Genomic DNA, 56,637 nt, shown 5'->3' with positions numbered 1-56,637 from the left:
GGGCGTTGCCGTTGCCGCCGCCGTTCTCAACCTGTCGCAGGCGCTGCGCGGCGGCGAAACGTCTGCCCTTGCCGACTTCCGCTGGGCGTTTCTTGTCGTCGCGACGATTGGCATTCTCTCGGCCCTCCGTTTTCTGGGCCTGCCGCGGGACGCGGGTGCGGAAGTCTCAGGGCATTCGAGAAACACAGACGCGGCATAGCGACTTCGATTGGACCGCGATCCGGCGTTAGGCGGACCGCTGGGGCGGTCCTTGTCTCAACGGCTGCGCGTCCGCTTCACGGTCAGTGATCCAATCTCAAACGGAAGCGGGCCGGTCTGGCCGAGATCGGCATTATCCCGGACGCCATCTATGCGACAGGCTTGCGGCTGATCCCCTTCGCGATAGATCGGCTGTTTGCCGTGGTCTCAAAGGATCATGCCTTGGCAAACCACCGGCAAATCGGTTTCACGGACCTGCTCGACCACGCGTTCGTCGGCCTTGCGGAAGGCAGCGCCCTGCAGGACCATATCGAGGGCCAGGCGGCCCGCATCGGCCGCCGACTGAACTTCCGTCTGCGGGTCCGCAGCTTCGAGGGCGTCTGCCGCTTGGCCGCGCAGGATGTCGGTGTCGGCATCGTCCCGCAGACAGCCGCGCGCCGGGGCCGTCGCATGGCGGCGATCGCCGAACTCAACCTGACCGACAAGTGGGCGACACGTCGCCTGTCGATCTGCCTGCAGTCGGAAGAAGACCTCTCGCCGCTCGCCCGCGACCTGGTCGAGCACCTCGGCAATTTTCGGCAGGATTGACGCCGAGGCGACCGCCAACGTCTCGACGCGTAGATCAGTAACCTCTGGCCGCCCCCGCATCGATGCGACTGTCGGCCGCGCCGTTGTAGCGGGCGCCACCGCCGGCCGCGATTTCGGCAAGGCTTTCGCCGCCGACGAGAATACCGGTCGCCTGGCCCCAGATGCTCCAGTTCTTGTCGATCTGCACGTCGTGACCCATAGCCGAGAGAAGCTTGCGGGTATCGGGCGAAAGCGCGTAGGGCTCCATGAATACCCTGTCCGGCAGCCACTGATGATGGATGCGCGGCGCGTCGACGGCCTCCTGAATGTTCATGCCGTGATCGATCACGTTGAGGATCGCCTCAAGCGTGATGGTGATGATGCGCGCACCACCCGGACTGCCGATCACCATGAACGGCTTGCCGTCCTTGGAGACGATGGTCGGGCTCATCGACGACAGCGGTGTCTTGCCCGGTGCGATCGCGTTCGCCTCGCCTTGGACGAGCCCGTAGAGATTGGGAGCACCCGGCTTGGCCGTGAAATCATCCATCTCGTTGTTGAGCAGAATGCCGGTTCCGGGCGCAACGACACCCGCGCCGAACGATCCGTTCAGCGTATAGGTGACGGCAACCGCATTGCCCTCGTCGTCGATGATCGAATAATGGGTCGTCTCCTTGCTTTCGCCGAAACCCTCCGGCATCAGCGTCTGCGAAACGCCGGCTTTGAACGGGTCGATCTTGCCGCGGATTTCGGCCGCGTATGCCTTGTCGAGCAGCTTGCCGACCGGGTTCTCGACAAAGTCAGGATCCCCAAGCCTCGTGTTGCGGTCGACGTAGGCATGACGCATGGCCTCGATCATCGCATGCACGGTCTCGGCCGAGCCGTAGCCGAGATAGGAGAGCGGATAACCCTCGAGAATGTTGAGGATCTCGCAGATGATGACGCCGCCGGAAGACGGCGGCGGTGAGGAGACGATATCGTAGCCGCGATAGTTGCACTTGACCGGCTGCAGTTCGCGCACGGCGTATTGCTCGAAATCCTTCTTGGCGAGGATGCCGCCCTTGTCCGCACTTGCCTTGACGATGGCGTCGGCGATTGCCCCCTTGTAGAAGGCGTCGGTACCCTTCTCGGAAATACTTGAAAGCGAAGCGGCGAGATCCGCCTGCACCAGTGCATCACCGACGGCAAAGGGTTTGCCGTCGGGTTTCAGAAAGATTGCGGCTGCTGCCGGGTCCTTGGCCAGCCTTTCGGTTTCGCCATCAAAGGAATCGATGTCGCCCTGCTCCAGCCGGAAACCGTCCTTGGCAAGCGCGATGGCAGGGGCGATCAGCTCTTTCAGCGATCGCGTGCCGTAACGGCTGCGCGCGACTTCGAACCCCGCCACCGGCCCTGGAACGCCCACGGCGAGATAGCCCTCGGTGCTCAGGCCATCGACCAGTTGCCCCTTGTCATCAAGATACATGGTCTTGGTCGCCGCAGCAGGCGCCCGCTCGCGAAAATCGAGGAACGTGGTCTTGCCGTCCTTGAAGCGGATCGTCATGAAGCCGCCGCCGCCGATGTTGCCGGCGGTCGGATAGACGACCGCAAGCGCATAGCCGACGGCAACGGCCGCATCGACAGCGTTGCCGCCCTTTTTCAGGACCTCCACGCCGATATCCGACGCCAGGTGCTGGGCAGTGACGACCATGCCGTGCTCGGCCTTGATGGGCTCCGGCGACGCGGCCCTGACAACCGATGGAGAAACCGCGCCGAGCGCGGCAATCAGGGTGAAGGACAGGACATTCAGACAGGAACTGCGCATGCTTTTCTCCCGCGACAAGAGGTTTGGCTGGCAAATGACGCCCTCGATCGAGGGCGGCGGCATCGGAGTTCGTGAAGACACCGCGCACCGGTCGGCGGGCAAGGATCCGGCCATCGGGCGGGCGCAGGCTCCGTTCAGAAATTGAAGCCTTACCCGGAGTATAGACATGCGCGGCTGGCACGGGCAATCGCTGGCTGAACATCGTGGCAGGCGAAGACGTCGAATGCGAACGCGGCCGACCTACAGTTGGCCAGCAATGGTAGCCGCTCTGTGGCAGCGAGCACCTGGTCGCGGCAAACCAAGATGCTTGCCGGTGACCGCCTCGTCGCGGCTTCCAAATTTTTACCATTGCCATGATCGGCCGTGGCTGTGACAGTCCGATCCTGGGACCTGGCAACATCCGAAACCGGATGTCTGGCAAAGAAAATCAACGGGAAGAAGGTCGAATGATCGAGGGCCATTGCCATTGCAAATCAGTTCGCCTTTCCGTCCGTGTCCGACCCGACACGCTCGGCAGTTGCAACTGTTCGCTGTGCTCCCGGCTGGGCACGCTTTGGGGCTATTATGATGCCGAAGAGGTGTCGATCAGCGACCCTCAGGGCAAGCTCGTCGGCTATGTCCAAGGCGACGCCACCTTGACGATGCACCATTGCGGCACCTGCGGCTGCACCACGCACTGGTCGCCGATCGGCACCGATGCGACACGCATGGGTGTCAACATGCGCCTGTTCGATCGCTCCGTCTGGGAGGATATTCCGCACCGGCTGATCGACGGCGCCAGCTGGTAGACGGGCGGCCCCACCCTCTTCCTAGCGCCTTGCCTGCGCGACAGCAGCGCTAGGCCGCCGATGCCGCGCTGCCACGCTCAACGGCCGCCTTTCCGCTCTGAACGTCGCGGCTCTCCTGCTCGGCGTATCGAGCTCGCTTCTGTTCGTACATGCTCAAATCGGCACGCTTGACCAGCGCCTCCATCGTTTCACCCGCTTCGCTGGTTGCAGCGCCGAGCGATATACTGACGGGGGCGTTGGAATAGAACTGGTTGTTGATCTTCAACAACTCGTTGATGGTCTCGACCATCGTTGCCGCCGCCTGCCGGTCAGCGCCGGGCATCAGGATGGCGAACTCGTCGCCGCCGATGCGGGCGGCATGGTTGGGCTGCGATACCGCACCGTTCAAGACTTCGCCGAGCCGGCGCAACAGGGCATCGCCGGCATCGTGGCCGAGCTGGTCGTTGGCGGCTTTCAGGCCGTCAAGGTCGATGACGATGGCCGACACCGGCCGGAGCGACTTGCGCTCAAGCCTGTTCAGTTCGTCCGTGTAGAAGGCGCGGTTGTGCAGCTTGGTCAGCACATCATGTTTGCCGAGATATTCGAGATAGGCCTCAGCCTTCTTGCGCGCGGTGATATCGGTCAACGCCACCTGGACAAGGGACCAGTCGGCTTCATGCCCCGGAAGAACGGAGAATTGCAGCAGGACGTGGCGCTCGGATCCATCGAGTGCATAGTTGATCACCTCGCGGTGGTGCAGAAGATTGCCGTTCCACAGCTCGATCAGTTGCTCGCGGAAATGCTTCTCCATCTCATTGCGGAAGATATCGCCGAGATGCTGCAGCAGCGTGTTCCGGTCGGGCGCGCAGAACAGGTCGAGCGTCGCCTGGTTGATGTCGATGACCCTGATCTCGCTCATGCATTGCCGCACGAACTCCGGATGGACGTCGGTGAAGACGCGAAAATCGACGATCCCGCGATCACGGACGTCCTCGAGCAGCACCTTTATCCGGCTGAAATCCTCCACCCATAGCGACACCGGCGAATGCGCGAAGATGCCTTCCGCATAGCGCCGGTTCTCCCGTTCCTTGCGCCGCGCCTCCTCGCGCGCCGTGACATCTTCCGTCGTCAGCAGCAGCCGCCCGAGCGTATTTTCGTATCCGGGCAGGACGGAACCGCGCAGCTGAATGTCCAGCCTGCGGCCGGATAGAGTGTAATTGACCGCGCTGCTGCTGAACTCGGTCTTTCCTTCCCACAATTCGGCAAGCTCGTTGACGTGGCTTTCCAGCATCTCGTCACGAAAGACCTTCGACAGGTTGACCGAGAGATGATCGATATCCCTGGCTTCGAACAGGTCCAGTGTGCGGCGGTTGACCTGAAGCACACGAATTTGGCCGGAGCACGCGGCGACACGCGTCAGATCTTGCTGGAGAAAGGCACGGATATCCGCCACACCTTCGGCCCGCCAGCGATCGAACTGCGCTTTGACCCCACTGAAATCCTCAATCCACATCGCGATTGGTGCCAGATCAAAAATGTTGGTGTCGGAAGGACCTGTCATTACTGTTCCATCTCAGTCGGCGGGGGGAGAGGGTTCCATGCAAAGGCGCGTCGCCTTTGACGGCAGTCTAATGCTCTTTAAGTAAAGATACGTAAATCCTCAACCGCGATCACGTCCGAGGATTCCCGGTCTCAGCCACTTTGGAATGTTGCAAGGCCTCGTCGGCTTTACCGCAGGCGGCCCGCTGCACACCGCATGGAAGGCCTTCGTCGAAAACGTCCCGGAACGTCTTGACCGGCTGATTGCGACCGGGCTGATGCCGCCGGTGGTCGTCGCCTTTCCCGATTGCTTCACCTCGCTCGGCGGCAACCAATATGTCAACAGCACGGTCGTCGGCCGCTGGGAAGATTTCCTCATCGACGAGATGCTTCCGACGGTCGAAACCCGCTTTGGCTGCGGCGGCACCGGACGGCGCGGCGTTTTCGGAAAAAGCTCGGGCGGCTACGGCGCGTTCTCCCATGCCTTCCGGCGGCCGGACATCTGGGCTGCGGCCGCAAGCCACGCCCCTTCGGCGAACGCGTTCACGGCGCCAGCAGCCAAAATGCGAGCCCGGAAAGAAGAATGAAAAGGGCGATCAGCCTGGCAAAGCGCTGCATGCCGTGGGTTGTGTCGGCGCCCAGGATCGCGTTCCAGAGCGCTCCGCCGGTGGCATCGACGTCGGCGGTTGCCGCAAATGCTGGCTCCCGTTTTGCCGAGCTGTAATCGTGAGGACGCGGCTGGCGGCTCGCCGTTGTCGTTTCGTCAAAATAGATCCCGGAGCTGGCAATTTGGCCATCGCCCGCATCGGCTACCTGGGCCTCGCGCAACGCACGATCGTCGGGCTCCGGCCGGCCCAACAGCGCATCGAGCCAGGCACGACGCGCCTGGGACGCCGCAGCGTGGCGTGGCCATTGCGCCGGTCGCAACAGCATCGCGGAGGAGCGTCTGGTCTTCGGATGACGGAGTGACATGTCGGGACCTCCCGCAACAACAATTCACCAGAAGCGCATTTGTTCCACCACAGCGAAGCACGCCGCCCAGAAATGCTAGGGGCAGCGGACCAGACGTCTCGCGACTTCGGCGCTGATCTTCGCCGACGACCGGCAGGACCTGCCGCCACCGCCCTATCTCCTGGGAGAGCCCTGAAATAGAAAAGGCGCTCGACCCTTGACGGGGAGCGCCCTTTCTTGACCCGGACAACGTCAAACGCGCGGGCATAGCCGCTGCAGGACGCCATCGATACGGGTAGTGATGCCCTAGATAGTCAACCGCTCCCGGTTTTCAAGGCACAATCATCGTTATCCCGGAAATTGTTTGGTCGGCTCGGCAAAGACCGTTTAGGGAGCACCATTCAACCGACATCTCCTCCTCTCAGCGCCACAGCATGAAGCAAGGAAGGGCGCATTGTCGGAGCTCGAAGGCCAAAGGCGTATTCAGGATGGGACAATCGCCTCTGCCAGCTTCAGCCGGCGCCAGTCGCTCGGTGCCAGGCCGGTGCGCAATCGGAAGAACCGCGAGAAATAGGCGGCATCCCTGAGGCCGATCTCGTAGGCGACATCCTCGAGCGACCGAACGGTGAAGAGCAGCAGGCGCTTGGCTTCGAGCAACCGGCGCTCGTTGATCAGTTCCTTCACCGGCATTCCGAATGCCGCATTGCTGGCCTTGGCAAGCAGATGCGGCGTGGTCGCAAGGGCATCCGTGTAGCGCGCGACGCTCCAGTTCTCGCGAAAATGCGCGTCGACCAGTCGCCGCAGCTGCGTTGCGAGCAGAACATCGGGCGACCGCGATAGTAACGGCGCAAGCGAGGCAAGGCGGGCGATCTGTGTCAGGATCGCCGATGCGAGCGACGCCATCATCGACTGGGTGCCGAAGGCCGCGACGGCATACTCGTCCGCAATCATATCCATCAACTGGGACAGGCGCTGCCATTGCCTGTCGTTACTGGTGCCCGCGACCATGATCGGTGCATCGAGCGCCAGGACCGTCTGGTCCGTCACAGACAACATCAGGCCGTCGGCAATCGAAATGACGATGGCGTCGCTTTCCTGTGGCTCGACGGAGAAGCCGTGCACGATGCCGCTCGGGACAAAGCTGACGGCAGGCGCGGAAAAGTCCAATACCTTGTCTTCGATGAAATATGTTCCACGACCGCGGAACCAATAGGTCACCTGGGCAAGTTGATCATGCTTGTGGGCCTTGACCTGCCCTTGATGCAGCCCACGCCGAGCCATCACCGTCTCGACGTGAAAGAACCCGGGTTCGAGCTGCTGTTCCGGTTCTCCGTAGACAAAGAAGCTTGGAATGCCGTCGGCCATGAACCACCCGAAAAAGTGCAAGTCATTTTGTCATTCTGTCCATGGCAGCCTCGACAATCAATGCCTAGTCTTGACGAAACTCAAGGAGGAGAACCATGAGAGCTGAGGACTTTCGCGCCGACAAGGCGCGCCCGTTTACCGGGGCGGAATATCTCGAAAGCCTGCGTGACGGTCGCGAGGTCTATATCAACGGCGAGCGCATCCACGATGTGACCGCGCATCCCGCCATGCGCAATTCGGCGCGATCGCTGGCAAGGCTCTATGATGCGCTGCACGATCCGGCCAAGAGGGATATCCTGACCGCCCCCACCGACACCGGTTCCGGCGGCTACACGCACAAATACTTCCGCGTCGCCCGATCGTCGGCCGACCTCGCGGCCCAGCAAGGCGCCATCGCCGAATGGGCGCGCATGTCCTACGGCTGGATGGGACGGACGGCCGACTACAAGGCCGCGCTGATGAACACGCTTGGCGCCAACGCATCATGGTACGGCCCCTTCAAGGACAATGCGCTCGCCTGGCACAAACGCGCCCAGGAAGCGGCTTTGTTCATGAACCACGCGATCGTCAATCCGCCCATCGACCGGCACAAACCGGCCGATGCGATCAAGGACGTCTTCGTTCATATCACCAGGGAAACGGATGCCGGCATCTATGTCTCCGGCGCCAAGGTGGTGGCGACCTCGTCGGCGCTGACGCACTACAATTTCCTGGCGCAAAGCTCGGCGACGGTCACCGAGGATCCGTCACTCTCCGTCATGTTCATCGTCCCAATGAATGCGCCGGGCATCAAGATGTTCTGCCGCGTTTCCTACGAGCAGACGGCCAATACCGTCGGGCACCCCTTCGACTACCCCCTGTCGTCGCGGTTCGACGAAAACGATGCCATCCTGGTGCTCGACAATGTCTTTGTGCCCTGGGAAGACGTGCTGGTGCTGCGCGATGCTGCGAAGATCCTGTCGTTTCATCCGGCATCGGGCTTCATGCACGGCTACTGCTTTCAGGGCTGCACCCGCTTCGCCGTAAAACTCGACTTCCTCGCCGGCCTGCTGGCCAAGGCGCTCCGGGCAACCGGCGGCGACGCCTTTCGCGGCAACCAGGCAGCGCTTGGCGAAGTCATCGCGCTCCGGCACATGTTCTGGAGTTTCTCCAATGCCATGGCCTACAACCCGACCCCCTGGGCGGATGGGGCGGTTCTGCCCAATCTCGAGGCCGCGCTCTCCTACCGGACCTTCATGTCGGAAGCCTATCCCCGGGTGATCGACACCATTCGCCGGGTCGTCGCCTCCGGCCTGATCTACCTGCCGTCGTCGGCCAGGGATTTCGGCAATGGCGAGATCGACCGTTACCTCGCGCAATATGTCCGCGGCTCCAACGACATGGGCCATATCGAGCGCATCAAGATCATGAAGCTGCTCTGGGACGCGACCGGCACCGAGTTCGGTGGACGCCATGCGCTCTATGAACTCAACTATGCCGGCGCCCCGGAAGAAGTCCGGCTGCAGGTGCTGAAGGGCGCCGAGCGCGGTGGACGCCTGAAGGAAATGGAAGCGCTCGTCGACACCTGCATGAGCGACTATGACGAGCAGGGATGGACTGGCGACACCTGGCTGCCGCCGCTTGGCGCCGAAGCGCCGATCCGCAATGCGGCCGAATGAGGCGATCGCCATGGAAACGGTTGTCTCCAAGACTGAATTCCGCAACGCGATGGCGCGGGTCTGCGCGCCCGTCAATGTCGTCACCACCAACGGACCCGCCGGGCGCGGCGGGTTTACGGCGACGGCAATGTGCTCGGTCACCGACGACCCGCCGAGCCTGCTGGTCTGCATGAACCGCAACTCGAGGCAATGCGGCCTGTTCATCGACAACCGCCGCTTCTGCGTCAACGTGCTCAGCCACGACCACACCGAGCTTGCCGGGCATTTCGCCGGCGCGACGCAGGACATGGCGGCGCGCTACGCCGCCGCAGACTGGGTGGAAATGAAATCGGGAAGTCTCGCCGTGAAGGATGCGATCGTCTCGCTCGATTGCGAGCTGGCGGAAGCGAGATTGCTCGGCACCCACCACATCCTGGTCGGCCGGGTCGTCGCCATCCGATCGCGCAGCGACGGCAACGCACTTCTCTACTTCGACCGCAACTACGTACACGTGCCGACGCAGCTCGGAAGCTTCGGCGGGTAGGGATCGACGGAGACGAAACGGGCCGGGGTTGCACCCCGGCCCGTTTCGTTTTGACGACGGCAGTTCGTTGCCGTCAGAGCTGGATCCAGGCGGTCTTCAGGTCGGTGTATTTGTCGAGCGCATGCAGGGACTTGTCGTGACCATTGCCCGATTGCTTCACCCCGCCAAGCGGCACCGTGTTGTCGGCGCCACCATAGGTGTTGACGTGCACGACGCCGGCCCGGATGGAGCGCACCATGCGATGCGCCCGCGAGAGGTTCGCGGTCCAGACCGCCGATGCAAGCCCGTATACGGTTCCATTGGCGATGCCCAGCGCATCGGCCTCATCTTCGAAGGGGATGATCGAGAGGATCGGGCCGAAGACTTCTTCTTTGGCGAGGCTCATGTCGGGCTCGACGTCGAAGATCGTCGGCTGCATGTAGAAGCCACCGGTGTCTTCGAGGATGCGCTTGCCGCCGGCCCTCAGCCGCGCGCCTTCGTTGACTGCCTGCTCGACGAAGCCGAGGTTTTTTTCGAGCTGGATTTGGCTGGAGATCGCGCCGGCTTCCGCCGACAGCAACAGAGGATCGCCCACCTTTATGTTTGCCGCGATCGCGGCAACCTTCTCGGCGAATGCTTCGTGGATGGACCGCTCGACCAGCAGGCGCGAGCCGGCGACGCAGACCTGGCCGGAGTTGCGGAAGATGCCATAGGCAGACACCTTGGCCGCCTGGTCCAAATCCGGCGCATCGGCAAAGACGATGTTGGGCGACTTGCCACCCAGTTCCAGATAGACGCGTTTGAGGTTGGAGCGCGCCGAATATTCCAGCAGCCGACGCCCGACGCCGCCCGAACCGGTGAAGGCGAGCACGTCGATATCCGCATGGAGACCGATCGCCTCGCCTGTCATGGCGCCCCTCCCCGTCACGACGTTCAGCACGCCCTCGGGCAGCCCGGCCTCGGCACAGAGTTCGGCCAGCCGCAACAGGGTCAGCGATGCGCCCTCGGCCGGCTTCAGGATGACCGAGTTTCCGGCGGCAAGCGCCGGTGCGATCTTCCAGGCGCCGATCATCAGCGGAAAATTCCAGGGAACGATGGCGGCGACGATGCCGACCGACTCGCGATGCACAAGGCCGAGCACGTTGCCTGCGGTCGGCGCGATCTCGCCATAGATCTTGTCGATCGCCTCGGCATAGTAGCGGAAGGTGCCGGCGGCGCTGCCCGGCTCCGCCTTCAGCGCCATCGAAATCTCCGTACCATTGTCGCGCACGCCGAGAACCGCAAGCTCGAGAGCGTTCTTCTCGATGAGTTCGGCCACGCGCAGAAGCACTTTCTTGCGCTCCGCCGGCGCCGCCTTCGACCACTTGCCTGTCTCGAAGGCCGCCCGGGCTGCAGACGCAGCGACATCAACGTCGTCAACGCCGGCATCGGCGATGGTCGTCAGCCGCGTCCCGTCGATCGGCGAGATGACATCGAGCGTCCTGCCGGACCGGGCCTCACGCCAATTGCCGCCGATGAAGAGTTTTTGCGGCGGCACCACATTGCGGCGCAACTGGTCGATTTTTTCCTGCATGTTCCCCGTTCCATTTGTCAGGCGGAGGGGCGGCCGATTTCTCGGCCACCCCTATCGGATCAGATCTCCTGGCCGGCGCCAAGCCGCGCGAACTCCAGCGGACGGCCCGATTTGAGCATTGCCGCCAACGCAAGGCCGATGACGCCGGCAATCACCACGAGTCCCGGCAGGAAGACGGCGAGCAGACCGGTGGCGCCGGCGAGGTCGCCGAAGTTGACGGCAATGGCAATGATCACCGCAATCAGGATGACGCCGGTGATGACCGGGATGATCTTTGTCACGAGCGTGTTCGATTCCAGTCCCGGATTGCGATTGAAGAAGGCGACGATGGCAAAGGCGGTAAACGCCATCAGCACCATGACGGCAAGCGTGCCGACATTGGTCAGCCAGGAGAACAGCGCCAGCACCGGATCCTGTCCTGTTGCCGCAAACAGCGCAACGACGAGGGTGGCAGTGATCGTCTGAATGACCGAGCCGGCATGCGGGCTATGATAGACGGGATGAGTGACGCCGATCGAGGCCGGCAGCAGGCGCTCGCGGCCGGCGACATAGAGATACCGGGCGACGCCGTTGTGGAACGCCAGCACGCCGGCAAACAGGCTGGTGACGAAAAGCACGTTCATGATCGGCGGCAACCAGCCGCCGGCATAACGCTCCGCCAGGCCGAAGAGGAAGGTCGTCGGATCGGCAAGCCCCTGCAGTTCCGGCACCAGCTTGTCGGCACCCGCCGCATTCACCATCAGCCAGGATGTCAGCATGTAGAAAACGCCGATGATCAGCGCGGAAATATAGGTCGCGCGCGGCACGGTTCTATGCGGATCGCGGGCTTCCTCGCTGTAGATCGTCGTCGCTTCAAAGCCGATGAAGGCCGCAAAGCAGAACAGGATGCCGATCGAGGGAGAACCGGACATCAGAGCCGAAGGCGTGAAGGAGGTCATCGTCAGGCCGCTGTCGCCACCCTTGGCGATGATCGCCACGTCGATGACCAGCACCACGAGATATTCGAGAATGACGAGCACGGTCAGCACCTTGGCCGACAGGTCGACGCGGCGATAACCGAGAACGCCGACGATCGCGATGCCGATAAAGGTCCAGACCCACCAGGGCAGGTCGATACCGAGCCCGGCAAAAAGCCCCGCGGTTGCCGCGCCGAACAGGCCGAAGACACCGATCTGCATGGCGTTATAGGCAAGGATGGCAATCATCGCCGCGGCACCACCCATCAACCCGCCCAGCCCCTGCGCTGTATAGGCGTAGAAGGCGCCGGCGTTGCGGATATGCCGCGCCATGGCGACATAGCCGATCGAGAACATCAACAGGATCAGCGTGACCAGCAGAAACGTGCCGGGAATGCCGGCGCCGTTGCCGAGCAGCATTGCCAGCGGCACGCCGCCGGCAACGGCCGTCAGCGGCGCTGCGGCCGATACCACGAGAAACGTAACGGCGCCGACCCCAAGCGCGTTCTTGCGCAACTGGTTCGCGCCGGTTGCGGGCGACGATTGATTGTCCATAGCTTCTTAGCTCCCCTTTTCTTGGCAATATTTGCCTTTTGCCTCAGGTCCATCTCTCCAAAGGCATCCTCCGCGAAGCTGCTGCCGGCCACGTTGCTTTTTGTTCTTGGTCGCGCGCAGTAGTCGGTTCAATATTCAAACCGTTGCTTCAAATATAGACTTGCAAATGGCACGGCGACCTGTCAAGTTATTTCGCATGTTAAGTATCTCGGCCGGATAAAACGCGATACGGGTGGTCAAACCGCCTGGAAATCAAGGGAACGGGCATCGGGATCACTACTGGCAGCGGCGCTCGGCGACGGAGGACTGGATGAGCACCATCGGTAAGGCACTGACCCTGTTGGACGCGATCTCGCGGCTGGACAAGGAAGTGGGCTTGAGCGACATCGCCAGGCATTGCGCGCTCGACAAGGCGACGGCGCGACGCTTTCTCGTCGAGCTTGAAAGGCATGGCTTCGTCGAACAGGATCCGGACACCAAACGCTATCGCATCGGCGGCGCGCCGGTCCGGCTTGCTCACATCCGGGAGGCACGGTTCCCCTTTCTCAGTGTCGCCATTCCGTTCGTAAAGGAGCTTGCCAGCACATCAGGCGAGACCGTGCATCTCTCGGAATTCGTCGCCGGCCGGCTCTCGACTGTTCACGTGGAAGATTCACCGCGCGCGCATCGGGTCATCGTCGATGTCGGAAGCGCACTGCCGTTCCATGCAACGGCGTCCGGCCACGCCTTCCTCGCCTTCTGCCCCGCAAAGCAGGTCGAAGATGCGCTGTCCATGCCGCTCGAAGCATTCACCGAGCACACGATCACCTCGAGGACCGAGCTTCGCCGTCTGCTCACGGAGACGGCGCACCGCGGCTATTCGATCAGCCAGCAGGGGCTTGAGAGCGGCGTCATCAGCGTCGCCGCCCCCATCCGCGCGCCGAACAGCGTGCCGATCGGCGCGATCGCCGTCGCGGCACCGCAGGTGCGCGCCAATGCGGAGACGATCGCTGAACTCGGTCCGGCAACGGCGGCGATCGCCAAACGCATTTCTGAGAAATTCTTTGGGTTGGAGCAAGCGACTGCCAATCCGCTGGCAAGGAGGGCCGGCTGATGAATGCGATGAACCGTCTACCCAATATCCTCGTCGTAGGAACGGGAGACACGAAATGCGAAGAGCTACAATTCATGGCGTCGGTCATCCGCGAAGCCGGCGGCTTGCCTGTCATGATGGACGTCAGCATCCTTGGTGATCCGCCCTATGCGCCGGAGTATTCGCGTCACGATATCGCCGAGGCGGCCGGCACGTCGATCGTAGCGATTGCCGCAAGCGGCGACGAAAACAGCGCGATGGCGCTGATGGCCAAAGGGGCCGCAACTATTGCCCGCACCCTCCATGACGCAGGGCAGGCCGATGGCGTCATCATCCTCGGCGGTTCGATGGGCACCGATCTGGCACTCGATGTCGCGGCAGCCCTGCCGCTCGGCGTGCCGAAATTCGTCGTCTCGACCATCGCCTATTCGCACCTGCTGCCGCCGGAGCGCATCGCGCCTGATCTGATGATGATCCTTTGGGCGGGCGGGCTATACGGCCTCAACGGCATCTGCCGATCGGTGCTGTCGCAGGCCTGCGGCGCCGTGGTCGGAGCGGCCCGTTTCGGCACCAAGCCGGACAAGGAGCGGCCGCTGATCGGCATGACCTCGCTCGGGTCGAGCTGCCTCAAATACATGAAGTACCTGAAGCCCGAACTGGAACGACGGGGCTATGACGTCGCGGTGTTTCACGCGACCGGAATGGGTGGCCGTGCCTTCGAGGCAATCGCTGCACAGAACGGCTTTACCGCCGTCTTCGACTTCTGCATTCAGGAGGTCAGCAACCATCACCACGGCACGGTCGTCACCTCCGGGCCCGACCGGCTGGAAAATGCCGGGCGCGCCGGAATTCCGCAGCTTGTAGCACCGGGAGCGATCGACATGGTGGACCTGCCCGCATGGCAGGCACTGCCCGCGGCCTTCGCCGACCGGCCCTATCACGCTCACAACCGGCTGCTCGGTTCGGTGACGACATCGCCGGAAGGGCGGCGCGAGATCGCCCGCATCATCGGCGGCAAGCTCGCCGATACCAGCGCCGAAGTTGCCTTCATCCTGCCGCTCAAGGGCATTCAGGAATGGGACAAGCCGGAAGAGCCGCTGCACGAACCGGAGGCGCTCGACGCCTTCATCGACGAGATGCGCCGCGCCGTACCGGCGTCGGTCCACCTTCACGAGATCGACAGCCACATCAACGCACCGGAGTTTTCGGCAAAGGCGCTCGCCATCTTCGACGATTGGATCGCACGTGGCATCATCCCGGGAGGCCGCCCGTGACGGATCGCGCCCTCATCCTCGACTTCGGCGGAGTCGTCACCCGCACGCTGTTCGAAACCCACGACGTCACCGAGCGCGCGCTCGGCCTTGCCCCAGGCAGCCTGACCTGGCGGGGACCGTTCGACACGGCTTCCGATCCGCTCTGGGTGTCGATGCAAAAGCGTGAGATTACCGAGCGCGACTATTGGACGAAGCGCACCCGCGAGGTCGGGCACCTCGTCGGCGAGGACTGGACGGATATGAAGACCTTCGTCCAGCGCGCCCGCGGCGCCGAACCGGAACTGGTGCTGCGCCCGGAAGCGCGCGATGCGATCCTGCGGGCAAAAGATGCCGGCATCAGGCTCGCCATTCTTTCCAACGAACTCGACCTCTTCTACGGCGTGGAGTTTCGCAAACGCTTCCCGCTCATCGAGCTTTTCGACGTTATCGTCGATGCCACCTACACCGGAATATTGAAGCCGGATCCGCAGGCCTACGAAGTCGTGCTTTCCGAACTCGACCTGCCGCGGGAGGCCTGCGTCTTCGTCGACGACCAGAAGAAGAACATCGAGGGCGCCGAGGCAGTGTCTCTGCCCAACGTGCATTTCGATGTCATCAGACCCGCAGAAAGCTACGCCAGAGCCCTCCGGATGCTCGGCATTTGAACTGACCAGGAGCAAGACATGCGCGAAACCAACTTCCTCATCGAGAACAATGCCCGCCACCTGTGGCATCCGATGGCGCACCCCGCCGAAATGCACGCGACGCCGCCGCGCATCATCAATGCCGGCGAAGGCGTGGAGATCGTCGACATCCACGGCAAGAAGGTTCTCGATGCGGTCGGCGGCCTGTGGAATGTCAATATCGGCTATTCCTGCGAGCCGGTGAAGAAGGCGATCCGCGATCAACTCGACGACCTGCCCTATTACTCAACCTTCCGCGGCACCACCAATTCGCCGCTCATCGAGCTTTCCTACGAACTTGCCGAATGGTTCAAGGAGGATGGCCTCAGTCGCTCGTTCTTCACCTCGGGCGGATCGGATTCGGTCGAGACCTGCCTTCGTCTCGCCCGCCAGTACCACAAGCTCAACGGCCAGCCGGAACGCACGAAATTCGTCGCACTGAAGAAGGGGTATCACGGCACGCATTTCGGCGGCGCCTCGGTCAACGGCAACGCCAATTTCCGCCGCAACTATGAGCCGCTGCTGCCGGGCGTCTTTCACCTGCCCGCCCCCTACACCTACCGCAACCCGTTCGCGACGACGGACGGCGCCGAAATCGCCCAGGGTATTGCCCGCCTCTTCGAAGACGAGATCGCCTTCCAGGGCGCCGACACCATCGCTGCGTTGATCATGGAGCCGGTTCTTGGTGCCGGGGGCGTGATCGTACCGCACGAAACCTTCATGCCGCTGATGCGCGAGATCTGCGACCGCCACGGCATTCTGCTGATTGCCGACGAGGTGATCACCGCCTTCGGCCGCACCGGCGCCTGGACCGGTTCGCGCCTCTGGGGCGTCAAGCCGGATCTGATGTCGACCGCCAAGGCGATCACCAACGGCTATTACCCCTTCGGCGCGGTGATGATCTCGGACAAGGTCGCCGAGGCTTTCGAAACCAACAGGACGGCTGCCGGCTCGATCGGCCATGGCTACACCTATTCCGGTCATCCGGTCGGCGCTGCCGCGGCCCTTGCCACGCTCAAGGAAACGAAACGCCTCGATGTCGCGGCCAATGCCGGCGCGCGCGGCGAGGAGCTGATGGCGGGCCTACAGGCACTAAAAGCGAGTCACGAGCTCGTCGGCGATGTGCGCGGCAAGGGCCTGATGTGCGCGCTTGAGCTTGTATCGGATCGCGAGAAGAAGTCGCCCGCTGCGAAGGACGTGGTGCAGAAGGTCCAGGATGTTGCCTATGAGGCAGGCGTCATGGTCCGCACATCCGGCCCGAACGTGATCCTGTCACCGCCACTCGTCATCGCCGCCGAGGATGTCTCGCGCATTCTTTCGGCCCTGGATTCGGGCCTGAGCGCTGCCGAGGGCAAATAACATGAGCGACACCGCAGCGCTGCTGGCACGCCGCGAACGGCTGCTCGGCAAGAACATGTCGCTGTTTTACAGCGACCCGGTGCATATCGTGCGGGGGGAAGGCGTCTGGCTCTGGGACGCCGACGGCAGACGCTATCTCGACTGCTACAACAATGTGCCGCATGTCGGCCACTGCCATCCGCGCGTGGTCGAGGCGATCGCCCGGCAGGCGTCAACGCTGAACACCCACACGCGCTACCTGCATGAAGGTATTCTCGACTATGTCGAGCGGCTGACGGCGACGTTTGACCATAGCCTCGACACGGCTATCCTGACCTGCACCGGCAGCGAGGCCAACGACATTGCGCTGCGGATGGCTCAGGCGGTCACCGGCAAGACGGGGGTGATCGCAACCGATCACACCTATCACGGCAACACCGCCGCCGTTTCCCAGCTTTCTACCCGGATGCCGCCGGTCGGCGGGTTTGGCGGCCATGTGCGGCACGTGCCGGCACCCGACAGCTATCGGCCGCTCGGCGGCGTTCCCGGCGAGGCCTTTTCGATCGCGTTTGCGGCCGAGGTGGAAGGGGCGATCGCCGAGCTGCAGGAAAGCCCGTTTGGCTTTTCCACGCTGATCATCGACCCGTTCTTCGCCAATGAAGGTTTTCCCGATTTGCCCCAGGGCTTCCTCGACGCAACCGTTGCGGTCGTGCGGAAGGCCGGTGGCGTGGTGATCGCCGACGAGGTCCAACCCGGCTTCGGCCGCACGGGCGAGCACATGTGGGGCCACCAGAAGGCCGGCATCGTTCCCGATATCGTCACCTTGGGTAAGCCGATGGGCAACGGCCATCCGATCGGCGGTGTCGTTGCCGGCAGCGAGACACTGAACGCCTTTCGCAAGGCCTTCCGCTACTTCAACACCTTCGGCGGCAATCCGGTCTCCTGCGCCGCAGCGATGGCCGTGCTCGACGTCATCGACGAGGAAAAGCTGGTCGACAACGCCCGCGAGGTCGGCGCCTATGCCAAGGCAGGCATCGACAGGCTCAGGGACAAGCACGACATCATCGGCGACGTGCGCGGCAGCGGATTGTTTTTCGGGGCAGAGCTTGTGCTCGACCGGGACCGGAAGGCGCAGGCTGCCGATCTTGCCACCAAGGTTATCAACGACATGCGCGAGCGCGGCGTGCTGATGGGCAAGCTCGGCATTCACCAATGCGCGACGAAGATCCGTCCGCCCATGCCGTTCTCCCGGGAGAACGCCGACCTGATGCTGTCGACCCTCGACGACGTTCTCTCGGGCTTGTGAGCAGACCATGGCCGAGCATCTGCCGCAACGTCTCCTGGAAGCACTCGCAGCCCGCGCACGAGAAGCCGTCGCCCATTGGGGACTTGAGAACGCGAAGCCGATGTTGCTGAAATATCGCGAGAACGCCGTCTTCCGGATCACGCTCGCCGATGGCGAGCCGGCAGTGCTTCGACTGCATCGTCCGGGTTATCATGACGAGTCCGCGCTGCGCTCGGAACTGCAGTGGATGACAGCGCTGCGCGACAGCGGCCTTGCGGTGCCGAGCGCGATCGCGGCACCGCAAGGCCGCCTTCTGGTGCGTCTCGACGCGACCGACGATTTCGCGGGCCAGCATGCCGATATCGTCAGCTGGATGCATGGTGCGCCGCTTGGTGAAAGCGGTGTTCCGTTCGCCCATAGCGGCGAACGGCAGGTCGCCATCTTTCATGCGCTTGGCGCCATGATGGCCGACATGCACAATCTTGCCGATCGCTGGTCGATGCCTGTCGGCTTCAAACGTGCCGCCTGGGACGCCGAAGGCCTTCTTGGCGAAAGCCCGGTCTGGGGTCGCTTCTGGGACTGCGAGGGCCTGTCGGCCGAACAGAGGCGTGGCCTCGGCATTCTGCGTCATCGCCTTCGGAGCAGTCTGGAAAACGTGCCGGCGGCCGCGCTCGACTACGGCCTGATCCATGCCGACCTCGTGCGCGAGAACGTGCTGGTTCGTGACGACGGCGTGGCGTTCATCGACTTCGACGATGCGGGTTTCGGCTTTCGCCTGTTCGATATCGCGACCGCGCTTCTCAAGAACCGCAACGAGCCGGCCTACCCGTCGATCGAAAGGTCGTTGATCGAGGGGTACAGAAGCAGGCGTCCGTTGCCCGATGCCGCACTTTCGGCCCTGCCACTTTTCATGACGCTTCGCAGCCTCACTTACATCGGCTGGTTTGCCGCGCGGCCGGAGCTTCCTGGCGCCGAAGCGCGCCTGCGTCGCTACGCGGACGAAACCCTGCTCTTTGCGCGAACGCTACCGGTCCCCGCATGAGGTTTGCAGGCTCCCGCTCAGTCGCCGAGCGTTGCGAGCTCGTCCAGCATGTCGAGCAGCACCTCGACGCGCTCGTGGCCGTAACGTGCCTCGAGCTGGTCGTAGATCGCCCGGCTCTCCGGGCCGACGTCGGCGATGACCCGCATGCCGGCGGGCGCGATCTCGAGAAGCACCCGGCGCCCGTCATCGGCGTCCTTGTGCTTGGTGATCAGCCCGCGCTCCTCAAGCGACCGGATGATGCGCGTCAGGCTCGGCGCCAGAATGAAGGCCTTGTCGGCCATCTCGGAGGCATCGACCTTGCCGGATTCGGCAAGGATCCTGATGACGCGCCATTGCTGCTCGGTGATTTCGTGACGTGCCAGCATCGGCCGGAAATGCCCCATCACCGCTTCGCGCGCGCGCAGGAGCGCGATCGGCAGCGACCGACGCGTATTGTGGGGAAGAAGGGCGTCCGGCCCAAGTTCGGTGGGGGTTTTCGCACGGCTCATGCCCGATCTATGGGCGATTTTTCGCCTTTTCGCAATTGTCGACGATGGCTCGACAACGAGGAATGCCGCTTGACACCGGCCGCCATATTGTTAACGTGTTAATTAATGAGCCGATGGGTACCGGGGACAAAAATGCCGCACTTCACGATCGAACACTCCGCCAATCTCGACGAGCGCGTCGACTTCGACCGCCTGTGCCGCACGATCCACAAGACCATCCTCGACACCGGCCTTTTCGAAATCGGCGCCGTGCGCGTCCGTACCGTCCGCAGCGCCCATTATGCCATTGCCGATCTCTTGCCGCAGAACAGCTTCATCGACATGTCGTTCCGCATTGGCCGCGGCCGCTCGGACGCCGAAAAGCAGGCGACCGGGGCGGTCATCTTCGACGCTGTCACACAAGAGCTCGCCAGCCTTTTCGACACGCCCCATTTCGCCCTCAGCCTGGAGATCCGCGAGATCGATCCGGACCTCAGCTGGAAGAAGAACGCGATCCACCCACGCCTTCGTCAGAAGGGCAACTGACACCGACAGAAGTCGGCACGACGTTTCTGCGCCCGCACGAGCGGCAGCGCACCACGATTGGAGAATGACATGTCCAGACTCGATGAGAACATCGCAAGGGCGGAAGCCTATCTCGCCCGCTTCCGCACGCATGGGGTCTTGAACCACATCAACGGGCAAGCCGTACCGGCGTTGGACGGCGACAGCTTCGAGACGACTTCTCCCGTCGACCTCAAGCCGCTTGCCACGGTCTCGCGCGGCAAGGCAACCGATATCGACCGCGCCGCGCGCGCGGCCAAAGAGGCTTTCCCGGCCTGGGCCGCCATGCCGGGCGACGCACGCAAAAAACTTCTGCACAAGATCGCCGACGCCATCGTCGCGCGCGCCGAAGAGATCGCCTTCGTCGAATGCATGGACACCGGACAGTCGCTCAAGTTCATGGCCAAGGCCGCTCTGCGCGGAGCGGAGAATTTTCGCTTCTTCGCCGATCGCGCCCCCGAGGCCCGCGACGGCAAGGTGCTTCGCGGCGATAACCAGATCAACATGACCACGCGCGTGCCGATCGGCCCGGTCGGCATCATCACGCCGTGGAACACGCCGTTCATGCTGTCGACGTGGAAGATCGCGCCGGCGCTCTCCGCCGGCTGTACCATCGTCCATAAGCCGGCCGAATTCTCGCCGCTGACGGCGCGCCTGCTCGTCGAGATCGCCGAGGAAGCGGGCCTTCCCAAGGGAGTCTGGAACCTCGTCAACGGCTTCGGCGAGGACGCAGGCAAGGCACTGACCGAGCATCCCGCCATCAAGGCGATCGGCTTCGTCGGCGAAAGCCGGACGGGCTCGCTGATCATGAAACAGGGCGCCGACACGCTGAAGCGGGTGCATTTCGAACTCGGCGGCAAGAACCCGGTCATCGTCTTTGCCGACGCCGATCTGGAGCGCGCGGCCGACGCTGCGGTCTTCATGATCTATTCGCTGAACGGCGAACGCTGCACCTCCTCTTCGCGCCTGTTGGTCGAAGGCAGCATCTACGATCGCTTCACTACGCTGGTTGCCGAAAAGGCCAAGCGCATCAGGATCGGTCATCCGCTCGATCCGGAAACCGTCGTCGGCCCGCTGATCCACCCGGAGCATGAAAAGAAGGTGCTCGACTATATCGGCATCGGCCAGAAGGAAGGTGCGACGGTTGCCGCCGGCGGCGCAAGATTCGAAGGTCCTGGTGGCGGCTGTTACGTCCAGCCGACGCTCTTTACCGGCGCCAGCAATTCCATGCGGATCGCGCAGGAGGAAATCTTCGGGCCGGTCCTGACCGCGATCCCGTTCAAGGATGAGGCCGAGGCGCTGGCGCTGGCCAACGACGTTCAATACGGGCTCACCGGCTATCTCTGGACCTCCGACCTCACGCGCGCCTTCCGCTTCACCGATCACCTCGAAGCCGGGATGATCTGGGTCAATTCGGAGAATGTCCGTCATCTGCCGGCGCCCTTCGGCGGCGTCAAAAGTTCCGGCATCGGCCGCGACGGTGGCGACTGGTCCTTCGATTTTTACATGGAAACCAAGAACATCGCGTTTGCCAGTTCGGCGCATGCGATCGCCAAGCTCGGCGGCTGAGCGCGAGACACGAACCGCGCCGCCAAACTGGAGGAAACAGAATGCCCTTACCGAAACCGAACCTTCATCCGCCCTTTAACATCGTGCGGCTGAGCCATGTCGAACTCGCCGTTACCGATCTCGCCAAATCGCGCGCCTTCTATGTCGACGTGCTGGGCCTGCAGGTGACTGACGAGACCGCGGACACGATCTACCTGCGCGCCATGGAAGAACGCGGCCATCACTGCATCGTGCTGAAGAAGGCAGCGACTGCCGAGGCCCGCGATCTCGGCTTCAAGGTCTTCGGCGACGAGGACCTCGACAAGGCCGCGCATTTCTTCAAGCAGAAGGCGCTGCCGGTCGAATGGATCGAGCGCCCCTATCAGTCGCGCACGTTCCGCACCCGCGATCCGCAGGGCATTCCATTGGAATTCTATTCGAAGATGGACCGCCTGCCGCCGATCCATCAGAAATACGCGCTCTATCGCGGTGTGAAGCCGCTGCGCATCGACCATTTCAACTGCTTCTCGCCCAATGTCGACGACGCCGTCGCCTTCTATAACGAGATCGGCTTCCGGGTTACCGAGTACACGGCTGACGAAGAGACCGGCCGGCTCTGGGCCGCCTGGACCCACCGCAAGGGCGGCGTGCACGACATCGCCTTTACCAATGGTCGCGGCCCACGTCTGCATCATACTGCCTTCTGGGTACCGACGCCGCTCAACATCATCGACCTGCTCGACCTGATGTCGACCTCCGGATGGCTCGCCAATATCGAGCGCGGTCCCGGCCGCCACGGCATTTCCAATGCCTTCTTCCTCTATGTCCGCGATCCCGACAACCACCGCATCGAGATCTATTGCTCGGATTACCAGACGGTCGATCCCGATCTCGAGCCGATCAAATGGGATCTCAAGGACCCGCAGCGCCAGACCCTGTGGGGCGCCCCGGCGCCACGCTCCTGGTTCGAGGAAGGCAGCCCATTTGCAGGCGCCGAGACAGTCGAGTCAGTGTTGAAGGCGCAACCTATCATCGCGCCGTAAATCTCGGCATGAAAGGCTGCATGCCGGCACAGGACGACCGGCACCCATGGGTGCAAGGGGAGGAACGGAATGGACGAGAAGACTTTTGGAGAATGGTCGCAGAAGGCGGCGGAATGGGGATCGGCCTATCGCGCATCGTTGCGCGACAGGCCCGTTCGCGCCCAGACGGCGCCCGGCGTGATCGCCGCCCAGATCCCAAGGAAGCCACCCCAGACCGGCGAGGACATGGCGGCGATTTTCGAGGATTTCGAAAACATCATTCTGCCGGGCATGACCCATTGGCAGCACCCGCGCTTCTTCGCCTATTTCCCGGCCAACGCCGCCCCCGTTTCCGTGATCGCCGAATATCTGGTGACGGCGATGGCCGCGCAATGCATGCTATGGCAGACCTCCCCCGCTGCCACCGAGCTTGAAACCAGGGTTCTCGACTGGTTGCGCCAGGCGATCGGCCTTCCCGACGGCTTTTCCGGCGTCATCCAGGATTCGGCCTCTTCTGCCACGCTCTCCGCCGTGCTCGTCATGCGCGAGCGCGCCTTGAACTGGAAGGGCAACAAACAGGGCCTCAGCGCCCACGCGCCGTTGCGCATCTACTCCTCGGACCAGGTCCACACCTCGATTGACAGGGCGATCTGGGTGTCGGGCATCGGCGAGGAAAACCTCGTGCGCATCCCCGCAGCAGGGCCGCTGCAGTCCATGGATTGCCAAGCACTCGAAGCGGCAATTCTGAGGGATAGGGCCGCAGGTCTTCTGCCGGCCGGCGTCATCGCCTGCACCGGCGGCACGAGCACCGGCGCCTGCGATGATATCGCCGAAGTCGTGCGTGTCGCCCACAAGCATGGCCTCTATGTCCATGTCGACGCGGCATGGGCGGGATCGGCGATGATCTGCGAGGAATTCCGGCCGCTGTGGACCGGCGTCGAAGAGGCGGATTCGGTCGTCTTCAACCCGCACAAATGGCTGGGCGCCCAGTTCGACTGCTCCGCCCATTTCATCCGCAATCCTGATGATCTCGTCCGCACGCTGGCGATCCAGCCGGAATATCTGAAGACCCACGGCCGCGACGGCATCATCAACTATTCCGAATGGACCATCCCGCTCGGCCGGCGCTTCCGCGCCCTGAAACTGTGGTTCCTGTTGCGCTTCCACGGGCTAGACGGTTTGAAGACGATGATCCGCAACCATGTCGCCTGGGCGAAGCGCCTTTCCGAGCGCCTTGGTGCGCACGACAACTTCGAAATCGTCACGGCTCCGCGCTTCTCGCTGTTCTCGTTCCGCCATCGCGGCGGCACCGATAGCGACGCCCACAACATCGCGCTGGTCAATGCCATCAACGACGATGGCCGGATCTACCTGACCCAGACACGGGTCGACGGCCACGTCGCCATCCGCTTCCAGGCCGGCCAGTTCGACATGACCGAAAACGATGCCGATGTCGCTTTCCACGTCATAACCGAAGTGGCTGCAAGGATGACGAACCTGTGACAGGCGGCATCCGGCACGCAAACCGAGTGGTCGCGATCCCGGATTACAGCACCGAAGCATTCAATGAGATCGAGCATGTCTGCCCGTCGGCATCACCCGAACGGGACGGAGGATTGAAATGACGTTTGCGAAATTCGCCGCCTTTTCCGCGGCCGGCGGCAAGGGATATGGTCTTGTCACCGACCACGGCATAATCGATCTATCTCGGCGCTACGGCTCGAAATGGCCGACGCTGCGCGAGGTCATCGCCGACGGCGCCCTCACGAAACTGGCGGACGAGTCCTCCGCCTTCATCCCGGATTTGTCGCTGGCCGATACCCGCTTCGAAATCCCGATCCCCGCGCCCGAAAAGATCATCTGCGTTGGCGTCAATTTCCCCGACCGCAACGAAGAGTATCGCGATGGCCAGGCAGCGCCGTCCAACCCGTCACTGTTCATCCGTTTTCCGCGTTCCTTCACCGGTCACGATCAGCCGCTGATCCGCCCGCCCGAAAGCCCGCAGCTCGACTACGAGGGCGAGATCGTCATCGTCATCGGCAAGGGCGGTCGACGCATTCCCGAAGCCTCGGCGCTCGACCACATCGCAGCACTTTCGCTCTCTAACGAAGGCACGATCCGCGACTGGGTGCGACACGCCAAGTTCAACGTCACCCAGGGCAAGAACTTCGACCGCACCGGGTCGATCGGGCCATGGCTGGTTCCCTTCACCGACGAAGCGCAGATCGCCGATATCAAGCTCGAGACCCGCGTCAACGGCGAAATCCGCCAGCAGGACCGCACCAGCCGGATGATCTTCTCCTTCCGCAAGATCATCAACTACGTCTCGACCTTCACGACGCTGGTGCCCGGCGACGTGATCGTGACGGGAACGCCGACCGGGGCCGGCGCCCGCTTCGACCCGCCGATCTGGCTGAAACCCGGCGACGTCGTCGAGGTCGAGGCCGATTGCATCGGCCTGCTTCGCAACCCGATTGCCGACGAGGCCTGAGCCATGCTGAACGCCAGTGAAATCGCCGATGCCGCAAAGGCACTCGATGAGGCGGAAACGAGCCGCATCCAGACCGGCCTGTTTTCCCTGAAGCATCCAGGCATGACCATGGACGACGCCTATGCGGTGCAAGCGGCCTGGGTGAAGCAGAAGATCGCCCGTGGCCGCAGGGTCATCGGCTGGAAGATCGGGCTTACGTCAAAGGCAATGCAATATGCGCTGAACATCGATATTCCCGATTCCGGCGTGCTGTTCGACGACATGATGTTCGAGGACGGCGCGATGATCCCTGGGGATCGCTTCATCCAGCCGCGGATCGAAGCCGAGATCGCCTTCGTCATGAAGGCGCCGCTGGCCGGCCCCAATGTCAGTGTCTTCGACGTGCTGAACGCCACGGACTACGTCACGCCGGCGCTTGAAATCCTCGACACGCGCATCCTGCGTGCCGATCCGGAAACGAAGAAGACCCGCACCATCGTCGACACGATTTCCGACAACGCCGCCAATGCCGGCATCGTCATCGGCGGCCGCGCCATGCGGCCGCAGGATGTCGACATGCGCTGGATGGGCGCCATCGTCTCGCGCAATGCCGAGGTCGAAGAGACCGGGCTTGGCGCCGGCGTCCTCAACCATCCGGCGCGCGGCATCGCCTGGCTCGCCAACCGGCTTGCCGGCTACGGCGACCGCATCGATGCCGGGCAGATCGTGCTTGCCGGCTCATTCATCCGCCCCGTCGAGGCCCGCCATGGCGATACCATCGTCGCCGATTTCGGGCCGCAGGGAACCGTCAGCTGCTTCTTCGAATAGGGTGCGCCCATGCCTGCTCCACGCAATATGTTCAAGCTTGCGCTTGCCGAAGGGCGACCGCAGATCGGTCTCTGGCTGGCGCTCGCCAATCCATACACTGCCGAAATCTGCGGTGGCGCCGGCTTCGACTGGCTGCTGATCGATGGCGAACATGCCCCCAATGACGTGCCGCTGATGATGGCGCAGTTGCAGGCGCTCTCCGGTTCGAACAGCCACGCAATCATCCGTCCGCCGATCGGCGAGCCCTGGCTGATCAAGCAGCTTCTCGATATCGGCGCGCAGACGCTGCTGGTGCCGATGGTAGAGTCCGGTGAACAGGCCCGCGCTCTGGTCCGGGCCGTGCGCTATCCGCCCCACGGTATGCGCGGCGTCGGTGCAGCACTGGCGCGCGCCTCCGCCTTCAACCGCATCGCGGATTATCTCCCGACCGCCAACGCTGAGATCTGCCTGCTGCTGCAGGTGGAAAGCCGTGCGGGGCTGGCGGCACTTGACGACATTGCTTCGACCGAAGGCGTCGATGGCGTCTTTATCGGCCCGGCGGATCTGGCAGCCGACATGGGCTTCCTCGGCAAGCCGGGCGCGCCGGAAGTGCAGGAGGCGGTCGAGGCCGCGCTCGCACGCATCCAGTCGCACGGCAAGGCTGCCGGTATCCTGACCTCGGACACCGCACTCGCCAAACGCTACCTCGAACTCGGCGCGCTCTTCGTTGCAGTCGGCAACGATGTCAGTCTGCTTGTGGGAGCGACCAGCCGCCTGCGGGCGAGCTTTGCCGAATATGTCTCTGCGTCGCCAGCCGAAGCGAATGCGCCCGCATCGGGGTATTGAAAGGCAGCGGCGGCCGGTACCTCAGTGCACGCTCGATCGCAGTCGGTCGAGCGTCCGCGCCACGCCGGTCTCGAGATCGATGCGCGGCGCAAGGCCATACGACGCCTGCAGCGTCGTGTCGCCGCAGCGGAAGAACACACCCTCGGGTTTGTCCGACCGGCCGCTTATTCTCGGCTCCCAACCGATGCGCCGGCTGACCAGCCGGGCGAGTTCGATGAAGGAAGTGGCGATGCCGGTGGAGATGTTGAGACATGCACCGTTCTGCAGCCGGGAAAAGGTCTTCCAGACGAAGTCGACGCAGTCCGAGATATGGATGAAGTCACGGCATTGCCGGCCGGAGCCCCAGACGAAAACCTCTTCCGCTCCGCGCTCTTCGATGAGACGTCTGCAGATCGCCGGAAACGGATAGCTCAAGTCCTGATCCTCGCCGTACCCGCTGAACGGGCGATAGGCGACCGCCCGTCCACCATAGTTTTCGACATAAAGCTTCATCAGATATTCGCCGCTGAGCTTCGCCCAGCCATAGCTCAGATCCGGAACGCCGATCGTATGTTCGAAACCGATCATGTCTTCGCTGAGTTTGCGATATCCTTCCGGGCGCTGCAGGCTCACGGGATAGGCGGCGCTGGAGCTGAAATATATGACAACTCCCGGGTGCGTGCGCGCAGCCCAGCGCCACATATCGGTATCCACCGCGAGGTCCTCGGCGACGAGAAGCGTCTGGGTTTCCAGCATGACGCGGCCGCCGACCACTGCCGCCAGGTGAAACACCATGTCGAAACGATCGTCAGTGCGATCGAAATACCGGCGGCAGTCCTCCTCGATGAGGGAGAAGCCGCCCTTTGGCGGGTGCGGCCAATCGGCGGGGGGCATTGCCCCCGTTCCGCGCGCAAGTGAATCGACGCAGACGACATCGACGCCCTCCGATATCAATCGGCCGCAGAGATGGCGTCCTACAAATCCGGCTCCGCCGGTCACCAATGCGCGCGCCATCCTGCTCCCTTTCAGATCCGACCGGCCATTTCGAACTCCTGTCGGGCGGGCCGCCCGATTAGCTCTTTCAGCTTGTCATGCGTCACGAATTCGAGCCGTCCCGAGTAGATGTCGATTATCCGCTGGCGCCATTCGTCTCTCGAGGGCGCGACCTTCTTGCCATAGGCGAAAGCCCCCCTGCTCAGGTGCCGCACCAGACCGTCGCTCTCCATCAGCGCCATTGTCTCGGCGAGAGATCGCGCATTGCCGCTCTCGAACACCAGCCCGGCCTGATGCTCCTCGATCTCCGTGGCAATTAGGGCATTGCTGCTGGCGATCACCGGTATGCCGGACATCAGCGCCTCGGCAGCCACCAGACCATAGGGTTCGGGCATCCTTGACGGCATGAAGAAATAGCGCGCCCTGGATGCGACGGCGGCAACCTCGTCGTCATCGAGCCAGCCTGGAACATGGCAGTGCGGAAGAGCCCGCTGTATCTCTTGGAGCAACGGCCCTCGCCCGATCAAGGTCGCCGCCTTGCCCGTGGCGTTGAGCGCCTCGGCGAGGGTCCGAACACCCTTTTCCACCGACATGCGGCCAAGAAACATGGCGCGTTCGTTTTTCCAGGCCTCGACCGGGGATTGCGTGAGCGGCGTCGACGGGGTGCGCAATGTCAGGAAGTTTCGAAGGGGGCCCTCGCTTAGGTATGACTCCATGCCCTCATGTGCCAGAATGACGCCGACACGCGCCCAGAAGGCCGCGCCCGCGGCACTCTGGGTCATCGATCGGGCAAAGCGCCACAGCTTGTGGGGGTAGTTGCGCTTGTCGCAGGCGCTGGCAAGGCAACCGGCCGACAGCGGTTTTTCACCGCAGATATCGCCCCTGCCATAGTGAACATAGGCGCCGTTCGGACAGGTCAGGAAAAAATCATGCGCGGTGACGATCACCTGGGCGTCACTGCGGGCAAGGGCGTGAAAGATCGAGGGCGACAGGATCTGCGACCAGCCGTGAACATGAACGACCGTGTCGTTCCCGGTCTTGAGCAATCGGCGCAAGGCACGATAGGCCCGAACGTTGAAATTCCTGTCGAACAGGTTTGTGAAATGGACGCCGTCGCGCAAGGGGCGCTCGCCCAGCGCTTCCACCTGCACGCCCGGGAATCGGGAACGAATGCCTGCGCCGTCGTCACCGACCAGAACGGCACAGTCGAGCCCCGCCGCAACACCCGCCTCAACGCATTGGAGCGCAACCTTGGTCGCACCGCCCAGGGCCTCCGACACGTCGTTGACAACGATAAGCCGCATGAAGACTTGCCTCTCTGAGACTTTAACTGCGCGACCTGGGTTTCTCCCATTTGGCCACCTCTCATCGCCGGTTTGCAAGATATCAATTTGCGGTAGATGCCGGGCGCCAACGAGCGGGGCGAGACTGCGAGAAGCATCAAACGCCGGCAACCGGCGTCGACGGCATGTCTCCGTTCCCCGATACAACTGCGCATGCAGCCGAGGAAGGGGCTCCGACGCTGGTTGCAGTCATGGCGATTGTCCTGCCGTGCGCAGATTTCCGGCCGCGCTCCGGTTTGCTGCTCTTACTTCGCGAGAACGTAAACGCCGTAAAGCAGGATGAGCGCTGCGGCGCCGACGGCGGCAATCAAACCTAGCCGCTTCTCGATGAAATGCCGGACGGGGTCGCCGTGCCGGCGAAGAACCGCGGCGAGGATGAAGAAGCGCGCGCCACGTGTGATCACCGCCGATGCGATGAACATGCCAAGGCTGACATTGGCGGCCCCGGACAGGATCGTGACGACCTTCATCGGCGGAACATGCGCCAGCCCTGACGTCACCAGCAAGAGCACGATCGCCTCCATATCGACCGACGAGCGCATCGCTTCGAACGCATCGATCTTGCCGTAGAACTGCAGGATCGGACGGGCGATCGCATCGAAGGCATAATGTCCGAGGAACCAGCCCGCGATGCCGCCAAGCACCGAGAAAAGGGTGGCAAGGAAAGCGTAGCGATAGGCTCTATGCGGCTTTGCCAACACCATCGGCAGAAACAGGACGTCGGCAGGAACGACGAAGACGGAGCTTTCGACGAAGGCGACAAGGGCCAGCCACCAGGCAGCTGACTTCCGGCCAGCGAGGTCCATCGTCCAATTGTACAAACTGCGAAGCATGGGAAATCCGGGCGTTCATCGGGGCGTCCCGCGTGGGACCTTGGCGGGAAGCGTGCCAATCCCCGAGGCCGGGGACCGAGGCCGAACACGCATCAATGTGATGCCTTCGACTACCAAATGGGCGGATTTTTGTCTGCCGGGAAAGAGCAACGGAGCAACTTTAGGTGCGGGTCCATTGGCCCGACCGCTGACAAGCCTGTCGGTTGGCACCTGTGCCCATGGCCGGGGTCGATCGGCGGCGTCGGCATCATCGTATTCGAATCGAATCACGAAACTTTTATTGTTTCATGATATTGCGGAGCTCATTCATGTAACATATGAAGGTGCGTAACCGTAAAAAGAGGCCCGATATGACCTACGATGCAATCATCCTTGGCGGCAGCTACGCCGGCCTTTCCGCCGGCCTTCAACTCGCCCGCGCGCGCCGCAAGGTGCTGGTTATCGACATCGGCTTGCGCAGGAACCGTTTCGCCCGGACGTCGCACGGCTTCCTGACCCAGGATGGCAGCACTCCGGCGCAGATCGCCGCCGACGCCCGCTCACAATTGATGGAATACCGGACGGTCGAATGGCAGCAGACCGAGGCTATAAACACCGAACTCGTGCAGGATGGCTTCAAGGTCACCCTGCGGCATGGCCCCGACGCCGTTGGAAAACGGCTTGTCCTCGCCACCGGCGTCACCGATGTCCTGCCGGAGCTTGCGGGCCTTGCCGAACGCTGGGGCAGCAGCGTCTTCCACTGCCCCTATTGCCATGGCTACGAACTCGACGAGGGCAGGGTCGGCGTGCTTGCGACGTCGCCGCTTTCGATGCATCAGGCACTGATGCTGCCGGACTGGGGTCCAACCACCTTCTTTCTCAACGGCGCATTCGAACCCGATGCGGACCAACTGCAGCAGCTTCAACGGCGCAATGTCACAGTGGAGAGAGGGGTGATCGACAGGCTCGACGGTGAGCGCGTCGACGTTGTCATGCGGGATGGGCGGATATTGCCGATGGACGGCATATTCACCACCACCAGGACGGTGGTCTCGGCGCCATTTGCCGACCAGCTCGGCTGCATCTTCGACGACGGCCCGCTCGGACGCTACATCCGAACCGATGCCATGAAGGCAACGACGGTTCCCGGCGTCTTCGCCTGCGGTGATGCGGCAAGGCCGACCGGATCGGTCGCGCTGGCTGTTGGCGACGGCGCCATGGCCGGAGCCGCCACCCACCGGTCGCTGATGTTTGACTGACGGACGATCGCTGCCCCGAAATCCCGCGCTCGACAATCGAACCGCGGGCTCCCCTGGCCCGCACTTTCCATGCTATCAGATGCAAAACAGGGAAGGTTGCAATTGCGCCAGGACGGACGACTCTCACGACTGCTGCATGTGTTGCTGCACATGGAGAAGCATGCGGACCCGATGACATCCGAGACGATCGCCAGGATGCTTGGCACGAACTCCGCCGTCGTGCGCCGGACGATGGCCGGACTTCGCGACGCCGGTTACGTGTCTTCAGAGAAAGGCCACGGCGGCGGCTGGACGTTGTCGCGCCCACTTTCCGATATCACCCTCCTCGACGTCTATCGAACCATCGGCAGCCCCGGCTTCTTCGCCATGGGTGTCGCAACCGACGAACCGCAATGCCTGGTGGAACAGGCGGTCAATGCGGCGCTGGAGCGAACGCTCGATGAGGCCGAGGCCTTGCTGCTCGCGCGCCTCGGCGAGGTCGCCATTTCTGATATCGCCGCCGATTTCGAAAGGCGCTATGGCGCTGTCGTGGGCAATAGGTTGCCATCGTGCGCACGTCATCCCACAGAGCAGAGCTGAGAAATGCGCCGAGGCGCACGCCTCGTCGCTGATTGAACCGGGTATGGTTTGTCTCCGGGCGATGACCGGTTCACTCAATGAAAGTGCGCCATGATCGCCGCGCGTCGGAGCGTCGTGCGAGGTGAGGCGGTTTCATGCGGATGTTATTAATCGAGGACGAGGCCGAGCTCGCCGGCACGTTTTCCGATGGGCTCGTCGTAGGGGGATCGATCGTAAAGATTGTATTTAATCTTTTCCGGTAAGTTTCCGTTAGCAATTTCACATCAATGGGGTCCCGGCGGCACAGTTTTTCGCCGTCGACAATGTTTTGCGTACGGGTGCTCATGCGTTTATCAGCTGTGCCAGCAATGCTCCTTGCCTGCCTGGCTTTGGCAGGTTGCACGTCCAGTTCGACGCTGGACACCATCGTGCCGCAGCAGCCGTCGCGCGAAACGACGAGCTCGGTCGTGCCCTCATCTCCCGTGCCTTCGGCCAATGTCGGCGTCGTGGCGGCGCAAGCGCCCCCGCCACAGAAGATGCTCGCCTGGGCCGGACCGGTGCCGGAACCCGAAGCCTTCCAGCCGGAGGCAAGGACGGCCGATACGCCCTTGCCGCTGGAGCGGCCCGTTGCCGTGATCCCGCCGGCAACACCCGCGGTCCTGACCACGCCGGGAACGCGCACACAGATCTATGGACATCGCTTCCGCGACGCCAAGCCGATCAACTTCGGGCGCACATCGCCACGCAAACTTGCCGTCCATGGCGTCGACGTGTCGCGCTGGCAGGGCGATATCGACTGGGCCAAGCTGCGCACGCAGGGTGCCAACTTCGCCTATATCAAGGCGACCGACGGCGGCGACCACCTCGATCCGATGTTTAAGAAGAACTGGCGCAAGGCAAAGGAAGCCGGGCTGAAGCGCGGTGCCTATCACTTCTTCTATTGGTGCCGGACAGCCGGCGAGCAGGCCGACTGGTTCATCCGCAATGTTCCGAGAGAAGCTGGAGCACTGCCGCCGGTGATCGATGTCGAATACAACGGCGAGTCGAGCTGCAAGAGGCGCCTGTCGCGCGCCCGCGTGCTCGAAAAGATGCAGGTCTTCATGGACAAGCTCGAGGCGCATTACGGCCAGCGCCCGATCATCTACACCGCCCCGGATTTCTATCAAGACAACCTGACGGGCGAACTGCTCGACTACCCGTTCTGGCTGCGCTCGGTGGCAGCTCATCCCTCCAAGAGATATCCAGGTCGCAAGTGGGTCTTCTGGCAGTATTCGGGCTCGGGCCTCTCGCACGGCGTCGAAGGCAAGATCGACCTCAACGTGTTCCACGGCAACGAGAATGAATGGCAGAACTGGCTCGCCAAGCGCGCGAGCTAGACCATTGTGACGGGTCGGGCGCCTGACGCGCCCGGGTCGACTGCTGTCTGTTTCACAGTCGCGTCACTCCTCGTCCGAAGCCTCCTGCGGTGGCGCGCCCATGCGCTTCGCTTACCCCGACACGGGCAAGATGCACCGCGCTTTTCGAGCCCAGCTCAAATTCTCGATGATCGCTCCCTGCCTTGCACAAAGACCGCGCCAAAGAAAAAAGCCTGCCGCGGGAGGAGGTGCGGCAGGCTTTTTAAATGGATTGAATGGCAACCGGGAGGAGGAGTGTCGCCATTCCGGCAAGCGCTCGTTGGGAGGAGGAGAAAGCGCCTGCACACTCGAAGTCCTGCGGGAGGAGATGCATCGCTTCGATGAGTTGACCATACAAGAAACCGCCCGATTTCGTAGATCGAAGTTCGCAGACCAGCCATGCGCTCAGCGCCGGTCGGATGTCCGATCGCGCCAGGCGATGCGTAGCAGCCACTTGCGCCTTGGGTGCAGAGAGGGCCGAAATGCCGGCGCGCAGGTGCCTCTTACACGGATGCACCGGCCAATAGCGGTCCGAAAAAGCGGCATCTTATCAAATTGTTATCTGAATTTTAGCGACTTCGATTTCGCCCGTCACGCCCATGTCACGGGAACGGCCCCACAAACCGTGTTATAAAATGCCGTCATCGCGTGTCTCTGACATCCCTCCGCCATCGGTTGTGGATGCGAGAAGCATTGAAAACCCATGCAAATCGGAAGGGAGCGGCGGACTATGCCACGCTACATGTACCATATCCATGCGGCCGGTGTGACGAGCCGCGATCCGGCCGGCAAACAGCACCCCAATGACGGTCGCGCGGTCGCTTACGGGCAGCTCATCGCCGACGAACTCGCCGAGGAATACGAATATCGTGGCGCGATCGTGGACGTCCTCAGTCCAAACGGGCGCCTGATCGCACGTCTGGTTTCGAGCCGGGCGTTCCCGCCGTGGCTGCAATCAACGCCACCAACGCAGCGCGCGCTTCACTGATCCGCGCTGGCAACGCCGACACGGCCTCTGCGCCGGCAAGGCCAGTTGACGGGCGGCGCGGCGAAACTCGTTTGGTCAGCCACCGGGTGCTGCTTTCCACAAGGCCGGAAGCAGCACCCGGTTCAGCCATAGCAACACGATCGAGCAAGGGTCAGGGCCTAAAGCGCGTCGCGATCTCTAGGATTCGCTTGCTGCGCTTTAAGCTCTTGTTCTTGCGCATGTCGTTATCGCAAAACCGCCGCGCACTTTTGCGCGACATGCTCTAGCGCCGCCTTGAGCGCGACACGAGAACGTTGCGGATCGAAAAGCTCGAATGAATCCGCAGGACGCCCGGGAGCTTTGCAAGGATTTCCTTGTGGATGCGCTCGAAGTCGCCGGCAGTTTCGACCTCCACCCGCAACAGATAATCGGAACCGCCGGTCATGAGGTAGCACTCCTGGATTTCCGGGTGTTTCCTCACCGCCGCTTCGAAGCGATTGAGGTGCTCCTCGGTCTGGCGTTCGAGCGTGATGTTGATGATCACCGCGATGGCGTTGTCGCCGTCAGCGTTTCCGACCAGCGCCGTATAGCCGCGGATCACGCCCCCCTGCTCCAGCAGATTGATGCGCCTCAGGCAGGCCGAAGGCGACAGCCCCACCTCGGCCGCGAGCTTGGTGTTGCTCATGCGTGCATTGAGGCGCAGCAGACGAATGATGTTGCGATCGATAGCATCAAGACCGGACATGCAGATTCTTTCATTTTTCCGCCGATCATTCTTAAAATCAGCGAATGCTCGAATTATCAAGCGCTACTTCGCATGATCGCGCTCGATTATTTCACTATGTTCTAGCGCAATTCTGCCGGTGTTGGGGATCCGGGAGGTGGGCTGGCAACAGCAGGCACCTTGCGTGCGCCTCAGCCTTTTTGACGATCGATCTGTGATCCTGAGGATGCGATGAAGATTACTATTTTGGGCGCCGGCGTGATCGGCGTGACCTCGGCATATTATCTCGCCAAGGCGGGCCACGAGGTGACCGTTCTCGATCGTCAATCCGGTCCTGCGCTGGAGACAAGCTTCGCCAATGCCGGCGAAATTTCTCCTGGCTATGCCTCCCCCTGGGCGGCACCCGGCATCCCGCAGAAGGCGCTCAAGTGGCTATTCATGAAGCACGCGCCCTTGATCATCCGCCCGATGGTGGACGCTGCCACCTGGCGCTGGATGACGGCGATGCTGCGCAACTGCACATCGGCGCGCTATGCCGTCAACAAGGGCCGGATGGTCCGCCTTGCCGAATACAGCCGCGATTGCCTGATTGCGCTGCGCGAGGAAACGGGCATCGCCTATGACCACCGCACACAGGGCACCCTGCAACTCTTTCGGACCGCCAAGCAACTCGACGGCATCGGCAAGGATATTGAGGTGCTGAAGGCCGATGGCGTTCCCTTCGAAGTCCTCGATCCGGCGGGCTGCGTGGCCGCAGAGCCGGGCCTCCAACCGGTCCGCGACAAGATCGTCGGCGGTCTCCGGTTGCCCAATGATGAAACCGGTGACTGCTTCAAGTTCACCAACGAGTTGCAGAAGCGCGCCGAAGCCCTCGGTGTCCAGTTCCGCTTCGGCGTCGATATCCGCCGGCTTCGGCAGGAGGGCAACCGCGTCGTCGCCGTCGAAACCGCAGAAGGCGAGATCCGTTCCGACATCTTCGTCGCCGCGCTCGGCAGCTATACGCCGGCGCTTTTGAAGCCGCTCGGCCTTCGCCTGCCCGTCTATCCCGTGAAGGGCTACTCCATCACCGTGCCGATCGTCGATGAGACGCGTGCGCCGGTATCGACGATCATGGACGAGACCTACAAGATTGCCATCACGCGGCTTGGCGACCGCATTCGTGTCGGCGGCATGGCGGAGATTGCCGGCTTCAGCAACGATCTTCCTCAGACACGTCGCGCGACGCTCGAGCATTCCGTCGAGGACCTGTTCGGCGGCGCGGGCAACCAGAAGGAAGCAACCTTCTGGTCCGGATTGCGGCCAATGACGCCGGATGGAACGCCGGTCGTCGGCGCCACCCGCTTCGCCAACCTGTTTCTCAACTCCGGTCACGGCACGCTCGGCTGGACCATGGCCTGCGGCTCGGGCCGCGTGTTGAGCGATCTGATCAGCGGCACCAAATCCGAGATCGAGACGGCGGATCTGGCGATCAGCCGGTACCACTGACGAGCATTGGCATCGCTCTGACGCGGGGTAGGCCGGCCGGGAGCGAACGTCAGAACATGTTGATGCCCTGCCGGGCCGTGATCTCTCCGGCTCGCCGGAGGCTCGGCGTCGCACGCGCAAGCGGCAAACCCTTGCCCGCGCCTCGCAGGGTTCTGCCTTCCCGGCGAAGGCTGATCAGCCAAGGCCGATCACACGCCATAGCCGACGGCCGCGGACCGTGCGCCGCCACCGATCCCGGTGGCTCTTCGGATCAATGGGACTTTGTCCTCGTCAGCTCGGACCGTTTCCGGCCGCCCTCCAGATTCAAGTTCAGTTGCACGCCTCGGCTCAATTTCGGCAAAGGTGCAGTGAGGTCGATACGGCCAAAAATCTGCTTACGGCGCTCACTGTCGCGCTCTCGCTTCAAGCGAGAGTCGGCGACTGCGGCCAGTGCGCGATTGATGATTTCAGTGCGGGTCATGGTTCATCTCCACATCTGTTCTCTATTTGTTCTCTTTTTAGAAGAATGTCAAGTGAACGGGTTCGCAGGCACGCTTTGCGCTCCGCCCCCACCCGTCGCAGCCTGCGGGCAGGACACCGCAGGCATTGCATCCGGATATCGACGCCACGCGGCGCTCGAGCAGCGCCGCGGCCCCCGGCCGCAGCTAGAACGTGATCTTTACCGAACTGGCACTGCGGTTGGCCGGCCCGTGAAACACGGCCTCAATGTTGTTGCCATCGGGGTCAAGCAGGAACGCGGCGTAATAGCCGGGGTGATAGGGACGTTCGCCGGGCCGACCGTTGTCCTGCCCGCCATTTTCCAGACCGGCCTTGTGAAAGGCGTCAACCATCGCGCGGTCGCGGGCCTGGAAGGCGATGTGATGGCGCCCGGTCAATCTGCCCTGGGCCGCCTCGCTGTCGGCAGTCGAGACAAACAGCTCGTCGACCCAGAAATAATCTTCGCCCTCGCCTCCCATCGGCACCTCGAGAGCCCGAAAAACGCCGTCATAGAAACGCCGACTTGCGCCCAGGTCCTTGATCACGAGCTGAATATGGTCGATCAGCCGCCCACGATGCAGTTCCATCCTGAAATCCTCCGTTCGCAATCGGCAGGAATTTAGGTCCGACCAGAGGCCCGTCAATGGTGGCCGGGCGCGAGCACCTTGGCCGCCCCCATCTCTGGGCGGGCCGGACAAACAATTACTGACGACGTTGTTGCCAGGGCTTGAAATAGCCGCAATCGCCCGCCATATGCGGCACAACGAATTGATCGTTGAGCATAGACAGTCTCGGTGAGACGGATGTGTTCCGGTCAGAGTTCGCGCTCAACCGCTGACCACGGATGTACTGGCAGGGCAAAGCAGCGAACGGGAAAAGGTCGGCATAGCCGGCCTTTTTTGTTTTTGGGATCGCCCTTGCCTCATCAAAATCCGAACAGATCGGTTGCGCACAGCTGCCTTTGTCTGGCAGAAGACCGGGGAACGCGACCGCCATCAGTTTTAGGGTGGGGTCGGGCGGGCGATTGACGTCTACCTCGCTGCCACGAGACCACGTGGCCGTTCACAAAATCCGCGGCACGAGCCGTCGCGGCGTCCAGACCGCTCGTCGAATCCTGCAGACATGCGAAAGAGCCATGATCTCATTCAAACCGATGCTTGAGAGCGAGTATGGTGGATATCTCGCCTATTTCATCCCCGACTATGCCGCGGAGATCGCCGCCAGCTACGGGCTTCCGGATGCAGACGCCCTTGCCCAGGCAACCGACGAAATCGCCGAGGATCTGCCGCAAGGAATCCATACGCCAGGCAATGTCCTGCTGTGCCTGATCGAGAGCGCAAGTGCAGAGCATGTCGGCTATCTCTGGTATCGACCGGACGCGAAGGGCCGCTCCGCCTTCATCAGCGATTTCCATATTTTGCCCGACCACCAGGGAAAAGGCTTTGGCAAGCTCGCCATGGCGGCGCTTGAGGCCGAACTCTCGGCAAAGGGGTTCGAGCAGATCAAACTGCGCGTGGCCGAGGATAACCGGCGTGCCCGGCATGTCTATGAGGCGACGGGGTTTCGCGTCACCGGCACCAATATGAGCAAGACGCTCAAGCCGCGCTAAAACTCAGCAAGCGTATAAACGCTGCACCGGCCGCCGCCCGTTCGCGACCCCCGGGCGGGACTTAAGACGCCTGTCTTCGTTGGTACCTTGCTACTGCTTAATTCCTTAAATCGGAATCGATTTAAGGACGAAATTATGCGGCAACTCAAAGTGTTACAGCGACCTTTGCGCGTCTGAATAGACGCGCGGCGCTGTAGAGGCAATGTGGTTGACCTGCCGGCCAGCCACAGGGTTTGGCACAGCTCTATTGAGCCGGCATGTTCACCAACAGCGTGCCGCCCACTCCGAGACCGATCAATATGAAATGTGTGATCTGCATGGTTTCCTGGCGAATGTAGTAGGCAAACCAGGCGCCATAGAGAAGCATGATGAGGCCGAGGGCGATGAAGGCGGCGAGAGCGAGGTTTGCCCAGACGATCGCGGCGGCACCGCCCGACACGCCGAAGAGCGTGCCGATAAACATAACGGCGGCCCAGGCCAAAAGCAGCATAGCCGCGACTTCGATCACCAGAACGAAGCTGAAGACCGCGCGATGCCATAGGGCATTCTTGACGCGGCGCGACAACAGCGGCGTACGGATCGCGGGCTCCTGATCAAACAGCTGCATGCCCATCAGCAAACCGATCGAAAAGACGCCGTTGCGAAAGGCGACGGCGTTGTTGAGGACGATTACCGCGAGCCAGAGCGCGAGCCCCGAGAGCAGCACGGCTTTGATCAGAAGAAGCGAGGTCAGCTGGGTCATTTTCGATATCACCATCGGGTAAGGACAGCACGTTCAAGCGCGATACCTTGATGACGATTGGCGGCGGCGCCATGTGACGCCGGCGCCGTTTTTTTTCTTTCGGCGTTGTTTTTCTCATGAGAACAAATTGCATATTCCGCCGAAGATGAGTGGAACCTTGACGCTCGGGACGAGGCTCTACGACGAGACGCTCACGCTTGGCGGTCGCGTCACCTATCAGGGCGAACGCGCGGTCGTTTCGAAGAGCACCAGCAGCGGTGGCTATACCGCCTCGATCGCCTGGGAGCCCTATACGCTCGTCGACTGTTCGCCACCTACAAGATCAACGACAACGCCAGCTTCGACCTGTCGATCGACAACGTGACAGACGTCTACGACATGGACGCGCTGACACTGGGCCTGATGCCGTCGCCGGGATGAACCGTCCGGGCAACGCTGACGGCGAAGTTCTAGCGCCCGGCGACACCAGAGAATGCTTCAAGGCTGCCCGGCGCAAGCCCGGGCAGCTTGACACCTTCAGCGCCCTGGAATCCAGGTGATGAAGCGAACGAGCTTGTCCGTCAGCCCCTTATACGGCGGCGTAATCAAGTCGCTGGGCGCGGGATCATACTTCCGCAGCACGGACATCGACTTCGAGAAGGTCAGGAACCCCTCCCGGCCGTGATAGTGGCCCATGCCGCTTGCCCCGACACCGCCGAAAGGCATGTCGTTGCAGGCAAACTGATAGAGCGTATCGTTGATGCAAACGCCGCCCGCAACGATGCGGGCGAGGATGGCTTCGATCTCTGCCTTGTCTGCGCTGAAGCAATAAAGCGCCAGCGGCCGATCGCGCCCGAGCACATAGCCGATCGCCTCGTCCGTGGTGCGATAGCTGATCACCGGCAGGATCGGACCGAAGATTTCCTCGCGCATGACTGCGCTGCCCCGGTCCGGCTCGAGGACCGCGGTGGGTTCGAACATTCGGACCCGCGACGGCGCCGCCTGTTTCATGTCCAACAGCGAAACCAGCTCGTGTCCACGCGCCTGCGCATCGGCTACGAGATTGGCGAGGCGGCTGTGCTGGGCCTCGTTGATGATCGAGGTGTAGTCCTGATAGCCGTTGCCGGCACCGTAGCGCTCGGCCATGTGCTGCTTCAACAGGGTGACGAAAGCGTCGCGCTTGCTTTCATGAATCAGGACGTAATCAGGCGCGATGCAAGTTTGGCCGGCGTTGAAGAACTTGCCCGTTGCGATGCGGTTCGCCGCCCGCCGCAGATCCGCCGTTTCGCCGACGATGGCCGGGGATTTGCCGCCGAGCTCCAGCGTGACCGGAGTCAGATTCTGCGCGGCAGCCGCCATCACCTTGCGGCCAACGGCGGTGGAGCCGGTGAAGAACAGATGGTCGAAAGGCAGGGCGGAAAAGGCGGCCGAGAGGTCGGCGCCGCCGAGCACCACCGTCGCGCGCGTGTCGGGGAAGACATCGGCGATGAGCGCGCGCAAGAACACCGACGTGCGCGGCGTATGTTCGGACGGCTTGAGCATGACGTGATTGCCGGCACCGATCGCTGCAACCAAGGGTGCCAGCGCCAGATTGACCGGATAGTTCCACGGCGAAATGATCCCGACGACACCGAGAGGAACGTACCGGACTTCTGCCTTTGCCGGCCAGAGCTTCCATCCGGCCGCCCGCCGCTCGGGCTTCATCCAGGCCTTGAGCCTCGCAAGCGTGTGATCAATCTCCGAAAGGACCACGCTGCCCTCGCCGAGAAGCGTTTCATGGACTGAGCGATGGCCGAAATCGGCGCTGACCGCCTTCGACATGTCATCCAGCCGTTCGCGGAAGAGACGGCGCAGACGCTTCAGATCGTCCCGGCGCTGCTCGTAGGACGGACGCTGCTCGAGCCAGGCGGCACGCAGGAGCTCGAAGCTAGTCTGCAGCTGAGACGGATGACTATCCTGCATGCGCATTGCCTTCGGTCGAACGCGCGAAAAGCCATTGTGCCGTATAGTACGTGCCCAGCACCCAGATGGCATTGTAGGGAATGTCCCAGCGGAACCGCCCGTAGGCCAGCAGCGTGTCGCTGACCATGAAGAACAGGCCACCAAGCGCTGCAAATCGCGCGGCGGATTTCTCCGGCGCTCCGCCTGAAAGCTGTCGATCGCGGGAAATGGCCTGTGCGGCCATCGCCGCCAGCGCCAGCGCGTAGATGACGACGGGAATGCGCATGCCGGCGGGCAAGGACGACCACAATCCGGCAATGACGATAAAGCCGATCAGTGCGAACAGCGCGAATATGCTCTTGTCCGCGGCAAAGCGGCTGTCCCGGGTGAGCGCCCAGATATAGGCGCAGTGGGTCAGGAGAAAGCAGACAAGGCCGGCGAGGAAATAATCGCCCGGCAACATGAGAAAGAAGTCGCCGGCCGCCGCGAAGGCAAGCCCGATGACGATTGCCGTCGCATAAGCCCGCGACGATGGGCTGATGTTGCGAAGGACGGCCACGAGCAAAAGTACCGTCGCTGTCGGTTTCGTGAGGTAATGCAGCCACCGCCAGCCGGATTCTTCGCCGCCGGCCAGCAGGCTGCCGACGATTGCGAGAACCGCGCAAACGACAAACAGCGCATAGAGCCATGCGTTGTTTCGCGCGCCCAAAGTGATGCTTTGTTCCATGCCTGCCCCCCGTTGTTCGCGAGGATTGCGCGGCGACGACCGCCATCGTCGATCCGCAATCTCTCATTCGAAGGACTGTAATCAAGCGCCGAAGATTGTCCATAGCTGAACAAACAGGGTATAGCGACCCTTTCTGTAATCGCTACTACATAATTTTGCGGATGACCTTGCGGAAGGTGCTCGGGATTTATATAAATCCAACTACAGAAAGGAATACTCATGGCAATCCGGGGACGACCGCGTGGTTTCGACCGCGATCTTGCGCTTCAAAAGATCATGGATGTGTTTTGGGCGAAGGGTTACGAGGCCGCCCAGCTCAACGATCTGACGGCGGCCATCGGCATCACGCCGCCGAGCTTCTACGCGGCGTTCGGGTCGAAGCAATCCGCGTTTCGCGAGGCGGTCAGCCTCTATGTCGCGACCGCGGGGTCCGGCCCGATGCACGCGCTCGATGCGGGCGAAACGGCACGACTGGCGATACGTGCGATGCTCCTTGCCAGTATCGACGTCGCACTGAGGACACCGCAATCGAACGGCTGCCTGTTGATCCTCGGCGTGATGAACTGCCAGCCCGAAACCCGGCCGCTCTACGATCTGCTCAAGGGCATAAGGAAAGAAACCGTTGAGCGCGTACGCGCAAGGCTAGAGCGCGGCGCGGCGGAAGGCGATCTGCCGCAAACGACCGACATACCGACGCTGGCCAGCTATTACGGCGCCATCATGCAAGCAATCTCCCTGCAGGCCCGCGATGGCGCGACCCGGCAGAGCCTGGAAGCTCTCGTCGGACCGTCCCTCGCCGCACTCCAATGAACACCGACTGCCGACGCGGCAGTCTCAACGAATTGAGAGAGATTACGATGCAGCCCATTGAAATGGCCGTCACCGCCGTACCCACCCGGACCGGAAAGGTCGCCATACCAGCCGAACTCCAGCTGGATGTGGAGCAGTTTCACTATGCACCCACACGCCGAGCGGGAGATTTTGTCTATCTGTCCGGCATCGTTGCCGCAAACGCCGCCACCAAACCGATGGACGCCGAAGGATTTCGTCGCGAGCTGCGGCGGGTCTTCGCGCTGATCGAGCAATTGCTGAGTGCATGCCAGGCGCGCCTGGACGACGTTGTCGAACTCCAGATGTTTCATGTGTTCGGCAGTCACCGCCTGGCATTGGACAAGGCCGGACAATTGGCGGCGATCGCCGCGGTGCGCGACGAGTTCTTTGCCGCCCCCTACCCCGCCGCGGTCGAGCTTGCCGTTGCCGAACTCAATCCGGACGGCGGCCTGGTCGAGATCAAGGTGACAGCATTCGCGCCCCTGGCGCCGCTCGGTTGACGGGGCCGCCGGGCCATCAAGGATAGGGGGCTCGGCCGAGAGTACCACCTTCGCTTTCGGTTATTTGCCGGCCAGCGGCGCGGGCCGCCCAGGCGACCGTCTCGGCGATGCCGCCGAAGGGGTAGAGATGCAGCAGGACCGCACCGAGATCCCGGCCCGTCATGCCGCCTTGAAGCCGGTTCATGAACCGATCCGGCCCCACCTTGCTGACGAGATTGGCCAGCGAGAACCCGTATTTCCCGACGATCGCCGCCGATGAAGCCACACCGAACTGTGCCGCAAACCGCAGCAGGCGCTTCACATCGGCAGGTCCGGGTACGCCGATGCGGATCGGCACATCGATACCGCGTGCCCTGACCTCTACGATCCAATCGATGACCGCATCCGCGTCAAAGCCGAACTGCGTGGTGATCTCCACCGTGCAGCCGCAGGTCTTCAGAAGTTCGACCTTCTGCTCGAGGGCCTCCCACAGGCGTCTTCGGTCGATCCTCGGGTGCCCTTCGGGATAGCCGGCGATCCCGACATGGACGATGTCGTGGTCCGCGATGATGCCACCGGCAATCAGATCGAGCGAATCTTTATAAGGACCGGCGGGTGACGACGGATCGCCCCCCACGAGCATGAAACGGGTGGGACGCGCTGCGCTGATCAGGCCGCCGAGCAGTTCGTCCCGGTCCTGCACCGATCTCAGCCGTCGGGACGAAATGATCGGAACGGGTTCGAACCCCCATTTGCGGATGCGGGCAGCCGCCTCAATGCGCTGCGCATGGGTCTCGTTGCCGAGGAAGGCGATGTTGATTGGAGCACCAACGGGAATCTCGGACCTCGCAGCTTCGATCTGCCCGATATCCTTGCCGGTAATCTCCAGCGAATAGTTGCGAAACAGAGCAGTCTCGACATCGTGTCTTGTGGACGCAGTCAATGAAGATCCTTTGCCGGTGCGACAGCGCTTGGGTCTCGACGCCGTCATCGTTTCCATGCAGCCGGGCGAGATCTACAGCGACGCGCGTCCTATTTGACGCGCGTCGCTGTAGCACTTTGAATCGCTGCATGTTCCCTAAATCGGATTGCCGACTGCAGTGTCGACGCGCCAAGTGTCGCAGGCACTCCACGGGCCGAGAGCGCGAGGGAACGAAGGGCACCGGCCCGTCGAATGGCACCGGCATCGATACGATCGCCGCGCATCGGCAGATCAAACGGTAAGTCGGAATCAAAAGCGCCCGCTCGGATCCGAGCGGGCGCTTCATGAAATCGTTAGTGGTCTCAGGCGCGTTTAGCGGCCGAAGGCAGCCCGGGCAATGCTCGGGATGTCGGCGCGCTCGATGCCGAGGTCGCGCAGTTCGCGGGCGGACATGCGGCCCAGTTCGGAGACCGTCTGCCGGTACTTGCGCCAGTTGTTGAAAGAGCGTGCTACGTTCATGATGATCCCCTTTCCGTGGGCTTTCGAAGCCTAGCTGCCAGTCCTTGGCGCTTCGTTCGCTTCGATGAGGGGAATATAGCCGACGCCCCTCCCTGGTAGCAGCGCTAAGACTTCACCCCACCCCTGCAGGCCGCGCATGGATCATTGTACCCCACGGAACTGCAGAAGCTGGGAAGATGGGCCGGCGAGCGCAGCCGCCCCTTGAGAGCAGATTTTGCCCAACCCCGACAAAGTTGGACTTACCGGGGTTGCGCTACTTCCTACTTGATCGAATAGCGAATGCCTTAGACTCAGCGCATCATCGCGCCGACATTGCCGCCGTCCACCGTGAGCACCGCACCCGTGCTGGTGCGCGCCTTGGCCAGGTGGACGAAAGCGGCCGCAACGTCCCGGGCCGTCACTTCGCGTCGAACCAGGTTTCCGCGCATGTAGCTTTCCGGCGAAATGCCGCGCGCCTGGCTGCGCTCCTCGATCATCTGGTCGGTCATCAGCCCGGTGCGGATGCGGTCGGCATTGACGGCGTTCGAGGTGATGCCGTCGGCACCGTGCTCAACGGCATATTGGCGCATCAGCGCCATCAGCGCCGCCTTCGACGTTCCATAAGGGCCGAAGTCGGGACCTGGGTTGACCGCCTGTTTCGAGACATTGAAGACCAGCGCGCCGCCGGTCTGCTGGGCTTTCATGATCTTCACCGCGCTACGCGCGATGTAATGATGTCCCCAGAAGTTCAGCGCGAAGGCTTTCTGGAAGACCTTCTCCGACACATCGAGCAGGGCGCCCTGGAAGGCTGCGCCGGCATTCGAGATGACGATATCGATACCGCCGAAATGCCCGGCCACATCGGCGAGCGCCGCATCGACCGCCTCCGGCTTGGTCACATCGCAGACGAGGCCGACGCCGCCGAGCCGTGCTGCTTCCTTCTTCAACGCGTCCTCGGCAAGGTCGAGCAGCGCGATCTCGACGCCCTCGGCATGCAGAGCCTCGGCAATTGCCAGCCCGAGGCCACCGGCGCCGCCGGTGATCACGGCGACCTGTCGGCTGAGCGGCTTCTCGGCCTGCTTCGTCAGCTTCACCTGCTCGAGCGACCAGTATTCGATGTCGAAGAGATCCTCCTCCGACAAAGCCTCGAAGCTCTCGATGCCTTCGGCATTGCGGATCACAGCGATCGTCGCCTCGGCGACGTCGGCGCCGACTCGGGCGGCCTTTTTCGTCGGGCCGGCGGCAAAGAGGCCGACGCCCGCGACATAGAAGACACGCGGCATCGGATCGAGCATGCGCTTGATACCGCGGACACGCGCGTTGTTGCGCTCGAAATAGGCGCGATACTCGTCCTTGTAGGCGGCGACGGCTTGGCGCACCGTTTCAGCCCAGGCAGCCATGTCGCCCGCAACAGGAGCGGGCAGCGCCACGCCGAAGCGCTTGATGTGGATGACATGCTCAGGGGTCGCATTGCCGCGGTGAACCAGATCGGAAACATTGTCCGCATTGCAGAAGTCGAGAACCGCGGGGCCGGAGCGATGCTCCAGCACGAAGCGGCGGGGGCAGCCCTCGATGCCGCTATCGATCGCGATCGCGCCACGCAGAACCGGCGCGATCTCGGCTGCCGTGGCAAGCGATGCCGCCTGCTTGACGACCGCGAAGGGACGCGGGTTACCGCGGGCGATGCGCTGTTCGGCCTTGTCGATCGCAGCAATCATCTTTTCATAGGATTCACGCGGATCTTCCGACCAGGTGAAGATGCCATGCTTCAGGAGGATCATGCCGTCGGCGCCCGGATTGGCGCGGAACGCCTCGTCGCAGGCCTTGGCGAGATCGAAGCCCGGCATCACGTAGGGAACGATGATGGAGGCCGGGAACAGTTCCCGCACCAGATCCTCGCCATGCGGCTGGTTGGTCAGCGACACGATGGCATTGGCATGGGTGTGGTCGATATGCCGGAACGGCAGGTTGGCGTGCAGGATCGCTTCGACCGAGGGGTTCGGCGCGGCGGGGTCGAGCAGCAGCCGGCGCTGCAGCATCACCATGTCGTCATCGCTGAGCGTTGGGAATTTGACCATGGCCTGAAGCGGCTCCAGCCTGACCGCAGGCAGGCCCGCCGGCTCGATGGTGCCCATGTCCCAGCCGCTGCCCTTGACGCACAGAACGGCAACCTCGGAACCATCCATCTCCGTGAAGGTGGTCTTGACCGAGGTGTTGCCGCCGCCGTGCAGCACGAGTTCGGGGTCCGAGCCCAGAAGTCGGGTCGTGTAGGTGCGGATTGCAAGGTCCCGATTGATGCCGGCGTTGACATAGGTGTCGACGACGCGCGCGAATTCGGTTTCTGACCATCTGGATTTCATGAAAGGCTCCTGTCTTCCCGCACTTGGCAGCGTTCCCTATGGAGTTTGAAAATGAAAGTCTCGTCGCCGGGTGCCCATGGCCGGCATGCGCGCCAAACGAGGGATCGTTTTTTGCGCGCCGTGAGGACAAAACGGCAACGCTATCCGCCGGCTGGCTGCGGGCGGAGACCCGCGTCGGCGCCACCACGGCGAGGCTGAATGCCTTGGAGGTTGCGATCGACGTGAAGAGCGCGCTGCAGCCGGTTTGCGGGAGCGCGAAAGACACCACGAAGCACTTCGCTGATTGGTTCGTTTCCAACCCGCTGGCGCGCGCCTATAGTCGTCCATTCCATCTCGGCGTCTCCCAAAACCTTCGCTGAGACAATTGCCACCATGCTGTGTCATGTGTCAACACGCATGGCAAATTTGTTTGACGGCGGACACTTTTTCCGCTTCAGGAGAAGCCATGACAATCCAGGGGAGCAGACGATGATGGATACGCCGCGGGGAAACCGGGCAGTCGGCGAAGGCATAGTGTTGCCTGCGGAATTCGACGACGGCGTCGTCTGGGCCGCGTGGCTCTACTACGTCGACCAGCTCACCCAGAGCGAAATCGCCAAGATGCTCGGCGTGTCGCGGGCAACGATTGTCAACTACCTCCAGGAGGCGCGCGAGCGTGGCCTGGTCACCATTCGCCTGAACACCGAAGTCGGTTCCCGCACCGGGACAGCCCGGCGCTTGAAGGACAAATTCGGACTTGAGGGCGCGCTGGTCATTCCTGCCCTCGACAATGCCGCGCTGGTGCAGCGCCTCGGCGAGGCCGGAGCGCGTCTGCTTGCCGATATGGTTCAGCCGAGCGACACGATCGGCGTCGCCTGGGGCCGGACGGTGTTGGCCGTGGCCGACAGCATCTCGCTGCCCGAACCGGTGGAGGGATTGACGGTCGTGCAAGTCTCCGGAAGCTCGATCGCCAATCCGGATTTCGCGCCTGAATTCTGCACGTCGCTGATGTCGCGCCGCATCCACGCCCGCTGCATCAACCTGCTTGCCCCCGCCCTGCTGTCGACACCCGCCCTGAAGCAGGCGCTTCTGGCCGAGCAGGTGCTGGTCAAGCAGTTCGAACTCATCCACTCGTCGAACATCATCCTCTTCGGCGTCGGCGACATCGGCCCGGAAACCCTGATCCGCTCGGCGAACATCACCGGTCAGGAAGACATCGACGCCTACCAGGCCGGGGGCGCTGTGGGGGTACTGATCTGCCGCTTCATCGACGCCGAAGGGCGGCCGGTGCGCGGCGATCTCGACAACCGCATGGTAGGCATCGAGCTGAACGAGCTGATCCAGGTGCCGCGGCGCCTGTGCGTCGCCGGTGGCGCCAGCAAGCTGACGGCAATCCGGGCAACGTTGAACGGCGGCTATGCCACCCATCTGGTCACCGACATCGCGACGGCGGAGTTGCTTCTGCAATAGCCCCGTCCTGCTGCCGCAGCGCATCGTCCGGCGAGACCGTATCGCGGAGCACGAAATAGGCGACGACCCCCGACAGGTTCGCAAGCGCGATGCCGGATAGGTCGATGCCGCCATTGCCGGAGATCATCGCCAGCATCACGCCAAGCGCGAGAAGGCCGAGTTCGGGCACTTGGCCCGCCATGGATTGCAGGTTGTAGATATCCAGGAAGCTGGCGCCAACCAACACGCCCCCTGCCGCCAACACGGCGATGTTGACGACGGCCAAAAAGGCCAACTGGCGATCAACCCGAAATTCCAAAGCACGCCCTCCGTCCTGGTCGTTCGCAGGCAGGCGCAATCACGGCTCCCAGCGTGCTTCAGGCACACGCTCCATGACCGCGCGCCGGGCGCTCCTTCGAGTTCGGCTGCCGCGACGCCCGGCCTGACGAGGCCGGCGATGACATTCTTATTTGCCTGAAAAGCTTGGCGTTTCCCCCAGGAGAGACGGGCGTTCAGACCGCAACTTTCGGTCCGGATTGCCGTTCGACGCGACGAAAGAGCGACGTCGCGCGTGGACGGCTTCGGCCGTCAGCGACTTGAAAACCACCTGGGGCAGGCGCGATCCGCTCTATGCGATACTGCGTGGCTGCCGCTGATGAGGAAAACTAAGCCTTCGCGGAGATGCCCCCTTGTCGGCGACGCGGTCGTGATGGAGTAATCCGGCTTACAGAGTGCAGGCACTGGTCGTGCAGCACGATAATTATGTCGTAGACAGGCTCTGGTCGCAGCGCCGCAAATCCTAAAATCCGGCTTCAGTTTCAATCAGGGTCGCAATCAATGGCAGAGTTTCCGCAAAAGGCGAAGGTCGTAATCATCGGGCTGGGTGGCATCGTTGGTGCCTCGATCGCGCATCACCTGATCGAGCGCGGCTGGGACGACATCGTCGGCATCGACAAATCCGGCATCCCGACCGATATCGGCTCGACGGCGCACGCGTCGGACTTCTGCTACACCACCAGCCACGACTATCTCTCGGTTTGGACGACGCAGTATTCGATCGATTTCTTCGAGAAGATGGGTCACTACGCCCGCATCGGCGGCCTGGAAGTCGCACGGACTGGCGACGACGTCTGGATGGAAGAGATCAAGCGCAAGCTTTCCTCCGCCAAGGCCTTCGGCACCCGCGCCCACTATGTCTCGCCGGCGGATATCAAGAAGATGTTCCCGCTGATCGAGGAAGATCAGGTCATGGGCGGCATGTTCGACCCGGATGCCGGCCTCGTCATCCCACGCTCGCAGACGGTAGCCGGCAAGCTGGTCGATGCGGCCGAGAAATCCGGCAAGCTCCAGATCTTCGGCAACACGCCGGCAACGTCGCTCATCGTCGAGAACGGCCGCATCAAGGGCGTCGTCACCCATCGCGGCACGATCATGGCTGACCATGTCGTCGTCTGCGCCGGCATATGGGGCCGCCTGATCGCTGAAATGGTCGGCGAGGATCTGCCGGTCATGCCGGTCGACCATCCGCTCACATTCTTCGGCCCATACAATGAGTTTGAAAGCACCGGTAAGGAAATCGGCTTCCCGCTGCTGCGCGACCAGGGCAACTCCGCCTATATGCGCGACACCGGGGATCCGAAGACCACCGAAGGCGGCCAGATCGAGTGGGGCTATTACGAGACCACCAACCCGCGCCTCTGCCATCCCCGGCACATTCTTGAAAAGCACGAAGCGCGCCTGTCGCCCTCGCAGCGCGACCTCGATATGGAGCAGATCATCGAGCCGCTCGAGCGCGCCATGGAACTGACGCCGATCCTCGGCGAACTCGGCTACAATGAAGGCCATTCCTTCAACGGCCTGCTGCAGGTCTCGGCCGCCGGCGGCCCCTCCTGCGGCGAGAGCCAGAAGGTGCGCGGCCTCTGGTACTGCGTCGCCATCTGGGTGAAGGACGGCCCCGGCTACGGCAAGCTGATCGCCGACTGGATGACGGATGGGCGCACCGAGATCGACCACGCCTCGATCGATTATTCCCGCTTCTACCCGCACCAGCTCGAGGAAAAATTCATCGAGGGTCGCTGCTTCGAGGCGGCGCAGAAGATCTACTATCCGGCTGTGCATACGCGCGAGCCCTATGCCAGCGGCCGCAACGTCAAGCGCTCGCCCTTCTATGAGCGCGAGAAGGAGCTCGGCGGCTACTTCATGGAACTCGGCGGCTGGGAGCGTGCGCACGGTTATGCCGCCAACGAACACCTTTTGGAAAAATACGGCGACCGCGTCCCGGTGCGCGAGAACGAGTGGGACAGCCGCCATTTCTGGCGCGTTTCCAACGCCGAACATCTGGCGATGAGCGAGGATTGCGGTATCGTCAACCTCTCGCACTTCCACATGGTCGACATCGCGGGTCCTGACCATGTCGAGCTCCTCGAGTGGCTTTGCGCCGCCAAGATCGGCGGCGACGGCAATATCGGCAAGGGCATCTACACCCACTTCCTCGATGACGAGGGCATGGTGCGGGCAGACTTCACCGTCTTCCGCATGGCCGACCGCTGCCGCCTCGTGAATGGCGCCGATGCCGGACCGCGCGACTTCCAGTACATGCGCCGTGTCGCCGAAGATCGCGGCCTTGACGTCACCATCACCGACGTTTCGGAGAAGTTCATCACGATCGGCATCTGGGGGCCCAACGCCCGCGAAACGCTGAAGAAGGTGGTTGCCGATCCGGCGGGCCTCGATATCGAGAACTTCGCTTTCGCCGCGATCAAGCCGATCGAAATCGCCGGCAAGAACGTCACCGCCTTCCGCATCTCCTATGTCGGCGAGCAGGGCTGGGAATTGCACATGAAGTATGAGGACGGTCTCGCCGTCTGGGACGCACTGCGCGCCACCGGCGTCATGGCCTTCGGCGTCGAGACCTATGCGAACTCGCGCCGTATGGAAAAGAGCCTGCGCCTACAGAATGCCGATCTTCTCACCCAGTACAACCTCATCGAGGCCGACCTGGCTCGCCCGAAGGTCAAGGACGTGGACTTCCGCGGCAAGGCGAAGCATCTTGAATACAAGGCCCGCGAGCACCAGCCGGCCATGCTCTGCACGCTCATCCTCACGGAGAACATCGATAGAAACGGCGTGAAGCGTTACCCGGTCGGCAGCCTGCCGGTCATGGACCCGGAAACCGGCGCGGTGCTGGTCGACGAGCTCGGCCGCCGCTCCTACACCACCTCGATCGCCTACGGCCCGACCATCGGCAAGAACATCGCGCTTGCCTATCTGCCTTGGTCCCACTGCCAGGTCGGCCGCAAGCTGAACGTCGAATACTTCGCCGAAACCTATCCCGTCGAAGTCGCCGGCGTCGGTTACAAGCCGCTCTACGACCCCGAGAATCTCAAGCCGCGGAGCTGATATCGCTCTCAAGAGGCAGGTGCGCTTGCGCCGCAAGACAAAGGCCCGCTCTCATTCGGGCGGGCCTTCTCTATTTCAAGGTCATCGGCGGGCCCGTGCGGACGGCACAGCTGACTGCCGACGAGGCCCAGCCGGCGCCGGCGCGGCAGCAGTGTCCGGAAGCCAACCGAAGCGGCTCCTACGGGAGCACATGCCCCGCCGCCCTGAAGAGAAGGTACCAGTCCTCGCGCGACAAGGTGATGTCCGCGCCGGGTGCAATGTCGCCGAGACGCTCCGCGCTGGTCGTGCCCAAGACCACTTGAATCCTTGCGGGATGCCGAGCAATCCAGGCATAGGCGATGGCCGACGGCGATACCCCGTATTTGCTTGATAGCGCGATCAGCACACGATTGAGTTCCGAAAAATTCTTCTCGTCACCAATGAATACGCCGCCGAAGAAGCCCTGCTGGAACGGCGACCAGGCTTGAAGGGTCATCCGGTTGATCCGGGAATAGGCGATGACCTCTCCGTCGCGGTCGCTCGACTGCTCCAAACCGGCCATGTTCGCGGCGAGACCGAAGGCAACGGACGGGGCATGGGCAATGCTGAGCTGGATTTGATTGGCGACAAGTGGTTGGTTCACGGCGGTCTTCAGCAGATCGATTTGCCGCGGAGTGTGGTTTGATACGCCGAAATGCCGAACCTTGCCTGTCGCATGAAGGCGATCGAAAGCCTCGGCCACTTCCTCCGGCTCCACCAGCGTATCCGGGCGGTGCAGCAGAAGGAGATCCAGGTAGTCGGTTTTCAAGGCTTTAAGCGAGCGGTCAACGGCCTGGAGAATATGGTCCTTGGAGAAATCAAAATAGCCCGGCCGAATGCCGCACTTGCTCTGGATCACAATCGACTCCCGCTCACCCGGGGTCAGACGCAAGGCCGCGCCAAAACGACGCTCGCACTCATGCGCTTCGCCACCATAGATGTCAGCGTGATCGAAGACGTTGATGCCGACATCCCGCGCCTTGCTAAAGAGCCGCCGAATCGCCTCGTCGCTGAGATCGGCGATTCGCATCAGGCCCAGGACGGCGGACGATACGGCCAGGTCAGTTGTTCCCAGGTTGAATCTCTGCATCGGGGTGCGCTCACACTGTCAATGTCGTTGCGAAAGGGTGGTCTGGCAGCGGCAGGCCCGAGCATCGCCGGGCTCTCCTGTTGGATGGGCAAGCTGTAGCAGCATGGAGCGGCTCGGAAAATGCCCGACGACGGAATGACCGCGGCGCAGCGGCAGATTTGTGCTTTTCTGATGTGCTTTTTTTACGGTCTCTCGATCTGGAACGTGGAAAGCCGGCGGACATTGGGCTCCAGAACGTCAAAAAGCCCGCGGACATTGCTGTCCTGCGGGCTTTGTTTGATCTGGTTGCGGGGGCCTGACTGCATGGAGACTTGTAAATTCTCCGCCTCAAACCGGCTTTACGGCGACAACTTCCGCGTCATGCCAGAAGCCGCCCCTGCCCAGTCATTTTTGAAATGCCACGTTTTGGCCGAAAGCACCGGTCCACTTTTAGGCGTGGAAGGTAGAAGAGCGGTCGTTAAGGCGTTTCGGTTTAATCGCCTTCGATTCGCATCTGCGGGCGATGCCGACTCGTCATCAACTAGATGCCGGTAAGCATCCTCGCAATCCCAACAGCATATCGATCGGTCATGCCCGACGTGAAGTCAGCAAGGGCGTGCAGTGCGTGTTCTGCATCGGTAACGTTTCGCGAGTCCAGATCGAGGGTCCTGACGAGCTGCCGATTACGGTCGGAGAGCCTGATCCCACTTTGCCCTGGCAAGATCTTCGAAGACGGGAAGCACACCTGACATCACATTGCCAATCACACGCCGACCAGACACCTCCAACCCAGTCTTTCTCCAGGCGGTGAAGACCTTCCCGAGGAAGGAACTTCATCTTTGCGAAGACGGAGGAAGGCCTGCATCGGCTAGAGAATTAGAGAATGTGCCGTTCATGATGGCATCGTAGTTGGTTTGAAGGCCTCAACACAACTCTCGACCCCAATGCTCAAGGCCCGCAGCAGTGCGATGTGTTCGGCCGGGCTGAGGCTGCTCACATCACGGTTGGGGTTGTTAGCAGCCTCGTGCAGCAGGCCCCTGACCGTGTCGGACGGGAGTTCACCGGTCCGAAATCCGCCGAAAGATCGTCGTCAAGGCCGCGCTGGTGCCAAGGCGGCTGTCGAGACGACTTCGCGTGCATCAGCGGGCTTGAGGCCAACTATCCGCCCTGAGAGGGAACCGAACCGCCGATCCCGTGATCTGGAGAGCGCGGCTGTTGTGCGCGCGTAGCCGGGGATGGCGAGCTATTCGGGCATTTGGAGGACATCCGGATGCAGAAGAGGCGCATCCTTCAGCCAGATTCGTGCGCCTTCCGGGCCGACGGTTGCGGTCAGGTCGGTGCCAGCGGGCAACCGGCCCCAGCTCTGCGGCCCGAGCGTTTCGCCGCCGATGATCAGCCCACCACCCAAGAGGACGAAGAACTCCAGTCCGCGTGTATTTGCGACGGTGGTGGTTTCGCCGGCTTGCCAGTCTTCAAGACGCACCTCTTCGTGTCCGTCGTCGAACAGAATGGTTGCGCTGGTTGCACCCGGACGCGGCTCAACCTGTTGCCCCTGGCCTGGCCGACACACGATCTGGGTCTGATCCCCATTACGGAACTGCCAGAGTCGCACGAAGATTGTGCAGCCCTCTTTCGCAGCGGGAACATGCGAGGTGCCGGGCGGATTGCGAAAATAGCTGCCAGCCGGATAATCGCCATGCTCGTCCTGAAAGGTTCCGTCCAGCACGAGGATTTCCTCGCCGCCGGTATGGGTGTGACGCGGAAAAGCACTGCCTGGGGCATAACGCACGATCGAGGTCGCGCGGGCGACCTCTTCGCCCACGCGAAACAGCATGCGCCGGTCCACGCCCCCCGCCGGACTGGGTACCCATTCGAGCTTCGCTGCATGGACTGTGACAGGCTTCGATAGATCGTCGTTAATACGCATCGAGCGTCTCCTTCATGGTCAGGACCATCCGGAACTTGCCGTCGCTGGACTTCATCGTCTGATAGGCTGCGGACGCCTCTTCCAGCGGCACGGTCTCGATCTCGCATACGCCGGTCAGGACGCTGAAGTCGAGCGTCCATTCGTTCTCGTCGGGCGTGTCAGTGATCGATTCCACCAGGCTGCACTCGGCCGATAGGGGCAGCGGGTCCTTGCCCGCGCCGAGTAGGACGAGTCTGCCGTGTGGCGCGAGACCGGCGATCAGCGATGATACCGCTTCCGCATTGCTGATCGTCGTGATCATGGCCTTTGCCCCGCCCATGGACTTGAGCTTGCCGGCCGCATCGTCCTTGCTCGTGGCTTCACCACATCCTCGGCGATGTCCCGGCCGCGTCCGATGGTTGCGACCTTAATGTCGTTTGGCATTTAAAGTTCTTCCTGGAGTCACCTCGTCCAGTCGCTTTCTTTTGCCTGGACGACAGCCGACTGTTTCTTGGGCGCCGGTATTGTAGACCCAGGCGACAATACGATGACGCTGTTCTCCCTTGAAAAGCGTTGGCAGCCGACGCTGCCGCACAAAGTGCGTGGCACAAACGCCCTGTCGGCGCAATGACGAGCACGCCGACAGGGCTGTATAGACTCCGTTTGCGCGATCAGCCGGGAAGGGCGCCCGACTTCTTCGCGACCCAGGTGGCAACAAAGTCCATCAGGGCTGGCGACAGGCAGTCATAGGGCTCGAGCCCAAGCTCCCTCAAGCGGCCCCGGATGCCATCCATACGACTGGGATCGACGCCCGATTCGACGATGGAGGACACGAAGGCTGCAAAGCCGGGCGGAGCCCAGCCCGACTCCTGGAAGCGCTCGGGGTGAATGAAGTCCAGGCCTTGGAAGGCATGCTCTCGCTCCACCGGTCCATACATGTGAACGCCGCACTCCTTGCAGGCGTGTCGCTGGATCAACGCGGAGGGATCGACCACTTGCAGCTTGTCGCCGTTCTCGAGCACGGTCACCTTGTCATGCGGAACAACCGCGACAATCGAGAAATTGGCGCCGCTCGGCTTCCAACATTTGGTGCAGCCGCAAGCGTGGTTGTGGGCAATCTGTCCCTCGATCCTCACCTTGACCGGCCTGTCCGTGCAGTCACAAACAAGCGTGCCCCCCGCAAAGTCCGGGCTGGCCGGTTTCAGGCCACTATCCACCGAAGGATGAATGCGAATTGAACTTTCCATTGCGTATCCTCCCTGTTGTGCCGAAGTCAAACCCGTCTCGGACTTGGCACTTCGGCTTGGTTCGAGCGCCCGGCGGATACGCTCAGTAGATCACGACGCTGCGGATGCTTTCGCCGGAATGCATCAGCTCGAAGCCCCTGTTGATGTCTTCGAGCGCCAAGGTGTGGGTGATCATCGGATCGATCTCGATCTTGCCCTCCATGTACCAGTCGACGATCTTCGGCACGTCGGTGCGACCGCGGGCGCCGCCAAAGGCGGTGCCCATCCAGCTGCGGCCGGTGACGAGCTGGAACGGCCGGGTGGAAATCTCCTGGCCGGCACCGGCAACGCCGATGATCACCGACTTGCCCCAGCCGCGATGCGAGGCTTCGAGCGCCTGGCGCATCACCTTGGTGTTGCCGGTGCAGTCGAAGGTATAGTCGGCGCCGCCGAACTGGTCGGCGCCACGCTTCGTCATGTCGACGAGATGGGCCACGATATCGTCGCCGACCTCCTTCGGGTTGACGAAGTGGGTCATGCCGAAGCGCTCGCCCCAGGCCTTCTTGTCGTTGTTGAGGTCGACGCCGATGATCATGTCGGCGCCGGCAAGCCGCAGGCCCTGGATGACGTTGAGGCCGATGCCGCCGAGGCCGAAGACGATCGCCGTCGCACCCATCTCGACC

Annotated in this window: 55 protein-coding genes and 1 pseudogene (1 of these 56 only partly in view); 31 read left to right on the top strand and 25 right to left on the bottom strand. The window is 62.5% G+C overall.

Going from position 1 to position 56,637, the window contains the following annotated elements; all coding sequences use genetic code 11:
* A protein-coding gene (locus BC363_RS17595; RefSeq protein WP_065783544.1) for an MFS transporter crosses the window boundary here: on the top strand, nt 1-199 show its 3' end. 1,250 nt of this gene lie to the left of the window's left edge; the window shows 199 of its 1,449 coding nt (coding positions 1,251-1,449); the start codon falls outside the window, past its left edge; its stop codon occupies nt 197-199.
* Nucleotides 200-315: 116 nt separating this feature from the next.
* Entirely contained in the window at nt 316-786 is a 471-nt protein-coding gene (locus BC363_RS17590) for a LysR substrate-binding domain-containing protein (RefSeq protein WP_083222607.1), read from the top strand.
* Nucleotides 787-820: 34 nt separating this feature from the next.
* On the opposite strand, the gene ggt is transcribed toward BC363_RS17590, so the two are convergent.
* Nucleotides 821-2,566 (bottom strand): gamma-glutamyltransferase, encoded by a 1,746-nt coding sequence (gene ggt / locus BC363_RS17585; RefSeq protein WP_065783495.1) that lies wholly within the window; start codon nt 2,564-2,566, stop codon nt 821-823.
* On the opposite strand from ggt, the gene BC363_RS35155 reads away from it, so the two are divergent.
* Nucleotides 2,565-2,711: a hypothetical protein gene (locus tag BC363_RS35155; protein WP_161491384.1), complete on the top strand. Its 147-nt coding sequence runs from the start codon at nt 2,565-2,567 to the stop codon at nt 2,709-2,711. The two genes, ggt and BC363_RS35155, sit on opposite strands and share 2 nt — an antisense overlap.
* A gap of 301 nt (nt 2,712-3,012) precedes the next feature.
* Nucleotides 3,013-3,354 carry a GFA family protein gene (locus BC363_RS17580; RefSeq protein WP_065783497.1) on the top strand — a complete coding sequence of 114 codons (342 nt, stop codon included), beginning with the start codon at nt 3,013-3,015 and terminating at the stop codon, nt 3,352-3,354.
* 49 nt (nt 3,355-3,403) lie between these two features.
* Here the strand turns inward: BC363_RS17580 and BC363_RS17575 are convergent, their stop codons facing one another.
* Entirely contained in the window at nt 3,404-4,894 is a 1,491-nt protein-coding gene (locus BC363_RS17575; RefSeq protein WP_065783498.1) for a sensor domain-containing diguanylate cyclase, read from the bottom strand.
* 145 nt (nt 4,895-5,039) lie between these two features.
* On the opposite strand from BC363_RS17575, the gene BC363_RS17570 reads away from it, so the two are divergent.
* The gene (locus tag BC363_RS17570; protein ID WP_083223502.1) at nt 5,040-5,459 is read left to right on the top strand and encodes an alpha/beta hydrolase-fold protein; all 420 of its coding nucleotides are present in this window, start codon (nt 5,040-5,042) and stop codon (nt 5,457-5,459) included.
* On the opposite strand, the gene BC363_RS17565 is transcribed toward BC363_RS17570, so the two are convergent.
* Complete coding sequence (locus tag BC363_RS17565) at nt 5,416-5,844, bottom strand: hypothetical protein (protein WP_083223503.1); 429 nt, start codon at nt 5,842-5,844, stop codon at nt 5,416-5,418. The genes BC363_RS17570 and BC363_RS17565 overlap by 44 nt on opposite strands.
* A 462-nt stretch (nt 5,845-6,306) precedes the next feature.
* A complete protein-coding gene (locus tag BC363_RS17560) occupies nt 6,307-7,188 on the bottom strand; it encodes a helix-turn-helix domain-containing protein (RefSeq protein WP_065783499.1) in 882 nt (293 codons plus the stop codon).
* A 95-nt stretch (nt 7,189-7,283) separates the two neighbouring features.
* Between BC363_RS17560 and BC363_RS17555 the strand changes: the two genes are divergently transcribed.
* Nucleotides 7,284-8,846, top strand: coding sequence for a 4-hydroxyphenylacetate 3-hydroxylase N-terminal domain-containing protein (locus tag BC363_RS17555; RefSeq protein WP_065783500.1), 1,563 nt, complete (start codon nt 7,284-7,286; stop codon nt 8,844-8,846).
* A 10-nt stretch (nt 8,847-8,856) separates the two neighbouring features.
* A complete protein-coding gene (locus BC363_RS17550) occupies nt 8,857-9,369 on the top strand; it encodes a flavin reductase (RefSeq protein WP_065783546.1) in 513 nt (170 codons plus the stop codon).
* 73 nt (nt 9,370-9,442) lie between these two features.
* On the opposite strand, the gene BC363_RS17545 is transcribed toward BC363_RS17550, so the two are convergent.
* Nucleotides 9,443-10,921, bottom strand: a complete 1,479-nt coding sequence (locus BC363_RS17545; RefSeq protein ID WP_065783501.1) for an aldehyde dehydrogenase — start codon at nt 10,919-10,921, stop codon at nt 9,443-9,445.
* 59 nt (nt 10,922-10,980) lie between these two features.
* Nucleotides 10,981-12,432: an APC family permease gene (locus BC363_RS17540; RefSeq protein ID WP_065783502.1), complete on the bottom strand. Its 1,452-nt coding sequence runs from the start codon at nt 12,430-12,432 to the stop codon at nt 10,981-10,983.
* A gap of 310 nt (nt 12,433-12,742) precedes the next feature.
* Here BC363_RS17540 and BC363_RS17535 point away from each other — a divergent pair, with 310 nt between their 5' ends.
* Genes BC363_RS17535 through BC363_RS17510 form a run of 6 tightly spaced genes read left to right on the top strand, consistent with a single transcriptional unit; the run spans nt 12,743 to nt 19,105 of the window.
* Nucleotides 12,743-13,525 carry an IclR family transcriptional regulator gene (locus BC363_RS17535; protein ID WP_065783503.1) on the top strand — a complete coding sequence of 261 codons (783 nt, stop codon included), beginning with the start codon at nt 12,743-12,745 and terminating at the stop codon, nt 13,523-13,525.
* Nucleotides 13,525-14,778 (top strand): Tm-1-like ATP-binding domain-containing protein, encoded by a 1,254-nt coding sequence (locus BC363_RS17530; RefSeq protein ID WP_065783504.1) that lies wholly within the window; start codon nt 13,525-13,527, stop codon nt 14,776-14,778. Before BC363_RS17535 ends, BC363_RS17530 begins: the two co-directional genes overlap by 1 nt.
* Nucleotides 14,775-15,422 carry an HAD-IA family hydrolase gene (locus BC363_RS17525; protein WP_065783505.1) on the top strand — a complete coding sequence of 216 codons (648 nt, stop codon included), beginning with the start codon at nt 14,775-14,777 and terminating at the stop codon, nt 15,420-15,422. Before BC363_RS17530 ends, BC363_RS17525 begins: the two co-directional genes overlap by 4 nt.
* Before the next feature lie 18 nt (nt 15,423-15,440).
* Entirely contained in the window at nt 15,441-16,799 is a 1,359-nt protein-coding gene (locus BC363_RS17520; RefSeq protein WP_065783506.1) for an aspartate aminotransferase family protein, read from the top strand.
* Nucleotide 16,800: 1 nt separating this feature from the next.
* Entirely contained in the window at nt 16,801-18,084 is a 1,284-nt protein-coding gene (locus BC363_RS17515) for an aspartate aminotransferase family protein (RefSeq protein ID WP_065783507.1), read from the top strand.
* A gap of 7 nt (nt 18,085-18,091) precedes the next feature.
* The gene (locus BC363_RS17510) at nt 18,092-19,105 is read left to right on the top strand and encodes a phosphotransferase (RefSeq protein ID WP_065783508.1); all 1,014 of its coding nucleotides are present in this window, start codon (nt 18,092-18,094) and stop codon (nt 19,103-19,105) included.
* 17 nt (nt 19,106-19,122) lie between these two features.
* On the opposite strand, the gene hpaR is transcribed toward BC363_RS17510, so the two are convergent.
* Nucleotides 19,123-19,593 (bottom strand): homoprotocatechuate degradation operon regulator HpaR, encoded by a 471-nt coding sequence (gene hpaR, locus BC363_RS17505; RefSeq protein ID WP_065783509.1) that lies wholly within the window; start codon nt 19,591-19,593, stop codon nt 19,123-19,125.
* A gap of 132 nt (nt 19,594-19,725) precedes the next feature.
* Here hpaR and BC363_RS17500 point away from each other — a divergent pair, with 132 nt between their 5' ends.
* From BC363_RS17500 to hpaI, 7 genes are all read left to right on the top strand, one after another.
* Nucleotides 19,726-20,118: a 5-carboxymethyl-2-hydroxymuconate Delta-isomerase gene (locus tag BC363_RS17500; RefSeq protein ID WP_065783510.1), complete on the top strand. Its 393-nt coding sequence runs from the start codon at nt 19,726-19,728 to the stop codon at nt 20,116-20,118.
* A 69-nt stretch (nt 20,119-20,187) separates the two neighbouring features.
* Nucleotides 20,188-21,705 (top strand): 5-carboxymethyl-2-hydroxymuconate semialdehyde dehydrogenase, encoded by a 1,518-nt coding sequence (hpaE, locus tag BC363_RS17495; RefSeq protein WP_065783511.1) that lies wholly within the window; start codon nt 20,188-20,190, stop codon nt 21,703-21,705.
* A gap of 41 nt (nt 21,706-21,746) precedes the next feature.
* Nucleotides 21,747-22,727, top strand: a complete 981-nt coding sequence (gene hpaD / locus BC363_RS17490; protein WP_065783512.1) for a 3,4-dihydroxyphenylacetate 2,3-dioxygenase — start codon at nt 21,747-21,749, stop codon at nt 22,725-22,727.
* A 69-nt stretch (nt 22,728-22,796) separates the two neighbouring features.
* The gene (locus tag BC363_RS17485) at nt 22,797-24,209 is read left to right on the top strand and encodes a pyridoxal-dependent decarboxylase (protein ID WP_065783513.1); all 1,413 of its coding nucleotides are present in this window, start codon (nt 22,797-22,799) and stop codon (nt 24,207-24,209) included.
* Nucleotides 24,210-24,327: 118 nt separating this feature from the next.
* Entirely contained in the window at nt 24,328-25,197 is an 870-nt protein-coding gene (locus tag BC363_RS17480; protein WP_065783514.1) for a fumarylacetoacetate hydrolase family protein, read from the top strand.
* 3 nt (nt 25,198-25,200) lie between these two features.
* Nucleotides 25,201-26,004, top strand: coding sequence for a 2-oxo-hept-4-ene-1,7-dioate hydratase (hpaH, locus tag BC363_RS17475; protein WP_065783515.1), 804 nt, complete (start codon nt 25,201-25,203; stop codon nt 26,002-26,004).
* Between the two features lie 9 nt (nt 26,005-26,013).
* On the top strand, nt 26,014-26,829 hold the full coding sequence (gene hpaI, locus BC363_RS17470; RefSeq protein WP_065783516.1) for a 4-hydroxy-2-oxoheptanedioate aldolase: 816 nt from the start codon (nt 26,014-26,016) through the stop codon (nt 26,827-26,829).
* 21 nt (nt 26,830-26,850) lie between these two features.
* Here hpaI and BC363_RS17465 read toward each other — a convergent pair whose 3' ends face one another.
* From BC363_RS17465 to BC363_RS17455, 3 genes are all read right to left on the bottom strand, one after another.
* Nucleotides 26,851-27,822, bottom strand: a complete 972-nt coding sequence (locus BC363_RS17465) for an NAD-dependent epimerase/dehydratase family protein (protein WP_065783517.1) — start codon at nt 27,820-27,822, stop codon at nt 26,851-26,853.
* A gap of 11 nt (nt 27,823-27,833) precedes the next feature.
* On the bottom strand, nt 27,834-29,105 hold the full coding sequence (locus tag BC363_RS17460; RefSeq protein WP_065783518.1) for a glycosyltransferase: 1,272 nt from the start codon (nt 29,103-29,105) through the stop codon (nt 27,834-27,836).
* 284 nt (nt 29,106-29,389) lie between these two features.
* Nucleotides 29,390-29,977, bottom strand: a complete 588-nt coding sequence (locus tag BC363_RS17455) for a YqaA family protein (protein ID WP_065783519.1) — start codon at nt 29,975-29,977, stop codon at nt 29,390-29,392.
* Nucleotides 29,978-30,327: 350 nt separating this feature from the next.
* Here BC363_RS17455 and BC363_RS17450 point away from each other — a divergent pair, with 350 nt between their 5' ends.
* The 4 genes from BC363_RS17450 (at nt 30,328) to BC363_RS17435 (ending at nt 34,155) form a co-directional block, all read left to right on the top strand.
* Nucleotides 30,328-31,215, top strand: a complete 888-nt coding sequence (locus tag BC363_RS17450) for an NAD(P)/FAD-dependent oxidoreductase (protein WP_065783520.1) — start codon at nt 30,328-30,330, stop codon at nt 31,213-31,215.
* 102 nt (nt 31,216-31,317) lie between these two features.
* Nucleotides 31,318-31,794, top strand: a complete 477-nt coding sequence (locus tag BC363_RS17445; RefSeq protein WP_065783521.1) for an Rrf2 family transcriptional regulator — start codon at nt 31,318-31,320, stop codon at nt 31,792-31,794.
* Nucleotides 31,795-32,117: 323 nt separating this feature from the next.
* Complete coding sequence (locus BC363_RS17440) at nt 32,118-33,149, top strand: GH25 family lysozyme (RefSeq protein WP_065783522.1); 1,032 nt, start codon at nt 32,118-32,120, stop codon at nt 33,147-33,149.
* A gap of 748 nt (nt 33,150-33,897) precedes the next feature.
* Nucleotides 33,898-34,155: a hypothetical protein gene (locus tag BC363_RS17435; RefSeq protein WP_065796058.1), complete on the top strand. Its 258-nt coding sequence runs from the start codon at nt 33,898-33,900 to the stop codon at nt 34,153-34,155.
* A gap of 262 nt (nt 34,156-34,417) precedes the next feature.
* Here the strand turns inward: BC363_RS17435 and BC363_RS17430 are convergent, their stop codons facing one another.
* A complete protein-coding gene (locus BC363_RS17430; RefSeq protein ID WP_065783524.1) occupies nt 34,418-34,879 on the bottom strand; it encodes an Lrp/AsnC family transcriptional regulator in 462 nt (153 codons plus the stop codon).
* A gap of 210 nt (nt 34,880-35,089) precedes the next feature.
* Between BC363_RS17430 and BC363_RS17425 the strand changes: the two genes are divergently transcribed.
* On the top strand, nt 35,090-36,343 hold the full coding sequence (locus BC363_RS17425) for a D-amino acid dehydrogenase (RefSeq protein WP_065783525.1): 1,254 nt from the start codon (nt 35,090-35,092) through the stop codon (nt 36,341-36,343).
* 250 nt (nt 36,344-36,593) lie between these two features.
* Here BC363_RS17425 and BC363_RS17420 read toward each other — a convergent pair whose 3' ends face one another.
* Together BC363_RS17420 and BC363_RS17415 are read right to left on the bottom strand one after the other, a co-directional pair.
* Nucleotides 36,594-36,803 (bottom strand): hypothetical protein, encoded by a 210-nt coding sequence (locus BC363_RS17420; protein WP_065783526.1) that lies wholly within the window; start codon nt 36,801-36,803, stop codon nt 36,594-36,596.
* Nucleotides 36,804-36,987: 184 nt separating this feature from the next.
* Nucleotides 36,988-37,407 (bottom strand): VOC family protein, encoded by a 420-nt coding sequence (locus BC363_RS17415; protein WP_065783527.1) that lies wholly within the window; start codon nt 37,405-37,407, stop codon nt 36,988-36,990.
* Between the two features lie 548 nt (nt 37,408-37,955).
* On the opposite strand from BC363_RS17415, the gene BC363_RS17410 reads away from it, so the two are divergent.
* Nucleotides 37,956-38,429 (top strand): GNAT family N-acetyltransferase, encoded by a 474-nt coding sequence (locus tag BC363_RS17410; protein WP_065783528.1) that lies wholly within the window; start codon nt 37,956-37,958, stop codon nt 38,427-38,429.
* Nucleotides 38,430-38,673: 244 nt separating this feature from the next.
* On the opposite strand, the gene BC363_RS17405 is transcribed toward BC363_RS17410, so the two are convergent.
* Nucleotides 38,674-39,171 (bottom strand): DUF2165 family protein, encoded by a 498-nt coding sequence (locus BC363_RS17405; RefSeq protein ID WP_065783529.1) that lies wholly within the window; start codon nt 39,169-39,171, stop codon nt 38,674-38,676.
* Between the two features lie 127 nt (nt 39,172-39,298).
* Between BC363_RS17405 and BC363_RS17400 the strand changes: the two genes are divergently transcribed.
* On the top strand, nt 39,299-39,535 hold the full coding sequence (locus BC363_RS17400) for a hypothetical protein (protein WP_065783530.1): 237 nt from the start codon (nt 39,299-39,301) through the stop codon (nt 39,533-39,535).
* A gap of 152 nt (nt 39,536-39,687) precedes the next feature.
* Here BC363_RS17400 and BC363_RS17395 read toward each other — a convergent pair whose 3' ends face one another.
* On the bottom strand, nt 39,688-41,118 hold the full coding sequence (locus BC363_RS17395) for a coniferyl aldehyde dehydrogenase (RefSeq protein WP_141690359.1): 1,431 nt from the start codon (nt 41,116-41,118) through the stop codon (nt 39,688-39,690).
* A complete protein-coding gene (locus BC363_RS17390; RefSeq protein ID WP_065783532.1) occupies nt 41,102-41,818 on the bottom strand; it encodes a lysoplasmalogenase in 717 nt (238 codons plus the stop codon). The genes BC363_RS17395 and BC363_RS17390 overlap by 17 nt, the downstream gene beginning before the upstream one ends.
* A 219-nt stretch (nt 41,819-42,037) precedes the next feature.
* On the opposite strand from BC363_RS17390, the gene BC363_RS17385 reads away from it, so the two are divergent.
* Nucleotides 42,038-42,628, top strand: coding sequence for a TetR/AcrR family transcriptional regulator (locus BC363_RS17385; protein ID WP_065783533.1), 591 nt, complete (start codon nt 42,038-42,040; stop codon nt 42,626-42,628).
* A gap of 47 nt (nt 42,629-42,675) precedes the next feature.
* The gene (locus BC363_RS17380) at nt 42,676-43,149 is read left to right on the top strand and encodes a Rid family hydrolase (protein ID WP_065783547.1); all 474 of its coding nucleotides are present in this window, start codon (nt 42,676-42,678) and stop codon (nt 43,147-43,149) included.
* A 16-nt stretch (nt 43,150-43,165) separates the two neighbouring features.
* Here the strand turns inward: BC363_RS17380 and BC363_RS17375 are convergent, their stop codons facing one another.
* The 3 genes from BC363_RS17375 to BC363_RS17365 all read right to left on the bottom strand — a co-directional run bounded on the left by BC363_RS17375 (nt 43,166) and on the right by BC363_RS17365 (nt 46,908).
* Nucleotides 43,166-44,071, bottom strand: coding sequence for a methylenetetrahydrofolate reductase (locus BC363_RS17375; protein ID WP_065783534.1), 906 nt, complete (start codon nt 44,069-44,071; stop codon nt 43,166-43,168).
* 351 nt (nt 44,072-44,422) lie between these two features.
* On the bottom strand, nt 44,423-44,569 hold the full coding sequence (locus BC363_RS17370; RefSeq protein ID WP_065783535.1) for a DUF1127 domain-containing protein: 147 nt from the start codon (nt 44,567-44,569) through the stop codon (nt 44,423-44,425).
* A gap of 290 nt (nt 44,570-44,859) precedes the next feature.
* Nucleotides 44,860-46,908 carry a bifunctional aldolase/short-chain dehydrogenase gene (locus BC363_RS17365; protein WP_065783536.1) on the bottom strand — a complete coding sequence of 683 codons (2,049 nt, stop codon included), beginning with the start codon at nt 46,906-46,908 and terminating at the stop codon, nt 44,860-44,862.
* Between the two features lie 468 nt (nt 46,909-47,376).
* On the opposite strand from BC363_RS17365, the gene BC363_RS17355 reads away from it, so the two are divergent.
* Entirely contained in the window at nt 47,377-48,357 is a 981-nt protein-coding gene (locus BC363_RS17355) for a sugar-binding transcriptional regulator (protein WP_244519908.1), read from the top strand.
* Nucleotides 48,358-48,376: 19 nt separating this feature from the next.
* Here BC363_RS17355 and BC363_RS17350 read toward each other — a convergent pair.
* Nucleotides 48,377-48,655 (bottom strand): annotated as a pseudogene (locus BC363_RS17350) (ABC transporter permease); the annotation flags it as partial.
* A gap of 518 nt (nt 48,656-49,173) precedes the next feature.
* Between BC363_RS17350 and BC363_RS17345 the strand changes: the two are divergent.
* Entirely contained in the window at nt 49,174-51,735 is a 2,562-nt protein-coding gene (locus BC363_RS17345) for an FAD-dependent oxidoreductase (RefSeq protein ID WP_065783539.1), read from the top strand.
* A 178-nt stretch (nt 51,736-51,913) separates the two neighbouring features.
* On the opposite strand, the gene BC363_RS17340 is transcribed toward BC363_RS17345, so the two are convergent.
* From BC363_RS17340 to BC363_RS17320, 5 genes are all read right to left on the bottom strand, one after another.
* Nucleotides 51,914-52,843, bottom strand: coding sequence for an aldo/keto reductase (locus BC363_RS17340; RefSeq protein ID WP_065783540.1), 930 nt, complete (start codon nt 52,841-52,843; stop codon nt 51,914-51,916).
* 1,222 nt (nt 52,844-54,065) lie between these two features.
* Nucleotides 54,066-54,749, bottom strand: coding sequence for a cupin domain-containing protein (locus tag BC363_RS17335; protein WP_065783541.1), 684 nt, complete (start codon nt 54,747-54,749; stop codon nt 54,066-54,068).
* Nucleotides 54,739-55,050: a hypothetical protein gene (locus tag BC363_RS17330; RefSeq protein WP_139110188.1), complete on the bottom strand. Its 312-nt coding sequence runs from the start codon at nt 55,048-55,050 to the stop codon at nt 54,739-54,741. The genes BC363_RS17335 and BC363_RS17330 overlap by 11 nt, the downstream gene beginning before the upstream one ends.
* Before the next feature lie 349 nt (nt 55,051-55,399).
* Nucleotides 55,400-55,975 (bottom strand): S-(hydroxymethyl)glutathione synthase, encoded by a 576-nt coding sequence (gfa, locus tag BC363_RS17325; protein WP_065783543.1) that lies wholly within the window; start codon nt 55,973-55,975, stop codon nt 55,400-55,402.
* A gap of 82 nt (nt 55,976-56,057) precedes the next feature.
* Nucleotides 56,058-56,637, bottom strand: a 580-nt coding sequence (locus BC363_RS17320) for a zinc-binding dehydrogenase (RefSeq protein ID WP_141690357.1), incomplete at its 5' end; no start/stop codon positions are given.

The organism is Ensifer sp. LC384 (assembly GCF_001695865.1).
Lineage (GTDB): Bacteria > Pseudomonadota > Alphaproteobacteria > Rhizobiales > Rhizobiaceae > Ensifer.
This window is presented reverse-complemented; position numbering and strand designations above follow the sequence as displayed.

Bases quoted from the DNA above. Each gene is read 5' to 3' on its own strand.
- BC363_RS35155 (WP_161491384.1), top strand. From the start codon at position 2,565: ATGCTTTTCTCCCGCGACAAGAGGTTTGGCTGGCAAATGACGCCCTCG.
- ggt (WP_065783495.1), bottom strand. From the start codon at position 2,566: ATGCGCAGTTCCTGTCTGAATGTCCTGTCCTTCACCCTGATTGCCGCG.
- BC363_RS17580 (WP_065783497.1), top strand. From the start codon at position 3,013: ATGATCGAGGGCCATTGCCATTGCAAATCAGTTCGCCTTTCCGTCCGT.
- BC363_RS17575 (WP_065783498.1), bottom strand. From the start codon at position 4,894: ATGACAGGTCCTTCCGACACCAACATTTTTGATCTGGCACCAATCGCG.
- BC363_RS17570 (WP_083223502.1), top strand. From the start codon at position 5,040: ATGTTGCAAGGCCTCGTCGGCTTTACCGCAGGCGGCCCGCTGCACACC.
- BC363_RS17565 (WP_083223503.1), bottom strand. From the start codon at position 5,844: ATGTCACTCCGTCATCCGAAGACCAGACGCTCCTCCGCGATGCTGTTG.
- BC363_RS17560 (WP_065783499.1), bottom strand. From the start codon at position 7,188: ATGGCCGACGGCATTCCAAGCTTCTTTGTCTACGGAGAACCGGAACAG.
- BC363_RS17555 (WP_065783500.1), top strand. From the start codon at position 7,284: ATGAGAGCTGAGGACTTTCGCGCCGACAAGGCGCGCCCGTTTACCGGG.
- BC363_RS17550 (WP_065783546.1), top strand. From the start codon at position 8,857: ATGGAAACGGTTGTCTCCAAGACTGAATTCCGCAACGCGATGGCGCGG.
- BC363_RS17545 (WP_065783501.1), bottom strand. From the start codon at position 10,921: ATGCAGGAAAAAATCGACCAGTTGCGCCGCAATGTGGTGCCGCCGCAA.
- BC363_RS17540 (WP_065783502.1), bottom strand. From the start codon at position 12,432: ATGGACAATCAATCGTCGCCCGCAACCGGCGCGAACCAGTTGCGCAAG.
- BC363_RS17535 (WP_065783503.1), top strand. From the start codon at position 12,743: ATGAGCACCATCGGTAAGGCACTGACCCTGTTGGACGCGATCTCGCGG.
- BC363_RS17530 (WP_065783504.1), top strand. From the start codon at position 13,525: ATGAATGCGATGAACCGTCTACCCAATATCCTCGTCGTAGGAACGGGA.
- BC363_RS17520 (WP_065783506.1), top strand. From the start codon at position 15,441: ATGCGCGAAACCAACTTCCTCATCGAGAACAATGCCCGCCACCTGTGG.
- BC363_RS17515 (WP_065783507.1), top strand. From the start codon at position 16,801: ATGAGCGACACCGCAGCGCTGCTGGCACGCCGCGAACGGCTGCTCGGC.
- BC363_RS17510 (WP_065783508.1), top strand. From the start codon at position 18,092: ATGGCCGAGCATCTGCCGCAACGTCTCCTGGAAGCACTCGCAGCCCGC.
- hpaR (WP_065783509.1), bottom strand. From the start codon at position 19,593: ATGAGCCGTGCGAAAACCCCCACCGAACTTGGGCCGGACGCCCTTCTT.
- BC363_RS17500 (WP_065783510.1), top strand. From the start codon at position 19,726: ATGCCGCACTTCACGATCGAACACTCCGCCAATCTCGACGAGCGCGTC.
- hpaE (WP_065783511.1), top strand. From the start codon at position 20,188: ATGTCCAGACTCGATGAGAACATCGCAAGGGCGGAAGCCTATCTCGCC.
- hpaD (WP_065783512.1), top strand. From the start codon at position 21,747: ATGCCCTTACCGAAACCGAACCTTCATCCGCCCTTTAACATCGTGCGG.
- BC363_RS17485 (WP_065783513.1), top strand. From the start codon at position 22,797: ATGGACGAGAAGACTTTTGGAGAATGGTCGCAGAAGGCGGCGGAATGG.
- BC363_RS17480 (WP_065783514.1), top strand. From the start codon at position 24,328: ATGACGTTTGCGAAATTCGCCGCCTTTTCCGCGGCCGGCGGCAAGGGA.
- hpaH (WP_065783515.1), top strand. From the start codon at position 25,201: ATGCTGAACGCCAGTGAAATCGCCGATGCCGCAAAGGCACTCGATGAG.
- hpaI (WP_065783516.1), top strand. From the start codon at position 26,014: ATGCCTGCTCCACGCAATATGTTCAAGCTTGCGCTTGCCGAAGGGCGA.
- BC363_RS17465 (WP_065783517.1), bottom strand. From the start codon at position 27,822: ATGGCGCGCGCATTGGTGACCGGCGGAGCCGGATTTGTAGGACGCCAT.
- BC363_RS17460 (WP_065783518.1), bottom strand. From the start codon at position 29,105: ATGCGGCTTATCGTTGTCAACGACGTGTCGGAGGCCCTGGGCGGTGCG.
- BC363_RS17455 (WP_065783519.1), bottom strand. From the start codon at position 29,977: ATGCTTCGCAGTTTGTACAATTGGACGATGGACCTCGCTGGCCGGAAG.
- BC363_RS17450 (WP_065783520.1), top strand. From the start codon at position 30,328: ATGACCTACGATGCAATCATCCTTGGCGGCAGCTACGCCGGCCTTTCC.
- BC363_RS17440 (WP_065783522.1), top strand. From the start codon at position 32,118: ATGCGTTTATCAGCTGTGCCAGCAATGCTCCTTGCCTGCCTGGCTTTG.
- BC363_RS17435 (WP_065796058.1), top strand. From the start codon at position 33,898: ATGCCACGCTACATGTACCATATCCATGCGGCCGGTGTGACGAGCCGC.
- BC363_RS17430 (WP_065783524.1), bottom strand. From the start codon at position 34,879: ATGTCCGGTCTTGATGCTATCGATCGCAACATCATTCGTCTGCTGCGC.
- BC363_RS17425 (WP_065783525.1), top strand. From the start codon at position 35,090: ATGAAGATTACTATTTTGGGCGCCGGCGTGATCGGCGTGACCTCGGCA.
- BC363_RS17420 (WP_065783526.1), bottom strand. From the start codon at position 36,803: ATGACCCGCACTGAAATCATCAATCGCGCACTGGCCGCAGTCGCCGAC.
- BC363_RS17415 (WP_065783527.1), bottom strand. From the start codon at position 37,407: ATGGAACTGCATCGTGGGCGGCTGATCGACCATATTCAGCTCGTGATC.
- BC363_RS17410 (WP_065783528.1), top strand. From the start codon at position 37,956: ATGATCTCATTCAAACCGATGCTTGAGAGCGAGTATGGTGGATATCTC.
- BC363_RS17405 (WP_065783529.1), bottom strand. From the start codon at position 39,171: ATGACCCAGCTGACCTCGCTTCTTCTGATCAAAGCCGTGCTGCTCTCG.
- BC363_RS17395 (WP_141690359.1), bottom strand. From the start codon at position 41,118: ATGCGCATGCAGGATAGTCATCCGTCTCAGCTGCAGACTAGCTTCGAG.
- BC363_RS17390 (WP_065783532.1), bottom strand. From the start codon at position 41,818: ATGGAACAAAGCATCACTTTGGGCGCGCGAAACAACGCATGGCTCTAT.
- BC363_RS17385 (WP_065783533.1), top strand. From the start codon at position 42,038: ATGGCAATCCGGGGACGACCGCGTGGTTTCGACCGCGATCTTGCGCTT.
- BC363_RS17380 (WP_065783547.1), top strand. From the start codon at position 42,676: ATGCAGCCCATTGAAATGGCCGTCACCGCCGTACCCACCCGGACCGGA.
- BC363_RS17370 (WP_065783535.1), bottom strand. From the start codon at position 44,569: ATGAACGTAGCACGCTCTTTCAACAACTGGCGCAAGTACCGGCAGACG.
- BC363_RS17365 (WP_065783536.1), bottom strand. From the start codon at position 46,908: ATGAAATCCAGATGGTCAGAAACCGAATTCGCGCGCGTCGTCGACACC.
- BC363_RS17355 (WP_244519908.1), top strand. From the start codon at position 47,377: ATGATGGATACGCCGCGGGGAAACCGGGCAGTCGGCGAAGGCATAGTG.
- BC363_RS17345 (WP_065783539.1), top strand. From the start codon at position 49,174: ATGGCAGAGTTTCCGCAAAAGGCGAAGGTCGTAATCATCGGGCTGGGT.
- BC363_RS17340 (WP_065783540.1), bottom strand. From the start codon at position 52,843: ATGCAGAGATTCAACCTGGGAACAACTGACCTGGCCGTATCGTCCGCC.
- BC363_RS17335 (WP_065783541.1), bottom strand. From the start codon at position 54,749: ATGCGTATTAACGACGATCTATCGAAGCCTGTCACAGTCCATGCAGCG.
- BC363_RS17330 (WP_139110188.1), bottom strand. From the start codon at position 55,050: ATGATCACGACGATCAGCAATGCGGAAGCGGTATCATCGCTGATCGCC.
- gfa (WP_065783543.1), bottom strand. From the start codon at position 55,975: ATGGAAAGTTCAATTCGCATTCATCCTTCGGTGGATAGTGGCCTGAAA.